Raw genomic sequence first — 57671 nt, forward strand, 5'->3', positions numbered from 1 at the left:
TCACGATACGACCGTTCGGGCCGGAACCGGTCACCTGGGCCAGATCGATCCCCTGCTGGGCCGCCAGACGGCGGGCCAGCGGGCTGGCGACCACCCGATCACCGGTGCTCGCCGGCGTGGCCGGTGTCGCGGGTGCGGTCGGTGCAGCAGCCGGTGCCTCGGCTTGCGGCTCGGGCGCTTCGGGCGCGGGAGCAGGGTCATCGCCTTTTGCGGCCGGTTCCGCACCGCCGGTGTCGAACCCGTCGAGGGCGGAATCATCCTCGCCCTCTTCCAGCAGGATTGCGATAGGTGTGTTGACGGCGACTTCTTCGGCACCTTCCGCGATCAGGATTTTTGCGAGGACGCCTTCATCGACCGCCTCGACTTCCATGGTCGCCTTGTCGGTCTCGATCTCGGCTATGACGTCGCCCGGCGCGACGGCATCCCCTTCGGCCTTGAGCCAGCGCGCAAGATTGCCTTCGGTCATGGTGGGCGACAAGGCGGGCATGAGAATGGAAATCGGCATCAGTGCTTCCCTCAGGTACAATCTGCAAAACGGTCCGCCGGGATCATATCCCCACCACCGTTTACGCGTGTTGCGACTTGAATGGTCGTTCGCGCCATCCGCGCAACGTTCTGCTTAAATCGCATTGACTTGCAACTATTCGTGCCAACGCATCGCTGTGATCCGTCACGCACCGCATCAGTCCTTGTAACAAACGCGCTTGGCCGCGGCCGCGATCTTCTCCGCCTGCGGCAACGCCAGTTTCTCGAGGTTGGCCGCATATGGCATCGGCACATCCTCGCCGGTGACCCGAACGACCGGCGCGTCGAGATAGTCGAACGCGTCTTCCATCATTCGCATGCCGATTTCCGCGCCAATGCCGGCAAAGGGCCAGCCCTCTTCCACCGAGACGATACGGTTCGTGCGTTTCACGGATTCGACGACGGTCTCGGTGTCGAGCGGCCGAATGGAACGCAGATCGATGACCTCCGCCTCGATGCCCTCCGCGGCCAGCATTTCGGCGGCCTCCAGGGCGCGACCGACCATCAGCGAAAACGCGGTGATAGTTACGTCTCCACCCGCGCGCACAATTTTCGCCTTGCCGATCGGCACGGTGTAGTCAGCGTCGTCCGGCACATCGAATGTGGTGCCGTAGAGCATTTCATTCTCGAGGATCAAAACCGGGTTCGGATCGCGAATCGCCGACTTGAGCAGTCCCTTCGCATCCGCCCCGGAATAGGGCGCGACAACCTTCAGGCCCGGAACATGGCCGTACCAGCTCGCATAGCATTGGGAATGCTGTGCTCCGACGCGTGAGGCCGCGCCGTTCGGACCGCGAAACACAATGGGCACATCCATCTGGCCGCCGGACATGTAGAGCGTCTTGGCCGCCGAGTTGATGATCTGGTCGATCGCCTGCATGGCGAAGTTGAAGGTCATGAACTCGACGATCGGACGGAGGCCGTGATAGGCCGCACCGACGCCGATGCCTGCAAAACCCTGCTCGGTAATGGGCGTGTCGATCACCCGGCGATCGCCGAACTCCTCAAGCAGGCCCTGGCTGACCTTGTAGGCGCCCTGATACTGCGCGACCTCCTCGCCCATCAGGAAGACCTTGTCGTCGCGGCGCATTTCTTCCGCCATACCGTCGCGAAGGGCCTCGCGCACCGTCACTTCGACGGTCGGGCCGTCATAGTCGGCCTCGGCGGCGGGTATCGCCGCAACCGGTGCGGACGGCGCTTCGTCCGCCGCCGCATCCGGAGCAGCCGCAGACTCTTCTGCCGGCGCACTCTCGGCAGCCGGTGCGGCATCACCGATATCCGCAGCGCTCTCGCCATCCTGCAGGATCACCGCGATCGGCGTGTTGACCGCGACTTCCTCGGTGCCCTCGGCAATCAGGATCTTGCCCAACGTGCCTTCGTCGACGGCCTCGACTTCCATTGTCGCCTTGTCGGTCTCGATTTCGGCGATCACGTCACCCGGTGCAATGCTGTCACCTTCGGATTTGAGCCAGCGCGCGAGGTTGCCCTCGGTCATGGTCGGCGAAAGCGCCGGCATTAGTACCTGGATCGGCATATCAATTTTCCTCCCTGTCCCGCGTCTGGGTCAGGCTTCAATCAGAATGTCGGTGTAAAGCTCGGACGGATCGGGCTCGGGGCTCTCCTGGGCAAAGTCCGCCGCCGCGTTGACCCGCTCGCGGACATCGCGGTCGATCGCCTTGAGCGCATCTTCGTCCGCCATTTTCTGCGCGATCAAGACGGCCTTGAGGGTCTCGATGGGATCCTTCTCGGTCCGCATCTTCTGGACTTCTTCCTTGGTCCGGTACTTGGCCGGATCGGACATCGAATGCCCGCGATAGCGGTAGGTCTGCATCTCCAGGATAAACGGTCCCTTGCCGGAGGAGCGGGTGTATTCGACGGCTTCCTGGCCGGCCTCAAATACTTTCACCACGTCCATCCCGTCGACCTGGGCACCCGGGATGCCGTATGCCGAACCGCGGTTGAACAGGTCCGGCTCGGCCGAGGCGCGGGCGACCGACGTGCCCATGGCGTAGCGGTTATTCTCGATGATGTAGATGATCGGCAGGTCCCAAAGGGCCGCCATATTGAAGGATTCGTACACCTGTCCCTGGTTCAGGGCACCATCGCCGAAATATGCCAGGCAGATGCCGTTATCACCCTGATACTTGTGCGAGAAGGCGATGCCGGTGCCGAGCGGCACGTTGGCACCGACAATGCCATGGCCGCCGTAGAAGTTCTTCTCCTTCGAGAACATGTGCATCGAGCCGCCCTTGCCGCGCGAATACCCGCCCTCGCGGCCGGTCAGCTCTGCCATCACGCCGTTCGGGTCCATGCCGCACGCAAGCATGTGGCCATGGTCGCGGTAGGTCGTGATGACCGAATCCTGTTCCTGAAGCGCGGCCTGCATGCCGACGACGACGGCTTCCTGACCGATATACAGATGGCAGAACCCGCCAATGAGGCCCATGCCGTACATCTGGCCGGCCTTCTCCTCGAATCGGCGGATGAGCAGCATCTCGCCATAGAGTTCAAGTAGTTTGTCGGCGCCGTATGATTTGTAATCCGGCTTGTCGGACTTGGCTCTTGCCGCAGCGGTTTTCTTGCGTGGGGTTGCCCCCTTGGACGCCGACCGTTTGCTTGTCCGTGACGATTTCGTGGCTGGCTTTCGCGCCATCACACTCTCCCCCTACAACAGTGATCGGCGTCTTTCGCCTCCCCGACAAGTAGGCGAAAAGGCAAATTTCGACAAGTGCGGATACGGCAAAAGACGTGTAAATTCAGGGAAAAGTGAGATATTTACTGATGTTCAGTTAATTAGCCCGATCCGGCGCGCAATATTTGAACCCAACGCAGCATTGTTGTTCGCGGATGTTGCGCGACGAATGTGGCCCGAATGCTACTCGAGGATGACGATCTCATTCGGGTGGGCGAAGTTCAGCATCACCCGGGCACGTTCTTCGAGCATATCGGGATCGAGGTTGTCGGGCCGGAGCAGCGCCACGCGGGCATCGAGCTTCATGCGCTCGGCCTGAAGAGTTGCATGCACCGTTTGCGCCTGGTCGACCTTCGCGCGGAGTTGCAACAACGAGAGCAACCCATGGTCGCCCTGGACCATGTGGTATGAGAAATAGGCGAGCAGCAGCGCCCCGATAATCGGCCACAAGGCGCTTCGGGCGCGCATTCGTATTTCGTCGAGCACTGCCATGCCGTCAACGAATCACAGGCCGAGTCATACCGTCAACACAGAATTGTTCATTGAATTCAATTCTTTGCCGACTTCGGGCTTAGTGTTGCAAAAGTGACTCAGAGTTCTCGTTTTGGACTCATTCAGACCGTCTGCGCAGAACAAACCCGATCTCCGCGCCGACCGGAATCCACGATCGGAGCGAGCGAGAATATGGAGCAGTCCGGCCCCTACCGCAGAATCGAACGTCCGGCATAGCTCGCGGCCGGGCCCAACGCCTCTTCAATCCGGATCAGCTGGTTATACTTGGCCAGCCTGTCCGAACGGCTCAGGGAACCCGTCTTGATCTGCCCGCAATTCGTGGCGACGGCAAGATCGGCGATGGTCGCGTCTTCCGTCTCGCCGGAGCGATGAGACATCACGGACGTATAGGACGCCTTGTGGGCGGTCTCGACCGCATCGAGGGTCTCGGAGAGTGTGCCAATCTGGTTGACCTTGATCAGAATTGAATTCGCGGCCCCCTTTGCAATCCCGTCGCGCAGGCGCACCGGGTTGGTGACGAAAAGATCATCCCCGACCAGCTGGACCCTGTCGCCGATGGCTGCCGTCAATGCGACCCAACCGTCCCAGTCGTCTTCCGCCATGCCGTCCTCGATGGACGTGATCGGATAGCGCGCGCACAGGTCGGCCAGATATTCGACCATGGCACCGGACTCGAGGACCTTATCTTCACCGGCCAGATCATACTTTCCGTCCGCATGGAATTCGGTCGAAGCCGAGTCCAGCGCCAGCACCACGTCGTCGCCTGGTTTGTAGCCGGCAACCTCGATAGATTTGCAAATAAACCCAAGGGCTTCATCCGCACTCTTCAGGTTCGGTGCGAATCCGCCCTCGTCGCCTACATTGGTACCGTGTCCTGCTTCTGAGAGTTGCTTCTTAAGTGTTTGAAATATCTCGGAACCAATCCGTATCGCATCGGCCATATTGTCGGCACCGACAGGCATGATCATGAATTCCTGAATATCGATCGGATTGTCGGCATGGGCCCCGCCATTGACGATGTTCATCATCGGCACCGGAAGGGTTCGGGCATGGCTGCCGCCGACATAACGAAAGAGCGGCAGTCCGGCGTCTTCGGCCGCCGCCTTGGCCACCGCCAGGGAAACGCCGAGGATCGCGTTGGCCCCGAGCCGCCCCTTGTTCTCCGTGCCGTCCAGATCACGCATCAGCTGATCGATATGTTCCTGCTCGTCGGCGTCGAGTCCCGACAGCGCCTCGAACAATTCCGTATTGACCGCCTCGACGGCTCCCAGAACACCCTTGCCGCCGTAGCGGGCCGGATCGCCGTCACGCCGCTCCACGGCCTCGTGGGCTCCCGTAGAGGCACCTGACGGTACGCCGGCGCGGCCGAAGGCCCCGCTCTCAAGCATGACATCCACCTCAACGGTGGGATTACCGCGGCTGTCGAGAATCTCGCGGCCGATAATATTGACGATGGCGCTCATCGTTATTTCCGTTTGCTTGCAGGTTGGGTCAGGTAATCGAAACCGGGTTCGCCTTGGCGATACGGTCGATGTCGAACAGCGTTTCAACAATCCCCGGAAGATCCTTCAAATGGATCATGTTCGGGCCGTCGCTGGGCGCGTTGTCGGGGTCCTCATGGGTCTCGAGGAACACCCCGGCGACACCGATGGCCACGGCCGCGCGCGCCAGCACCGGGGCGAATTCACGCTGGCCACCGCTGGAGGCGCCCTGCCCGCCCGGCTGCTGCACCGAATGGGTCGCGTCGAAAATCACCGGACAGCCGGTCTGGGCGGCCATGATCGGCAGCGAGCGCATGTCGGCCACCAGGGTGTTGTAGCCAAAGCTGGCGCCACGCTCGCAAACCAGAACATTCTCGTTGCCGGCCTCGAAGGCCTTTGTGACGACGTTTTTCATGTCCCAGGGAGCGAGAAACTGGCCTTTCTTGATGTGCAGCGCGCGACCGGTCTCGGCCGCCGCCACCACCAGGTCCGTCTGGCGGCACAGAAAGGCGGGGATTTGCAGCACATCCGCGACTTCCGCGACCTGCGCGCAATGCCCCGGGTCGTGCACATCGGTCAGGATCGGCAGGCCCGTCGTTTCGCGGATTTCGGCCATGATCGGCAGACTTTTGTCGATTCCGAGGCCGCGTGCTGTCTTGATCGACGTCCGGTTCGCCTTGTCGAAGCTGGTCTTGTAGATCAGGCCGATCCCGAGCTGGGCCGCCATTTCCTTGAGCGCGGCACTCATTTCCAGCCCGTGCGCGCGCGATTCCAGCTGGCAGGGACCGGCGATGAGGGTCAGGGGCAGATCACCGCCGAGGGTGAGATCACCGACCCGCACATGCCGCAAAACAGTCATCGCTCAAACCAGCCGGGACTGGTCGAGGGCCGCCGCCACGAAGGATTTGAACAGTGGATGCGGGTCGAACGGCTTGGATTTCAATTCCGGGTGAAACTGCACGCCGATGAACCAGGGGTGATCCACGAGTTCGATTGTCTCGGGCAACAGGCCGTCAGGCGACGTACCGGAAAAGATCATACCGGATTTCTCCAGTGCTGCCCGATAATTGATGTTGACCTCGTAGCGATGGCGATGGCGTTCCGCGATCTCGTTCAGGCCATAGATTTCCGCGATATGCGTGCGCTCGCCCAGGTTGGCCGGATAGGCGCCAAGCCGCATGGTGCCGCCCATATTGTCACCCGCGGCCCGTTGTTCGGTCTCGCCGCCACGTTGCCACTCGGTCATCAGGCCGACCACCGGATCGACGCAGGGTCCGAACTCGGTCGATCCGGCACCGGGAAGACCGGCCAGATTCCGCGCCGCCTCGATGACCGCCATCTGCATGCCGAAACAGATGCCGAAATACGGCACGTTGTGTTCGCGCGCGAATTGAACCGCCTGGATCTTGCCTTCCGCGCCGCGTTCGCCGAACCCGCCGGGAACCAGAATTCCGTGCACCCCGTTCAAATGCTCGACCGTGTCCTCGGTGTCGAACAGTTCCGAGGCGATCCAGTCGAGATTGACCCGCGCATGGTTTGCGATCCCGCCATGCACCAGAGCCTCCGAAAGCGACTTGTAGGCGTCGGGAAGATCCGTGTATTTGCCCACGACCGCGATGTTGACCTCGCCGTCGGGCACGCGAATGCGGCCGACGATCTCGCGCCAAGTATCCAGGTTCGGCTGCACACCGGCATCGATCCTGAAGTGGTTGAGGACCTGGATGTCGAAACCTTCGTCGTGATACTCGATCGGCACCTGATAGATCGTATCGATATCGAGTGCCGGCACGACGGCTTCCGGGCGAATGTTGCAGAACAGCGCGATCTTGTTGCGTTCACCATCCGGAATCGGGCGGTCACAACGGCACAGGAGCACATGCGGCCGGATACCGACGCGCTGCAGTTCCATCACCGAATGCTGGGTCGGCTTGGTCTTGAGTTCGCCCGACGCAGACAGATACGGCACCAGGGTCAGGTGCACGAACATCGCCCGCTCGGCGCCCAGTTCGTTGCCGAGCTGGCGGATGGCTTCGAGAAACGGCAGGCTTTCGATATCGCCGACCGTCCCGCCGATTTCACAGATCACGAAGTCCTCGCCATGCAGGTCGGCGGTGACGAATTTCTTGATCGCGTCGGTGACGTGGGGAATGACCTGCACCGTGCCGCCCAGATAGTCGCCACGTCGCTCCCGGCCGAGCACGTCGGAATAGATTCGCCCCGTCGTGACGTTGTCGGACTGGGTCGCCGCCACTCCCGTGAACCGTTCATAATGCCCGAGATCGAGATCGGTCTCGGCCCCGTCGTCGGTGACGTAGACCTCGCCGTGCTCGAAGGGGCTCATCGTACCCGGATCGACGTTCAGGTAAGGATCCAGTTTGCGCACACGCACGCTGTAACCGCGCGCCTGAAGGAGCGCACCCAGAGCCGCCGACGCAAGCCCCTTACCCAGAGAGGAAACGACACCACCCGTGATGAAAATGAACCGTGTCGCCATTGTTACCTTGTACTCAATTGATCGCGGCCCGCCAAAGGGGATTCATCCACAGTCGTCAAGCTGTTGAGATACCGGCATTTGGCAGAGAAAAAGGCGGCTTGAAAGCCGCCTTCGGAATTCGACTCGGGACGCCGCGCCATCTACTCGGACGTCGGAACCGATGGGGTTGTCGGCTCAGCCGGCGCCATCTCGTCACTATGTGCCGGCGGGGCTTCGTTGATGATCGAACCGGTGCTGCCGCTGTCGTTGGCGAGAATAGCCAGGCCGATGCTGGTGACCATGAAGGCCAGCGCCAACAGGCCGGTGGAGCGGGTCAGCAAATTGGCCGTCTGGCGATTGCCCAGCAAGCCGCCCATGCCGCCGCTGGCACCGCCGCCGCCGCCACCGCCGCCAAGGCCGCCCAGGCCGCCTTCGGACTTCTGCATCAGCACGACGCCGACCAGCGCCACGCCGATCAGCATGTGAATGACCAGTATGATGGTTTCCATAGTCTCGGCCGATTCTTGTATGCGCGGTGCCGACGGATCGCCGCACCGCAACTGCTTGGCGGGTATTTAGTCGGTTGTGCGCCGCAATTCCAGTCCCAATCCTGTCAAAAGACTACGCCGCGGCGGCGGCGGCGATCGTCAGGAAGCTTTCGGCGTTCAGACTGGCACCGCCGATCAGCCCGCCATCGACGTTTTCCACGGCGAGAAGCGTCGCGGCGTTCCCGGGTTTCATGGAGCCGCCATAGAGCAGGCGAATGGACGCCGCTTCGCCCTCCAGGGCCGCTTCCAGGGTCGCGCGGATGTGGTCATGTGCGGCTGCCACCTCTTCCAGGGTCGGCGTCCGGCCCGTCCCGATCGCCCACACAGGCTCGTATGCGACCACGGTGTTGGTGCCGGTCACGCCGGTGTCGGGCAGCGAGCCGGCCAGTTGTGCCGTCAATACTTCAAGCGTCTGCCCGGCATCCCGCTCCGCCTCGGTCTCGCCGATGCAAACAATGGCAATCAACCCCGCCCCATGCGCGGCAAGCGTCTTGGCGCGGACCCGGGCATCGCTCTCGTCCAGGCCATGCCGGCGTTCGGAATGACCGAGGATCACATGGCTCGCCCCCGCATCGGCGACCATCAAGGCTGATACATCGCCGGTGTAGGCGCCGTTTTCGGCCTCGTGACAATCTTGTCCGCCGGCCGCGACGGCGGTGTCGGCCAGGGCCGCCGCGACAGGTTGCAGGATCGTCGCGGGCGGGCATACCAGCAGATCGCAGGTGACGCCGCCCGCACCGGCGCTGATATCGCGCGCCAGCTGGACGCCGTCCGACGCCAGCATGTTCATTTTCCAGTTTCCGGCGATCAGTTTCTTCGGCGCGGCCATATCTTCACCAAAATGTTGCTTTTCATTGCGTTAGCAGGCCACTACATCGGCCAGATGCTGCTCTAGCATAGCCGTGAACGCGCCGCCAACCGGCCCCTTGCGAAAGGTCCCGCACGGCGCTTGAGACGGCGCATCGCGATCACTATCATGCGCCGCCCGCAGCCGGGCTGCGGTCCCGAACCAACTGGTGAAAACAAAATGCTCGAAGCTCTCAGACAAAGCTCAAAAAGCTGGGTGATGAAGGTCATCCTGGGGGCGCTCGCCCTGACATTCGTTCTGTTCTTCGGGACCGACTTCGGGGGCGGCGGCGGTCATGGCGGCGGGACATCCGGTGCCTCTTCGGTCGTCGAGGTCGGCGATACAAACTTCACGGTTCACGAAGTCGGCCGCGAGTTCAACGACCAGATCCAGCGGGCGTCCCAGTTCACCGGCCGTCAGCTCGACACCCAGACGGCCATTCAGGCCGGTCTCCTCGACCAGGCCATCGCCCAGCTCGTGACCCGGACCCTGTTCGACCAGGCCGCCCAGCAATTGGGGGTGACCACGTCCCTCGATGCCGCCGCGACGGCGATCCGCGCCCTGCCCCAGTTCCAGGGACAGAGCGGGCGCTTCGAACGTGCCCAGTTCGAACGCTACCTGCTGCACAACAACCAGACGGAGGCCGACTTCGTCAATCAGGTGCGCCTTGATCTCCTGCGCACCCAGTATATCGACACTATCCGGAATGCTGTCGCCGCGCCGGCACCGTTGACGGACGCGATCTTCAAGCGCCGCGGCGAACGGCGGGTCGCCGAACTCGTCATCGTGCCGCCGCGCGCGGACACGCAGGTCGGCGATCCGGACTCCGCCCAACTGCTCGGTTTCTACGAAGATAACAAGGCCGCGTTCGAGACCCCCGAATTCCGGGTCGCGGCGATCGCCAGCATGGACGCGGAAACTCTGGCGCGTGAAATCGTCATTCCTGAGGAAGACCTGCGCGAGGAATATGCGGTACGGGGCAACGAGTTCTTCCAGGCCGAAATCCGTGATGTCTCGCAGGCGACCTTCCTGTCGCGCGAGGATGCCCAGCGCGCCGCGACCCTGATCGAGGACGGCAAGACCTTCGAACAGGCCGCCGAAGAGGTCTCCGGCCTGCCACCGGTCGACCTGGGCAGCGTCAGCGCCACCGATGTGCCGGTCGCCGAACTGGCCGACGCCGCCTTCGGTCTGACAGCCAACGTGATCAGCGCCCCGGTCGAGAGCGATCTGGGCTGGCATCTCGTGCGTGTGCGCAACATCCGGCCGGGCCGCACAATTCCGTTCGAAGAGGTCCGCGAGGCACTGCGCAACGAACTCGCGCTGGACGAAGCCCGGGACGGCATTTTCGACGTCCTCAACGACGTCGAGGACGGGCTCGCCGGTGGCGCGTCTCTCGAGGAAGTCGCGCGCGACAGCAACCTGACCATGACCCGCATCGACGGCGTCGCGCGGACCGGCCAGCTGCGGACAGAGCAGGCCGATCCGGACGGCGCGGTATCCGCCGAACTGGTCCAGCGCCTGTTCGCCATCGAGGCCCCCGGCATCGCCGAGACGATCGAGGGCCGCGACGGCGGGTTTGCCGTCGTCCGCCTCGATGAGATCGTCGCCCCGCGCATTCCGTCCATCGATGAGGTTCGCGCCCAGGTGATCACGGCCTGGAAGGCCGATCGCATCGCCGCGCTCGCCGAGGAAACCGCCGAGAAGATTGCCGACCGGGCCCGCGGCGGCGAGAGCCTCGAGACCCTGGCCGGCGAATTCGACGCCCGGTTCGAGCGCACGCCCGCCTTCGACCGCACCGGCGATGGCTCGACGATCTCCACGGAACTGATCGCGTCGGTGTTCGAGGCCAACCGCGGCGACGTCGTCGCGCAAAGCCTGTCCAGCGGCGCGGCGGTGGCCAAGCTCATCGACATCGAGCCTGCCGACATGACCGACCCGGCGCGCGCGGAGATGTCCGCCGTGCTGACCGGACAAATTGCCAACGACCTGGTGACCCAGTTGTCGATCGCCCTGCAGGACGAGATCGGGGTCAACATCGACCGGAATGCGCTCGAAGACGCCTTCCAGCCGCAATGATCCCCCGGTAGCCGCGCCCGTGACCCTGCAAACCGCCACCGATAGCGAATCCTTCGCCGCGCGCTACGCCAACGGCGAGCCCCAGCTTGTCTGGACGGAACTGGTGGCGGATCTCGAGACTCCGGTCTCGGCGCTGCTCAAGCTCGCGGATGACGAGACGCATTCGATCCTGCTGGAGTCGGTCGAGGGCGGTGCGGTCCGCGGCCGCTACTCGATCCTGGCCTTCGCCCCGGACCTGATCTGGCGCTGCACCGGCGAGAATGCGGAGATCAACCGCAACGCCCGTACCGCACCCGACGCGTTCGAACCGATGGCGGGCCGCAGCCTGGACCTGCTCTCGGCACTGGTCGACGAATGCCGGATCGACCTGCCGCCGGAACTCCCGCCCATGGCGGCCGGCCTGTTCGGCTATTTTGCCTATGATGCGGTCCGCCTCATGGAGCGCCTGCCCGACGACAACCCGGATTCGATCGACATCCCGGATTCGGTATTCTTCCGGCCGACCATGATCGCCGTGTTCGACAATGTCGCGGACAAGGTCACCCTGGTCACGCCGGTCTGGCCCGACCCGGCGGTCGATTGCGACCGCGCCTATGCCGGCGCCTGCGCCCGGCTCGATGCGGCCGTCGAGGATTTCGACCGCGGCGTGCCCCGCATCGCCAGCGTACCCGAGGGCTCCGAGATCGAGATCACCCCTGTGTCGAACCGGACCCAGGGCGAGTATCACGCCATGGTCGAGGCGGCGAAAGAGTATGTCCGCGCCGGCGACATCTTCCAGGTCGTCCCGTCCCAGCGGTTCAGCTTCCCCTTCGATCTGCCGCCCACGGCGCTGTACCGCTCGCTGCGTAGGCTCAACCCCTCGCCGTTCCTGTTCGTGCTGAAAATCGGCGGCTTCTCCCTCGTCGGGTCGAGCCCGGAAATCCTCGTCCGCCTGCGCGACGACACGGTCACGGTCCGACCCATCGCCGGCACCCGGCCGCGCGGCGCCACGCCCGATGCCGATGCCGCGCTCGCCGAGGAACTGCTCGCCGACCCCAAGGAACAGGCCGAACATCTGATGTTGCTCGACCTCGGTCGCAACGATGTGGGTCGCGTGTCCGAGATCGGTACGGTGGAAGTCACGGAAGAATTCAAAATCGAGCGCTACAGCCATGTCATGCACATCGTCTCCAACGTGCAGGGCAAGGTGAAACCGGGCACCCGGGCGGTCGAGGCTCTGGCCGCGGGTTTCCCGGCCGGCACCGTGTCCGGCGCGCCGAAAATCCGGGCGATGGAGATCATCGACGAACTCGAAGACGAGCGCCGGAGTTTCTATGCGGGCGCGGTCGGCTATTTCGCGGCCGACGGCAGCATGGATACCTGCATCACCTTGCGCACCGCGCTGATCAAGGACGGCACAATGTATGTCCAGGCGGGCGGCGGCGTGGTGGCGGATTCGGACCCCGAAGCCGAGTATCAGGAAAGCCAGAACAAGGCCCGCGCGCTCATCCGCGCGGCCGAACAGGCCCACCGCTTCGTGAACTAGCATCCGGTGTCGGCGGCTAGTTGGCCGCCCGCTGCTTCCCCTTGGCCAGACGCAACGCGACCACGCTGACCGGCACCAGCGCGAAACCCCGCGCGCGGACATCCGGCAGCCATTCGGCCAGGGCGTCGATCGTCGCGTCCCGGGGATGGCCGATGGCGATGGCATGCCCCTGGCGGCGCGCGACCGCCTCGACCTGGTCCAGGGCGGCCCGCACCGCGATCGGCGACGGATCGTGGTCGAGGAATACGTCGCGTTGCAGCGCGGGTACCCCCTGCCGTTCGGCTTCCGCATAGGCCACGGTCGCGCCCGACGTGCGGCTGTCCAGAAACAGCAGTCCCCGGTCCCGGAGTTTCGTCATGACGGCGGTCATCGAGGGCCGGTGCGATGTGGCCTTGCTGCCCATATGATTGTTGATCCCGACGAACCGCGTGAACTGGGACAGGTTCCAGTCGACCCGGCGGTCGAACTCCGCCGGCGCGAGGCCGGTCAACAGCGCGTGGGGACCGGGATCCGCGCCGGGCCCGGGCTCCATCGGGACATGCACCAGCAATTCATGCCCGGCCCCGCGCGCCGCGTCCGTTTGCCTGTCGAGGTTATCCGCATAGGCCAGGTAGGCCAGGGTCAGCGGCGCGGGCAGAGCGATGGTCCGCTCGGAGCGCGCCCGGTCGAGCCCCATATCGTCGATCACGACCGCGATCATCGGCTGGCCCGGCGCGACCGATACGGATACGGCATGCTGCCGCCATGACTTTTCGGGCGCCGGTGCCGGAGGCGGCGCCTGTGAAGGGACTTCTGGCGGAACAGCGGCGATCTGCGGCGGCGGTTTTACGGCGGCCGGGGGCTGGGCCGGCACCTGCGTGGTTGCCACGCGCGACGGCGGGGTATCGCGCGCACCCGGCCCGAACATCAGGATCGCTGCCAGCGACAGGACCGCGACCGTCAGCGCACCCGCCGTCACCCACACCAGCCCCACGAGACGGGACTGGCCCGTCTTGGCCCGTCGTCGCGTCTTCTTTCCGGCCGTCTTGCGCGGCTTGGGTTTGGCGTTGCGGGCCCGTTTGGCCATGGCGTGGCGTCTCGTTTCCTCGTCGGCCCGCCAGAAGGACAGGCAATTGGGGCACGCTTATGACAGATTCGCGCGCGAACTCGATAATCGCGATCACCCGGGGCATCCACTCTGCTTTGCCGCCCCGGACAACGCTGTTATAAGTCTCCGCCCCGCGACAAGGCGCCAGCAACGTCGTCGGACCCAACGCAAGAACGCCGGACAACCCGTTGAGATGTTTCTGTTAATCGACAACTATGACAGCTTTACCTACAACCTCGTCCATTTCCTGGGCGAGCTGGGGGTAACTTGCGATGTCCGGCGCAACGACACCCTGACGCCCGACGAAGCCCTCGCGCTCGCGCCCGAGGCAATCGTGATTTCGCCGGGGCCGTCCGATCCCGACCATGCGGGCATCTGCCTCAAGCTGGTCGCGAAGGCGGCAGAAGCGCGTATGCCGGTGCTGGGCGTATGTCTGGGACATCAGACCATCGGTCAGGCCTTCGGTGGCAAGATCGTCCGCGCCCCCGAACCCATGCACGGGAAGGTCGATCGGGTGCGCCATGACGGCCAGAGCCTGTTCCGCGGCCTGCCGAACCCGGTCGAGGCGACCCGCTATCATTCGCTTTGCGTCGACCGCGCCTCCGTTCCGGATTGCTTCGAAATCACGGCCCACACCGGCGACGAGGTCATCATGGGCCTGAGCCACAAGGACTTGCCGATCCATGGCGTGCAATTCCACCCGGAGAGCATCGCGACCGAAGCCGGTCATGATCTGCTGGCCAATTTTGTTGAACTCGCGACCGGCCAGCCGGTGGAAGCCTATGGCGACGACACGCGCGCCGGAGAGATGATGGCGCTATGACCTCTGATATGGACGATCTGAAACCGCTTCTCGGCCGCGTCGCGGACGGCGGCACCCTGGGCGAGGACGAGGCCGAGATGGCCTTCGACATCATCATGTCCGGTAACGCCACCCCGGCCCAGATCGGTGCCTTCCTGATGGCGCTGCGCCTGCGTGGCGAGACCATCGGCGAGATCACCGGTGCCGCACGCACCATGCGGGCCAAGGCCCACATCATCGACGCGCCCGAAGGCGCGATGGACATCGTCGGGACCGGCGGCGACGGCACCGGCACCCTCAACATTTCCACCGCCTCCGCGATCGTCGTGGCCGGCTGCGGCGTGCCCGTCGCCAAGCACGGCAACCGGGCACTGAGTTCCAAGACCGGTGCGGCGGACGTGCTGACCGAGCTGGGCATAAACATCGATGCGGATTTCGAGCTGGTCCGGGAATCCATCTGGGAAAACAATCTCGGATTCCTGATGGCGCCGCGCCATCACAGCGCCATGCGCAACGTCGCCGGGCCGCGCGTCGAACTGGGCACCCGCACCATCTTCAACATCCTCGGGCCCCTGTCGAACCCGTCCCTGGTCAAACGCCAGATGACCGGCGTGTTCGCACCCCAGTGGACCGAACCCATGGCCCATGTGCTGGGCAATCTGGGCCTGGAACGCGCATGGGTGGTTCACGGTTCCGACGGCACGGACGAGTTGACCACCACGGGGCCCTCACGCGTATCCGAACTCAGGGACGGCAAGGTCACGACCTATGAGGTGAACCCGGAAGACGCCGATCTGCCCCGCGGCACCCTGGCAGACATCAAGGGGGGCGATGCCGCCTACAACGCCGCCGCCGTCCACGAGTTGCTCGACGGCAAGGCGAGCGCCTACCGCAACGCCGTCATCCTGACCGCCGCCGGCTCGCTGATGATCGCCGACAAAGCCGATGACCTGCTGGGTGGTGCGAAGATTGCCCGCGAGGCCATTGATTCCGGCGCGGCGCGTGATTGTCTTGCCCGCCTCGTCGAGATCACCAACCGGGGCGCGTGAGATGCCGGCTGATACAAGCGACGTCCTGACGAAGATCAACCATGACAAGCGCGAACATATCGCCGCCTGCAAGGCCAAAACGTCGCTGGCCACGCTGGAAGAACGCGCCCGCAACGCAGGCGAGACGCGCGGCTTCGCGCGCCGCCTCGCCGAGCGCGCCGCGGCCGGGCGCTTCGGCCTGATCGCAGAGATCAAGAAGGCCAGCCCGAGCAAGGGTCTGATCCGCGAAGACTTCGATCCGCCCGCGATCGCCCGGGCCTACGAGGCCGGCGGGGCGACCTGCATGTCGGTGCTGACCGACACGCCCTATTTCCAGGGACGCGACGAAGATCTGGTCGCCGCACGGGCCGCCGTCTCCCTGCCGGCCATCCGCAAGGATTTCATGCTCGACACCTATCAGGTGGTCGAGGCACGCGCGCTGGGCGCGGACTGCATCCTGCTGATCATGGCCGGACTGGAAGACATCCAGGCCGCCGAACTCGCCGCCGCCGCCCATGACTGGGGCATGGACGTGCTGGTCGAGGTGCACAATGCCGAGGAGCTCGACCGGGCGCTTGCAGTCGACGGCGATCTGATCGGCATCAACAACCGCAATCTCAAGACCCTCAAGGTAGACATCGCGACCACTGAAGAACTCGCCCCGCGGGTGCCGTCCGACCGGGTGCTGGTCTGCGAGAGCGGGCTGTTCACACCCGATGATCTGGTGCGTATGTCCCAAGTCGGCGCGCGGTGTTTTCTCATCGGAGAATCCCTGATGCGCCAGGACGACATTACCGGCGCGGTGCGCGGTCTGCTGGCGCCGGGCGAAACCCTGCAGGAAAGCGCCTGACATGGCTGATGAAGGCGACAAGCTCACCCACATAGATGCGGACGGGAACGCCCGCATGGTCGATGTCTCCGACAAGGACGTCACCCGCCGCACGGCGACCGCCGGTTGCCGGGTGATCATGCAGCCCGGGACCATCGCGCTGATCCGCGACGGCGCGGTCAAGAAGGGCGATGTGCTCTCCGTCGCGCGGCTGGCGGGCATCATGGGTGCGAAGAAGACCTCCGAGCTGATCCCGCTCTGCCACCCCCTGCTGATCAACAAGGCCGATGTGGAACTGTCCATCGACGACGGGGCCAACGCCGTGGTCATCGAGGCGACCGTGCGTGTCGACGGCAAGACCGGCGTCGAGATGGAGGCGCTGACGGCGGCAACCGTCGCCGCACTCACCGTCTACGATATGGTCAAGGCGGTCGACCGGGGCACCGAAATCACCGATGTCCGCCTGATCCACAAGGCCGGCGGCAAGTCGGGCACCTACGAGGCGAAATGAGCAAGACGCTCACCCTTGTCCTTCTGATCGTCGCCGCGTTCGCCGCGCCGGCGGTCGTGGTCGCGGTCGAATGGGCGCGTACCGTGATGGGATTCTTCAATCTCGCGCCGGGCACCCTCTACATGCCCAACGGGTTCCTGCAATTCTATCTGATCGTCGCCGGCACCATGCTGCTGATCGCCGTGCCGTCGTCCCTGAGCCTGCTGAAACTTGGTGAATTACGGGCCGCCCGCTACATCCGCAACGCGCTGATGATCCTGATCTTCTGGAAGATCATCGACGTCACCATGCTGTCGGGCGGCGTGCCCGACCTCGACGACTTGGCCTCCACCCTCGTGCTGTCCCTGGGCACGTTTCTATATGGCGTCATCGCCGGGTTGGTCTTCTGGCGCATCGCCATCCGGCCCCATCGCGGTTTTACGGCCATCACTATGGACGGGGTGTCGGACCAGTGACCCAGACCCTCATGCCCGTCGCCGAGGCGCGCCACCGAATCCTCGCAGATCTGCCGACCATGGCGTCCGAACAGGTCGCGCTGACCGAGGGTCACGGCCGGGTGCTGGCCGACGACTTGGCGGCACGCGTGACCCAGCCGCCATTGGCGGTCTCAGCGATGGACGGTTACGCCGTGCGCGCCGAAGACATCGCCGAAGTGCCGGTGGAACTCACCGTGGTCGGCGCGGTCCCGGCCGGCGGCCTCCATGACGGCACGGTCGGCAAGGGCCAAGCGGTCCGCATCTTCACCGGCGCCCCCGTCCCCGACGGGGCCGACGCCATCGTCATCCAGGAGGACACGGACCGAAATGGTGACAAAGTCACCGTGAAGGAAAGCGCCGCCGCCGGACGTTACGTGCGCAAGGCCGGACTCGACTTCGCGAAAGGCGACGTGCTGCTCAAGGCCGGGACGATCCTCACCGCCCGTGACATCGGACTGGCCGCCGCCATGAACCACCCCTGGCTGCAGGTCCGGCGCAGACCCCAGGTCGCGTTGCTGGCGACCGGGGATGAAATCTTCCTGCCCGGCGAGGAACGCGGTGCCACGGGCATCGTCAGTTCCAACACGTTCGCACTCGAAGGGCTCATCCGTGCCGCCGGCGGCGAGCCTGTCACCCTCGGCATCGCACCCGACGACCGGGCCGCGATCAGCGCACTGGCCGAGGGCGCGCGCGGCGCCGACATGCTGGTCACCACCGGCGGCGCGTCGGTCGGCGAGCATGATCTGGTGCAGGATGCCTTGCAGGATATCGGGCTGGAGCTGGATTTCTGGCAAATCGCCATGCGCCCGGGAAAACCATTGATGTTCGGCCGGCTGGGCGATGTGCCCATGCTCGGCTTCCCGGGCAACCCGGTCTCATCGACCGTCTGCGGTGTGCTGTTCCTGAAGCCCGCCCTGGCGAAGATGCTCGGCACGGATGAGACCGAACCGGTCTTCGAGACCGCCACACTGGGCGTCGATCTGGGCGAGAACGATCGGCGCGAGGACTATCTCCGCGCCACGCTGACCCGCGACGGCGACGCGCTGGTGGCCGCGCCCTTCCCCAGGCAGGACAGCTCCATGTTCTCACGCCTGGCCGCATCCGACTGCCTCATCGTCCGCCCGCCCCACGCCCCGGCGGCCAAGGCCGGCGCCAAGGTTGAATTTGTGCGGCTGGGGGACGGGAACGCCCGGATTTAGTCCCCGCATACCCCAAAGGGACAAGCGCGGTTGACGAGTCAAAAGAACATCACTAGAACATGCGTCGATGTTTGCGGTTTGTTCCGTATATTGTGGTACTGCCGCACTTTAGGAAATGTCCGAGACCGGACCGGCTTACTGGGGGCCCTGACAATATGTTGACGCGCAAGCAGCACCAGCTTCTCACCTTCATTAACGAACGGCTCAACGCGACCGGCGTTGCACCCTCCTTCGACGAGATGAAGGACGCCCTCGGGCTCAAGTCCAAATCGGGCATTCACCGGCTGATCACCGGGCTGGAGGAACGCGGCTTCATCCGCCGCCTCGCCCACCGCGCCCGCGCACTCGAAGTGCTGCGCCTGCCCGACGAGACGGGTGTCGGTGCCACGGACGGTCAGCAGGCAGCGGCCTTCTCACCCCAGGTCATCGAGGGCGGCCGGGATAGCGAGACATCTCCCGCCATCGCCCCCTCGGAGATGACCGGCCCGGTATCGTCGGGTGACAGCTCCGGCGCGGCGGAGATCGAATTGCCGTTCCTGGGCAAGATCGCTGCGGGCACGCCCATCGAGGCCCTGCGCGACCCGACGCGCCATATCAGCGTGCCCCCGTCCATGCTCGGGCGCGGCAACCATTACTGTCTCGAGGTCGAAGGCGATTCGATGATCGATGCCGGTATTCTCGATGGCGACACGGTCCTCATCCGGCGCACCGACACCGCCGACAACGGCTCCATCGTGGTGGCGCTGGTCGACGGCCAGGAAGTCACCCTGAAACGCCTGCGCCGACGCAACAATTCGGTGGCACTCGAAGCCGCCAACCCGGCCTACGAGACGCGTATCTTCGGCCCGGACCAGGTCGCAGTGCAGGGCGAACTCGTCGGGCTCCTCCGCCAGTACTAATCTTTCACAATCGGGTTCGGTAACTGGGTCGGACGCATCCAGGGCCGGCCCGGGTTCCGTTCGCGTGCCCGCCAGACCGTGACCGGTCGATTGGCCTCGGACAACCAAATGGCGTGAGCGCCGGACCGCCAGACATCGAAGCGCCCGATGGTCACCGCAGGCCCCTTCGGCCCCCGGCAACTCCGCGGAATCGGCTCACTCGAAATCAGGATATCGGCCCGGCGGCATTCCTCCTCGAATCCGCGCGCATCTTCGACGACCGCCAACGCATACCCACCCATGTCGCCGGTGCAACCCACGTCGTCGCACGTCAGGCCGCCTGCCCTGAACGGCGTAAACCGCGCGACACCCAGGCGTCGCTGCCAGATATCCCGCACGAACGGCGACGCCTGGGGGTTCGAAATATGCGCGTCGCCGGTGGCGGTCCGGACCGCGATAAGGTTCGCATTCGCGGACACCAGAATATCCGGTCGTTCGTCACCACCCGCGGTCGCCAGGCCGGCGACGATCAGGGGAATGCCCGCATACCGCCACCCGCGGCGCCATAAACACAGCCATAAGCCACCAAACGCCGCGAGGATCATCCCGGCGATGGTCGGTTCGGCCACGGTCACCGCCGCACCGGGCCAGGACGCGACCGTGCGCGCAATCCAGAGCACGATTTCCACGCCCCAGCCGAGCGCCGGGAGGATGACCCCTTCGAGGCCCAGCGGCATGAGCAGCAACGCCAGCACTTCCAGCGGCATGACCCATAACGCGGTGATCGGCACCGCCAGCAGGTTTGCGGCCAGCCCCATCGGGGCGAAACGGTTGAAGTGGAACACCGCGAAGGGCGCGGTCGCGAGGCTGGCGATCAGCGAACTGAACGCGATGGCCAGGAAATACATGAATATGCGCCGCGTCCACGGGCTCGCGGCCGCCGCGCTCCGGAAACGTCCGGCGAAGCCCTCATACGCCGCCACAAGGGCGATGACGGCGGCGAACGACATCTGGAAGCTGACGCTCAGCAAGGCCTCCGGGCGCAGCAGCAGGATTATCAAGGCGGCCCAGGCCACCAGGCGCAGGGAGATGCCCGTGCGATTGACCAGGATCGCCACGAGGACGATGGCCGTCATCACGAAGGCGCGCTGGGTCGGGATCGTCGCCCCGGCGAGCATCAGATACACCCCCGCGGCAGCCAGCGCGGTCACGGCGGCGATCTTCTTGAGGGGCCAGCCCAGTGCCGCGCGGGACCACAGCGCAAATCCGCCGCGCACCAACGCGAACACGAAGCCGGCCACCAGGCCGAGGTGCAGGCCGGAGATCGCCAGCAGATGCGCGAGCCCGGAATCGCGCATGTCGTCGCGCACATTCTCGGGGATTTCCCCGCGCTGGCCGGTCGCGAGTGCGGCCGCCACCCCGCCGGCGGGCCCGCCGATGCCGCCGGAGATCCGCGTCGCGATTCCCACGCGCGCGCGCTCGATCAACGACCTGAACCGCCCGACGACGCCGTCATCGTGCACTGCGGGCGCGATGTCCGCCGGGCCAAGCGCAAACCCGACCGCGCCGATGCCGCGAAACCAGGCTACCCGGGAGAAGTCATAGCCGCCGGGGTAAGAGGCGTCGGGCGGCGGCGACAGCCTTGCGCGCACACGCAGTCGATCGCCCGGCCGAACGGCCCCGTCCGTTGCCCGGAGGCGCAGGCGCAAACGCTCGGGCGCGATTGTCTCAACGCCTGCGAAGCTTACCTGGTCCAGCACCACGCGCGGTCCGCGGGTCGCCGGCTCCACGTTCACCACGCGGCCCGCAACAATGGCGTTGATCTGCGCTTCCGCGAGCACCGGCGCCGCCACGCTTGCGGTACGCCACTGTGCCGCCGAGAAACCGACGGCGGCAAACAGCACCGCGACCAGCACGATCCGCGTGGATGTCACGCGACTGAACACAATCAAACCCGCAAGCGTCGCCGCCGAGAGCGCCGGCCCGAGGAACCAGGCCGGTTCGCGCGGGAGCGCGAAATAGACCGCAATCCCGATCCCGAGCGCGACCGGCAGCCACAATACCCAGCGCTCCCGCTCGGCGAGAAAGGCCACCATGAGGCCATCACGCAGGACGGACGACGAGCGCAGGAGCGCGGCGGATGTCATGGTGTGCGGCATGGTTTCAGCCCCCAGCGTCCCCCTGCCGGCGGCCTCCCGTCAAGCGGGGTTCGCTGTCCACGCGCGATCCCCATCTTGACGCGCGGGCCCCGCACAGCCATACGAACGCCAGTCCTCCCCGCCCCCGACTGAGCCGACCGCATGTCCGTTGTCACCCGCTTCGCCCCCTCGCCCACCGGATTTCTGCACATCGGCGGCGCGCGCACGGCCCTGTTCAACTATCTCTACGCCAAACATCACGGGGGCCGGTTCCTGCTGCGGGTCGAGGATACGGACCGCAAGCGCTCCACGGACGAGGCCATTCAGGCAATCCTGCATGGGCTGAGCTGGCTGGACCTCAAATGGGACGAGGAGACATATCAGTCCGAGAATGCGGACCGCCACCGCGAAGTCGCCAACCAGCTGGTCGCCGACGGCAAGGCCTACAAATGCTTCTGCACACCCGAAGAACTCGCGCAAATGCGGGAAAATGCCAAGAGTTCAGGGGGCGGCACGCGAATTTATGACGGCCGTTGGCGCGACCGCGACCCCGCCGAGGCGCCCGAGGGCATCGCGCCCGTTATCCGCATCAAGATGCCGCTTGAAGGCGAGACCACCATCGCCGACCTGGTGCAGGGGGACGTGACCCAGGCCAACGGCAATCTGGATGATCTCATCATCTTGCGCTCGGACGGCACACCCACCTATATGCTCGCCGTCGTCGTCGACGATCATGATATGGGTGTGACCCACGCCATCCGTGGCGATGACCATCTGAATAACGCGTTTCGCCAGCTCCAGATATTCAAGGCCTGCGGCTGGGATGTGCCGGAATTCGCCCACATCCCGCTAATTCACGGCGCCGACGGGGCAAAACTCTCCAAACGCCACGGGGCGCTGGGGGTCGAGGCCTATGAGGAAATGGGCATTCTGCCCGAGGCCATGTGCAACTACCTGCTGCGCCTCGGCTGGTCCCATGGCGATGAGGAGACAATTTCCCGCGCGCAGGCCGTCGAGTGGTTCAACCTGGAAAGCGTCGGGCGCTCGCCCGCGCGCTTAGACATGGACAAGCTGCTCAACCTGAACGCCCAGTACATGAAATCCGCCGATCCCGCGCGGCTGGCGGGCGGCGTGCTGGCGGATGCCGCCGCCGCTGGAATAACTGTTTCCCCCGACGCCGAGAAACGGCTTGTCGCAGGCATGCCGGGACTCGCGTCACGCGCCAAGAATACCCTCGAACTATTTGAATTATCAAAACTTTATCTGACCGATGCGCCGATCGAAATGAACGAGAAGGCACGCGACAGCCTCAAAGACGATGACGCCCGCAAAACCCTCGCCGAACTTGCGGAACTGCTCAAAAAGGCTACATCCTGGGGTGAAGACGAACTCGACGGGATCGCGCGGGCATATGCGGAATCCCGGGAACTGAAGCTCGGCAAGGTGGCGCAGCCTCTGCGCGCCGCGTTAACCGGGACCAACGTCTCGCCGAGTATCTTCGAGGTTATGGCGGTGCTCGGCCGGGAGGAGACCCTGGCGAGGCTCGAAATCGCCGCAAATTAGGCCTCAAGGCGTGAACCGGTACGTTCTGCAATATTGCCGAACGGGCCTCTGCCGACTAGAGTGCGGCGCAACATAAGTCTGGATCGCCGGATATGCCGAATGGCGTGCCGCGTGCGAAATTTTGGTGGAGAGTTATATGAGTGACGCGAAAGTCGTGGATACCGCGACCCTGACCATCGGCGACAAAACTGTCGAACTGCCAATCCTAGAGGGCACGGAAGGCCCGCGCGTCATCGATGTCCGCAAGCTTTACGCCGAAACGGACATGTTCACCTATGACCCATCCTATACCTCGACGGCGAGCTGCGATTCCGAACTGACATATATCGATGGCGAGGAAGGCATCCTGCGTCACGGCGGCTACTCGATCGAGGCGCTGACCGAGAACAGTTCCTTCCTCGAACTCTGCTATCTCTTGTTGCACAAGGAACTGCCGAACAAGGCCGAGATGACCGAGTTCGAGACGACCATCACCAACCACACGATGATTCACGAGCAGCTGCGCAACCTGTACAGCGGTTTCCGGCGCGACGCCCATCCGATGGCCGTGCTGATCGGCGTCGTCGGTGCCATGTCGGCCTTCTATCACGACTCCACGGACATCAATGACCCCCAGCAGCGGCTGATCGCGTCGCATCGGCTGATCGCGAAGATGCCGACGATCGCCGCATGGGCCTACAAATACACGGTCGGCCAGCCCTTCGTTTATCCCAACAACGAAATGAGCTACGCCGAGAACTTCCTGCACATGACGTTTTCGGTGCCGGCGGAGGAATACAATCCGAGCCCGGCCATCGTGAACGCCATGGACAAGATTTTCATCCTCCATGCCGACCACGAGCAGAACGCTTCGACCTCGACGGTCCGCCTCGCCGGCTCGTCGGGCGCCAACCCCTTTGCCTGCATCGCCTCGGGAATCGCGACCCTCTGGGGACCGGCCCATGGCGGCGCCAACCAGGCCGTGCTGGAGATGCTTGCGCAGATCGGCGACAAGAAAAACATCCCCGAATTCCTCGAGCGGGCGAAAAACCCCGACGATCCGTTCCGCCTGATGGGCTTCGGGCATCGGGTCTACAAGAATTACGACCCGCGCGCGGGTGTCCTCAAGGCATCGGCCGATGAAGTTCTGGCAGAAGTGGGCGTTGAGAACGACCCGCTGCTCGAACTCGCGATGGAACTCGAACGGATTGCGCTGGAGGACGATTATTTCGCCGAACGCAAGCTGTTCCCCAATGTCGATTTCTATTCGGGCACCATCTTCAAGGCGATCGGCTTCCCCACCAGCATGTTCACCGTGCTGTTCGCCCTGGCGCGCACCGTCGGCTGGATCGCCCAGTGGAAGGAAATGATCGAGGACCCGGCCCAGCGCATTGGCCGACCGCGTCAGCTCTTTACCGGCCCCACCGAGCGCGAATACGTCCCGATCGACAAGCGCTAGTCACGGAAATTTCGAAACATGCGGCGGCCCTCCCTTCGGAGGGCCGTTTGCGTTTGTGCCCTAATCGTCGAAGGACGAACCGTCCTTATGCAAAAAGTTCGGCTTGCCGTCGCGCACGGCATTCGCCATGTCGATGTCGGGATAAGTTACGTCCTCGTCGCGCGGCCGGTTACCGACTTCCAGCGCCAGCACGTCGCTATCCGAACGGTTGGCCAGGGTGTGCCCGTTGGGGTTACCGGCGGGAAATCCGGCGGCCATGCCCGGCGAAAGCGTGGTCTCCCCCTCATCGGTGATCAGCGTCACCTCACCCTCGAGGATGTAGACGAACTCATCCTGTTCGGAATGCCAGTGCCGCGCCGACGACTGGGCACCCGGTTCGATGCGTACGATGTTCACGCCGAACGCAGACAGGCCGAGCGCGGCGGACAACCGCGAACGGTGTCGGCCCACAACCAGCTGGTCATGGGGTGACGGATACGGCGAGCCCGATTCCTCGGTCAGAGTCTTCGGGTCGACGATCAATTCGGGCATCGTGCGCTTGGCGTCGCTCATGGGTCTATCCTTGCTCGATCAGTTCGATCTTGTAGCCGTCGGGGTCCTCGATGAAGGCAATCACCGTGGTGCCATGCTTCATCGGACCCGGCTTGCGCGGGACACTCACGCCCTCGGCCTCCAGCGCCGCACAGGTCCCATAGATATCGGGCACCCCGATCGCGAGATGGCCGAAGCCCGAGCCGTGGGAATAGGGCTCGTCCTGATCCCAGTTATAGGTCAGCTCGATCACCGCCTCGCTGCTCTCGTCGCCATAGCCGATGAAGGTGTTGGTGAAGCGACCACCCTCGAAATCCTTCTGCCTGATCACCTTCATCCCGAGATGGCGGGTATAGAAGTCAATCGATTTATCCTGGTCCTTCACCCGGATCATCGTGTGAAGAAGTCGATACGCGTCGGTTCCGGCCATGGTGGCATCCCCCAATTTTCATGAACTCTGCTGTCGTCCGGTTTTACCGGTTGTGACCTGCCGCGACAATGTCGAGCACCGCTTGGGCCGCGCGTGCACTTGGCAGCTCGCCGCCCGGCTCCATGTCCCGGGAAATCTTCCGGGCCTCCGCACCAATCTCTGTGCGGCGTTGCGGGTCCGAAAGCAGATCGCCCAGGGTGCCGGCAATCAGTTCCGGCCGGCAACGAGGCTGCAGGAACTCCGGCAGCACCTCCCGGTCGGCCACGATATTGACGATCGAGGCGAACCGGACCCGGATCATCCGGCGTGCGATCTCGCCCGTCAGCCACGGCACACGGTACATCACGACAGTTGGGACCGCCGCCCAAGACAGCTCGAGGGTCACCGTACCTGACGTCGCCAGCGCCAGATCGCTCGCCGCAAAGGCGTCGTAGCGTTCTCGGGCACCATCGACCACCATGACAGGCCATGGCCATGCCGCAACACGCGCTTCGATCAATGCGCGAACGTTCTCCGCCGCCGGAATCACCAGGGTCAAATTCGGATGGTCCGGCATCACCCGGAAAAGCGTTTCGCGCGCGATCGGCAACAGGCGCGACACCTCGCCCGCGCGGCTTCCCGGCAGCACGCACAGCATCGTCGCGTCCGCCGGAATACCGTGACGTGCGCGAAACGCCGGGCCGTCCCCGGAATCGACATCACCTTCCGCGACGGGATGGCCAACGAATGTGCTCGCCATCCCGGCCGCATCGAACAACGGCGGCTCGAACGGAAATAGCGTCAGCAGATGATCGAAATGCTTGCGGAACTTCCGCACCCGGCCTGCCCGCCAGGCCCAGATTGTCGGCGCCACGTAATGCACCCGCGGGCATGCGCGCGTTCGCAGGCGGCGGATCACACCGAAGACGAAACCCGGAGAATCAATCGTCACGATGACATCCGGTTTCAGCCGTTCGATGTCCTGCGCCACCTGTCGCATGCGGCGCAGCAGCCGGGGCACACTCGGCAGCACCTCGAAGAGCCCCATGATCGCCAGTTCACCATACCCAAACAGGCTCTGGAGCCCGGCGGCCTCCATCTCGGGACCGCCAATGCCCGACACCTTGAAACCGGGACCGGCGCCCGCACCCAACGCCTCGATCAGGCGGGCACCGATGACGTCGCCGGACGGTTCCCCGGCAATAACATAGACATGCAAGCCGCCTGCCCGCGCAACGTTGGAGCCTGGAGCGGTCATCCGCCCGCCGCGTCGCCATCGAGGTAATCACCCGGCCGCACCCCGACGATGAACAGGCCCGCGGCATCCGCGGCGACAATCAACCCGGCCTCGTCGAGCACGAGCGTGTTCCCCGCACCGACAGCGATACCCGCCAATCCGGCCGCGACAGCATCGGCCACGGTGTCCGGTCCGATTGTGGGCATATCGGCGCGAATCTCCTGCCCCGGCTTCGGTAATTTCACCAGCACGCCGCCACGGCCCTCGCGACGTAACCCTGCGCACCGTGCCAGCAGCCCATGGGTGCCTTCCGCCGCCTCGAGCCCGAGAACAATGCCCTGCTGCACCACGACTGCCTGGCCGATATCGAGATGACCCGTCGCGTCGAGAACGCGAACGCCGTGGGCGATGTCCGACAGGTTGTCAGGATCGGGCATGATCGTCCCGAATGCCCCCTCGGCCGCCCGCATTTCCTGCAGGACGCTGTCGGCACCGACGACCCGGAAACCCTCGTCTTCCTCGAGGGTGCGCACGATCGCCCCGAGCAGGCCGTTATCGCCCTTGTTCAGCAGCCCGCGCGCCAGAAAGCGCGCCGCGCGGCGATCCGGGCGCAGTTCCTTGAGCGAGGGCCGGTGCACCGGCCCCGCCATGACGATCTCTTCAACATCTTCCGCCCGCAGCCGGCCCAGTGCATCATCCGCCGCCCCGAGACGCACCCAGGCATGCGGCGCATCGCCGATCACCGCCGGGTCGGCCTGGCCTTCGAAGGCGATAACGAAGACGGGCCTGCCCGTCGCCCGGCAGGCCTCGATCAAAAGCCCCGGCAAGGGACCGCCCCCGGCGAGAATGCCGAGCTTAGGCGCCATTCGTGGATTTGGGCTGGAGGACCGCGCGCGAGGATTGTTCGCGCACAAAGTCGACGATCTCCATCACCCCCTCATTCTCGGCATAGAGCTCGACGACGTCGTCGACGCGCTCCTGCATCGTGCCTTCCTGCGCAAACAGGAGGCGATAGGCGGTACGCAGATGGTGAATATCGTCACGCGAGAAGTCGCGGCGCTGCAGGCCGACAAGGTTCAGCCCGCGCAGGCGTGCGCGTTCGCCCATGGCCGAACCATATGGGATCAGGTCATGCTCGACACCCGACATGCCGCCGACCATGGCATGCGCACCGATGCGCACGAACTGGTGGATCGCCGCCAGCCCGCCGATAATCGCAAAATCACCGACATGAACATGACCCGCCAGCGTCGCGTTGTTGGCCAGGATGACATTATTGCCGACAACGCAGTCATGGGCGACATGTGCGCCCACCATGAACAGGCAATCGTCACCGACACTCGTGATCAGCCCGCCACCGGATGTCCCCGGGTTCATGGTGACATGCTCCCGGATACGGGCCCGAGCGCCGATCCGGAGCGCGGAATCCTCGCCGGAGAATTTCAGATCCTGCGGCGGGAGGCCGATCGACGCGAAAGGATAGATCTCGGATTCCGGTCCGACATCCGTCCGGCCGCCGACGACGACATGACTGTGAAGTTTCACGCCGTCCCCGAGCGCGACCTCGCCGCCGACGACGCAGTAAGGCCCGATCTGTATATCGGCGCCGAGCTTTGCCCCGTCCTCGATCACCGCCGTGGGGTGAATATCGCTCATCTAGGAATCCATGATCATCGCGGAATAGGTCGCCTGCGCGACAACAGTGTCACCGACTTTTCCCTCGCCGGTGAACTTCCATACATTGCCGCGGTTGCGTTGCACCGTGACGAACAGTTTCAGCTGATCGCCGGGCACCACGGGTTTGCGGAACCGCGCACTATCGATGGTCATGAAATAGACGAGCTTGCCGAGCGCATCCTCGCCCAGGGTTTCGACCACCAGCACCGCGGCGGTTTGTGCCATTGCCTCGATGATCAGAACTCCCGGCATCACCGGACGGGTCGGGAAATGCCCGAGAAAAAACTGTTCGTTGATCGTCACATTCTTGATGCCCGTCGCGCTCTCGCGAATGACGATATCTTCCACCCGATCCAGCATGAGGAAAGGCTGGCGATGAGGAATCATCTCCATTACCTCGAGGATATCGACGGCCTCGCGGGCATTTTTGTTCATTTGGGAGTGATCGAGTTTCGTGTCCATATCCGCCTACCGGCCAAGTTTGTTCAAAGTTTAGCGTCCACGGTCCTTTGTGACCTTGGCGAGAACGGCCATCTGGCGGAAATATTCCTTGGCCGGGATCGCGGGGTTGCCCGCCAGTTTTGCCCCGGGTTCGGAGTCCCGCATCATACCGCTGCGCGCCGCAAGCTGCGTTCCCGGCGCCACTGTCAAATGCCCGGCGACCCCCGATTGCGCCGCGAGAATGACGAAGTCCTGAAGCGTCGTGCTGCCCGCAACACCGGCCTGTGCGATGACAACACAGCCCTTGCCCATGCGGACGTTGTGCCCGATCTGCACCAGATTATCAATCTTGCAACCGTCACCGATGACCGTGTCCGGACCGGCGCCCCGGTCGATTGTCGAGTTCGCACCGATCTCGACATCGTCGCCGATAATGACGCGGCCGAGCTGGGGCACATTCAGGTGCCCCTCGGCCGACATATCGAACCCGAATCCACGGGTCCCGATTCGGACACCGGGATGCAATTCGCATGACGCGCCGATGTCACAATGGGAAACGCTGGCGCCAACGCCGATCATGGTTCCGGCGCCCACCGTGACACCACTGCCCACGACCGCACCCGCTCCGATCACCACACCGGCGCCGAGGCGCACACCCGCCTCGACAACCGCATTGGCGCCGACGCAGACGGCGTTGTCCAGCACGGCGGTCGCATCGACGAAGGCAGCAGGATGAATGCCCGATTGAGTGGACGCTCCCGGGTAGAACGCATGCGCAATGCGCGCATATCCGCGATAGGGCGTCTCACTCAACAGCAACGTCATACCCGATGGCGCCCGGTCCGCGAACCCGGGCGACACAATGCAGGCGGCGGCCTTCGAGGCCTCGAAGGCCGACACATACTTCCGGTTGTCCAGGAAACTGATCTGCCCGGGCCCCGCAACATCGAGCGCCGCCACATCATCGATCATAAGGCCGGGATCTGCACCCTCGGACAGCGTGGCACCCGCAATTCCGGCGAGGTCCGCAATCGAAATGGGGCCCTTATTCTCGAAAAAGCGCGAGTCAGCCATCAGTCGCGATCAGTTGCCCGCCGGCTTTTCCGGGTCCTTGCGATCGAGCGACATCTCAATCTCGGAGAGTCGGCCGTTCAGGCGCGCGAGCGCCTGCTCGCTGATATCGAACGAATCGAAGGCGACCACGATCTGGGAGCGGGGCAGCACCAGATTGACGCCGATCTCTTCCGACAGCTTTCCGACTTCCTCGAACAGCACGAGTTGAATGCGTTGCATCGTCTGCGCCATGCCGCGGTCCAAAGTCTGGCGCAACGAACGGGCGCGCTGCTGCAACTCGGCCGCGCGTTCCTGCAGGCTCTGGCGACGGTCCGTATAGACTTCAGGCGTCAGAATTGCGCGCTGCTGCTGAAGCTGCTGCTCCTCGGAACGCAGTTTTTCTTCTTCCGTCGCAATCTGCTGCTGCAAGTTACCTGCAATCTCGTCGATCTGGGAGCGCGCGGACTGCACGGCGAGTGATTCCCGCATAACCTTGTCCACGTCGATGATTGCAATCGACGGCGCCGGCGGCTTCGCGACGTCCTGCGCCAGCGACGGGCCTGTCAGACCCGCGGCAGCAACAAACAAGATGGCGGCGGCGAGCCGTGGCATCCGCATGATTTTCTCTCCGTTAGAACCGGGTTCCGAAGCTGAAGCTGAAGAACTCCGTCTTGTCGTAGTCTTCCTTGAGCCACGCGCGGGACAGATTAACGCGTACCGGCCCGACAGGCGATCCCCAGCCGACGCCGATGCCGACCGAACTCCGCAAACTGGCATCGTCCGCAATGTCCGGGAACGGATCGTCATTCCCCCAAACACTGCCCACATCACTGAACACCGCGCCCTGGATGTCGAACTCTTCCGGCAGCCCCAGCGGGAAGCCCAGTTCCGCCGAACCGCGATAATACTGCGTGCCGCCCAACGCATCGTCGGTGCGCAGATCGCGCGGTCCGATGCCGCCGACCTTGAAACCACGCAACCGGGCTCCACCGAGGAAGAAGCGTTCGGAGACCCGAATTTCATCGTCCTGTAACGATGCGATATGACCGGTCTCACCCTTTACGCTTCCGATTAAGGAAGTCCCGAACAGTGGCTTAAAGAAGTTACCGCCAACCTCGTTGCGGATGAATTTTTCCGAACCGCCAAATCCGGCCAGATCAACACCGTATGACAATGAATAACCGTCGGTCGGTTCGAACTTGCTGTCGAGGGCGTCGTAGAAGAAATCATTCTCGATCGACGACGTGGTGAAGGTGCCTTCCTGCGACTTCACAACCTCGGAGGCATCGGCCTCGATGTCGTCAATGCTGTCGCGCGTGAACCGGTAACGCGCGGTATGGCGGAGATGTTCCGTCATCTGGTAGCCGGCGCGCAGCCCGAACCCGGCCTCGCTCTGCTCGAATGAACTCCGGTCGCTGAAATCCGTCGTCCGAATGAACACATCAAAGCCTGCGGCGACATCACGATCGAGGAAATACGGCTCGGTAAAGCTCAAATCGATTTGCTGCTGTTTCGTCGCCAGGGTCGTGCTCACGCGAAGATCCTGACCGCGGCCGAGCAGATTACGTTCGCGCAGCGCGATGTCGGTCAACAAGCCCGCGGTGGACGAGAAGCCGGCACCGACCGAAAGCTCACCCGTCGACTGTTCCTCGACATTCACACTGACGATGGTGCGGTCGTTCGCACTGCCCGGCGTGTTGTTGATATCGACGCGGGCGAAGAAGCCGAGATCCTGCAGTCGCTGGCGCGTTCGGCGCAGTTTGGCCGTGTTGAACGCGTCGCCCTCGACAATTGTGAACTCGCGCCGGATCACCTCATCCAGAGTACGGACGTTGCCGGCAATGTCGATCCGCTCGACAAACACGCGCGGGCCTTCGCGAATTTCATAGGTGACGTCGATGGTCAGGGCATCACGATCCCGATTCACCCGGGGGCGCACATCAACAAACGCAAACCCTCGCTCACCGAGCGATTCCGTGATCGATTGAACCGTATCCTCGACCTCGTTGGCGTCATATGTATCGCCGGCGTCCGCCGCAATCAGCCCGCTCAGCTCCGTCCCCTCGACACCGCGAAGTTCACTCGCGACATCCAGCGTTCCGAAGTTGTACTGCGGTCCTTCATCGAGCGTAAATGTGACGATGAAATCATCACGGTCGTCGGTCAGCTCCGCGATCGCCGAGACGACCCGAAAATCCGCGTAGCCTTCCGAAAGGTAGAAACGGCGCAGCAACTCGCGATCGAATGACAATCGGTCAGGGTCGTAGGTGTCATTGCTCGAAAGGAAATTATAGAAGGCCGATTCGGTCGTCTGCACGACCTCGCGCAATCTGCCATCGGAGAACTCGCTGTTCCCGATGAAGTTGATCGCACGAATGCCGGTCTTGCCGCCCTCTTCGATCTCGAACACGAGATCGACGCGGTTTTCAGGCAGCTGGATTACCTTGGGGTCGACCGTCGCGGCGAACCGGCCCGAGCGCCGATAGATATCGAGCAGCCGCTGAACATCGCCCTGCACCTTCGTGCGTGTGTAGACCACGCGCGGCCGCAACGACACCTCACTCAGGAGCGCGTCGTTTTCGAGCTTGCTATTTCCCTCGAACGCGATCCGGTTGATGATTGGGTTCTCCACCACCTGGACAACAATCGCATCGCCCTCGCGGCGCAAGGTCACGTCGGCGAACAGTCCGGTGTTGAAGAGATTCTTCAGGGAGTCATCGACCTTGGCCGGATCGTAGGTGTCGCCCGGCTTGATCTGCATGTAGGCGTTGACGGTCGAGGGGTCGATACGCTGGGTGCCGACAACACGAATTTCCTCAACCACGGTGCCCGAGCGGGTCTGCGCGTTCAGAGGTTGCGTCAGTGCCATCAGGGCGAAAACACTGCCCATCAGCACGACCGCTAAAACATTCTTACAAGTGCGAAAATACACGCGCTCGTCCCTGTTCATTCGGCCGCCCGTTTCTGCTTTTCGGTCAGACCCTTAGGGTCAGGTGAACAGCGCGACGATCCGCTGCACGACCGGGAGACGGGCAATATCATTGAATGTGGCGAATAGCATGAGCCCGAGGACGAAAACCAGCCCGATTTTCAGTCCAAGCTCTTGCGCCCAACGTCCCGGTGCCCGGCGGAACATCGCTTCATAAGCATAGAACAGCAGATGTCCGCCATCCAGCAGCGGAATAGGGAGCAGATTTATCAACCCGAGATTAATCGACAAGAACGCCGCGAAGATCACCAGAGTGGCAATTCCGGCGTCTGCCGCGCTGCCCGACATCTGCGCGATTCGCACCGGGCCACCCAATTCTTGTGCGCTGCGTTCACCGCCGAACATCTGCCCGATCGCGGTCACCGTAACCGAGACCAGTCGGACCGTCTCACGAACGCCCTGCCACGCGGCGATCGGTACGCTGTGACGTTCGAAGGCCCGTTCCAGCCCGCGAACTCCCAGAACACCGATGCGGGCCTCATCGCCCAGGCCGTCGGGAATGACGTTCACGCTGGGCGTCGCGACCAGATCGAGACGGCTGCCGCCGCGATCCACAACGATATCGACGGGAATTCCCGGGTGCAGGCGGATCAGCTGCTGCACTTCCTCGAAACGCGCAATCGAGCGGCCGGCGACCTCGAGAAACTCATCGCCGGTCTGCAGTCCCGCCACTTCCGCCGCGGACCCCGGAACGACCTCCGATACCTGGGCCGGGGTGAAGGGTTGTCCGGTGGTGGCGAACAGAATCGTAAAGATGCCGATCGCAAACAGGATATTCGCAAGCGGGCCCGCAGCGACGATCGCCGTCTTCTGGGACAATTTCTTGTGATGAAATGCGACCGCGCGCTCATCCGCGGTCAGGGCATCGCCGTCATCGTCGGGGCCGAGGTCGCTCTGGCCGAACATTTTGACGTAACCGCCGAACGGAATGAGGCTGAACTTCCAGCGCGTACCCGCCTTGTCCGTATAGCCGAACAGCTCACGGCCGAAACCGACGGAGAATATTTCCACCCGCACGCCCGCACGCCGCGCGAACCAGTAGTGGCCAAACTCGTGCACAAACACGAGCGGCGTCAGAACAACCAGGAACCAGAAAATTGTGACGACGATACCGCCCATGCGGATTCAATCCCTATTCACAAACCCGACCGAAAGCATGGCAGGGAATGCTTGAAGTGGCGTTAAGAAGCGGATTTTACAAGCTTTTCTGCGACATGTCGGCTTTCACCGTCCAGCGACCTGAAATCCTCCAGCGAGGCGATTGCGTGGCCATCGACCGTTTCGAGCACCCGCGCCACCGTTTCGGCGATTTCCAGGAACCCGAGCCGGCCCTGAAGGAAACTTTCCACCGCGACCTCGTTCGCCGCATTCAGGATCACGGTCGCGCCCCGGCCCGCCGACAACGCGTCCCGGGCGAGCGCAATCGAGGGAAAGCGCACATCATCGGGCTGTTCGAATTCAAGCGAACCGATCGCCGCAAGGTCCAGGCGCGCCGCGGGACTCTCCATTCGCGCCGGCCAGGCCAGCGCATGGGCGATCGGTACCCGCATGTCCGGCGTGCCCATCTGGGCCAGGACCGAACCGTCCACATAGGCGACCATCGAGTGGACAACCGATTGCGGATGCACCAGCACGTCGATATCCGCCGCGTCGACCGGAAACAGATAGGCCGCCTCGATCAATTCGAGGCCCTTGTTCATCATCGTCGCGGAATCCACGGAAATTTTCCGGCCCATGTCCCAGTTGGGATGCGCGATCGCCTCGGCGGGGGTGGCCGTCGCCATGCGGTCACGCGACCATGACCGGAATGGCCCGCCGGACGCGGTAAGGATTAGCTTCTCCACATCGCCGGCGTTCTCGGCCTCGAACACCTGGAAGATCGCATTATGCTCGGAATCGAGCGGTAGCAGACGGGTGCCGAAACGTGCCGTTGCGGCCAGCACAAGGTCGCCGGCACAGACAAGGCTCTCCTTGTTGGCCAGCGCCACGAGCGTGCCCTGCCCGACCGCAGAGAGGGTGGAATCCAGCCCCGCCGCCCCCACGATCCCGGCAACGATGAGATCGGCAGGAACGCCACCGGCGGCAACCAACGCCTCTGGCCCGGCCGCCGCCTCGATCCCGCTTCCGGCGAGGGATTCTCGCAAAGCCGCATATGCCGACGGATCGGCGACCACGGCGAGTTCCGCGCCGAACTCCCGCGCCAGTGCCGCCAGTTCAATGGCGTTCGTGTTGGCGGTCAGCGCCACGATTTCGAAACGGTCCCGGTTGCGCCGGATGAGGTCCGCGGTACTGTTGCCGATCGAACCCGTGGCGCCGAGGATCGAGATACGGCGCGCCGCGTGGCTCGACGGGGTCTCGATTTCGCTCAACGCCATAGGATGAAATCCGTTCCGAACAGCAAGGCCAGCAAGGCCAGGGCGGGTGCGGCGAAGAGTACGCCGTCGACCCGGTCGAGTACACCGCCATGCCCGGGTATGAGCGTGCCGGAATCCTTCACATCGAAGCGACGCTTGATCCAGGATTCGAACAGGTCGCCGCTTTGGGTTGCCAGCGACAGGATAAACGCGATGCCGAGTGCGGGTTCCGACGGCACCCCCGCGAGCCGGGCCAGCAGGGCCGCCGTCGCCAGCGCAAACAACACGGCACCCGCCGCGCCCGCCCATGTCTTGTTGGGGCTGATGCGCGGGGCCAAACGAGGTCCGCCGATAATGCGCCCGGCGACGTATCCACCGATATCCGACATCCAGACCATCGCGAACAGGAACAGGACGAGGTCAAGCCCGGTCTCGGGTTGCAGGCGCAGGAACAACAAGGCCACGGCGGCCAGGCCGAGATGAACATGCGCGACCAGGGCCCAGACCCGTTCGTTCCAGGGTGCCGAAAACGTCCCGAGGGTCAGCACCAGACCGACGACGAGCACGAGCAGACCTGCAGAAGGTCCCGCCACCTCGCCCGCGACCAGCACAAACAGCGGCACCATGATCGACTGCATGCGCAATCCGGTGCGTTCGATGACCGCGATCGCCCGCCATTCGGCGCCCGCTGCCAGCACCACGACGGCGAGCATCGCGGCGAACCAGGGCGCGCCCAGCCACACGCACGTCAACGCCACCGGCACGAGCACCAGTGCCGAGATCACCCGCAGCAACAGATTGCTGGGAGCCCGTGTCGGCGCGGCGGGCGGATGGTCCGGGCTTTTGCTCAAGGGCGCTAGCCGGCCACGGCGCCGAAGCGGCGTTCGCGCCGGTTGTATTCTTCGATGCATTGTTCCAGATGGGGGCGGCCGAATTCGGGCCACAGCGCATCGACGAAGACCAGCTCGGTATAGGCGCACTGCCAGAGCAGAAAATTGCTGATCCGCTGCTCGTTGGACGTCCGGATAAGCAGATCGGGATCCGGCAGGTCCCGGGTCCATAAATGTTTCGCCACCGCTTCTTCATCGATCGTTGCGGGGTCGAGGTTTCCATCGGCGGCCTGCTGCGCCAGCGCGCGGGTCGCCGCCGCGATATCCTGGCGCCCACCATAACTGAGTGCCGCCGTGAGGTTGAGGCCGGTATTTCCCGCGGTCAGCACCTCCGCGCTTTCGATCAGCGAAACAATCTCGTCGGAAAACCGTGCGCGGTCGCCGATCACGCGAATGCGCATGTCCCTGGCGTGCAGGTCGGCGGTCTCGCTTTCGAGATAGCGGCGCAGCAACCCCATAAGGTCACCGACTTCATCGCTCGGGCGATTCCAGTTCTCGGAACTGAAGCCGAACAGGGTGAGATACTTCACGCCGAGCGCCTCGGCCGCATCGAGTGTGCGTTTGACCGCCTCCGCGCCCTTTGCATGCCCCGCGGTGCGCGGCAGGCCACGCGCGCGCGCCCATCGGCCGTTGCCGTCCATGATCACCGCGATATGCGCTGGTACCCGGCCCTGTTCGTCTCCGGCGTCGGCCATCGGATCAGACCTGCATGATCTCCTGCTCTTTTGTTTCGAGCAGCGAGTCGATGTTGGAGATATGGCCGTCGGTCATCTGCTGGATGTCATCGCCCCGCGCACGGTGCTCATCCTGGGAGATGTCGCCATCCTTCTCCAGTCTCTTGAGCGAATCCATGCCGTCACGGCGAACATTGCGCACCGCGATACGCGCCTGTTCGGCATATTTCGCGGCGACCTTCGCCATTTCCTCGCGCCGTTCCTCGCTCAATTCGGGAATTGGCACCCGGATCATATTGCCCTCGGTCTGCGGGTTCAGGCCCAGCCCGGAATCCATGATCGCCTTTTCCACGGCCTTGATGTTGCCGTTGTCCCAGACCTGGACGCTCAGCATCCGCGGTTCGGGGACACTGACGGAGGCCAGCTGGTTCATGGGCATGATGGCCCCGTAGGCGTCCACGTCGACATTCTCCAGCAGAGACGTCGAAGCACGGCCCGTTCGCAGACCGCCGAATTCACGCTTCAGGGCCTCCAGCGCGCCGTCCATGCGGCGCTTGAGATCATTTTCATCTGCCGACACTTATTTCTCTCCCCTGACAATCGTGAAACGGCCCTCGCCATCGAGCACACGTTTCACTTCTCCGGCATTCTGGATCGAAAACACCAGAATCGGAATGTTGTTCTCGCGACACAGCGTGATCGCCGCCGCATCCATGACCTTGAGATCACGCTGGAGCACATCGAAATGGGACAGGCTGTCGAAGCGTTCCGCGCTCGGGTCTTTTTCCGGATCGGCGGCATAGACCCCGTCCACCTTGGTGCCCTTGAGCAGGCAGTCACAATCCATTTCCGATGCACGCAGCGCCGCCGCCGTATCGGTCGTGAAATAGGGATTGCCCGTGCCCGCCGCGAAGATCACCACCCGACCCTTCTCCATATGCCGGACGGCACGGCGGCGAATATACGGTTCGCACACGGTCGACATCGGGATCGCCGACAGGACGCGGTTCGGCACGTCGAGGTCTTCGAGGGCGCTCTGCAGCGCCAGGGCGTTCATGACCGTCGCCAGCATGCCCATATAGTCGGCGCTGGCGCGCTCCATACCCTGGGCGGCTACGGATACGCCGCGGAAGATGTTGCCGCCGCCCACGACAAGACAGAGCTCGGTTCCGGATTTCTGGACTTCCGCGATATCGCTCGCGATGCGCGCCACCATCTTGGGGTCGAGACCGAACTCGCCATCCCCCATCAGGACTTCGCCCGAAACCTTCAGGAGAACGCGCTTGAACTCAGCTTTGCCTGCCATCGGACTACCGTTCCGTTCGGCCGGTTCGCGAACTAATTGGCGAGCTTCGCCACTTCGTCGGCGAAATCGTCTTCCCGGCGTTCAATACCCTCGCCCAACGTGAAACGGACAAACCCGGCCAGTGCGACCGGCGCGCCGATCTCATTCGCCGCCGCCTCGATGACCTTCGAAACCTTGGTTTCGCCGTCGATCACGAATGTCTGCTCGTTGAGCACGACTTCTTCGTAGAACTTGCGCAGGCGCCCTTCCACCATTTTCTCGACGATCTCTTCCGGCTTGCCCGAAGCGCGCGCCTGTTCGGCGAGCACCTCGCGCTCGCGATCGAGCGCGCTGGCATCGACGGACGCAATATCGAGAAATTGCGGCTGTGCGGCGGCCACATGCATGGCGAGCTGACGGCCCAGCTCATCGAGCTTTGATGCGTCACCGGTGGATTCGAGCGCCACGAGGACGCCGATCTTGCCGAGCCCCGGTGCCACCTGATTATGGACATAGCCCGACACCACGCCGGAACCGACCGAAAGGCTGGTTGCGCGGCGGAAACCGATATTCTCGCCGATCGTGCCGACCAGTTCGACGACCGTCTCCTCGACCGACGCGCCGCCGTCGACAGCCGCCGCCTTTAGCGCCGCCTCGTCATCGCCGTGAACCATCGCCAGCGCGGTGACCTTGGTGACGAAGCCCTGGAAGATTTCGTTGCGGGCAACGAAGTCGGTCTCGGAGTTCACCTCGACCAGCGCGCCCGTCGTGCCGTCGACCGCCATACCGACCAGGCCTTCCGCAGCGGCCCGGCCCGCCTTTTTCTCGGCAGCCGAGAGACCCTTTTTGCGCAACCAGTCGATCGCGGCCTCAAGATCGCCGTCGTTCTCGGTCAATGCAGTTTTACAATCCATCATGCCCGCGCCGGACTTCTCGCGCAGTTCCTTGACGGCAGCAGCCGTGATCTCAGCCATGCTGACTCTCCACTCGAATAAAACGTTTTAACTGGTTAATTCTACGACCTTAATGACCCTATGATGCGGGCTCCGCCGGGGCTTCAGCAGCCGCGGTTTCGGCGGCAGGCGCTGCGGGAGCAGGCGCTTCGGCAGCAGGTGTTTCGGGAGCCGCTGCCGCGGCAACAACCGCTTCGGCAACCGTAGCCTCGACCGGCGGTGCCGCAGCTTCGCCGATATCGATCCCGGCGGCCGCCATGTCCTGTTGCAGGCCGTCGATCACCGCACCGGTGAACAGGTCGCAATAGAGCTGGATGGCGCGCATCGCATCGTCATTGCCCGGAATAGGCATGTCGATGTCGGCCGGATCGGAGTTGGTGTCGCAGACGCCGACCACCGGAATACCAAGCTTCTTGGCCTCCTTGATCGCGAGCTCTTCCTTGTTCGTGTCGATGACGACCACGAGGTCCGGGCGACCGCCCATTTCCTTGATGCCGCCGAGCGCCATCTCCAGCTTGTCCCGCTTGCGCGTCAGCTGCAGGGTTTCCTTCTTGGTCAGCCCCAGGGCCGATTCACCGGAAAGCTGCTCTTCCAGCTCACGAAGCGTCTTGATCGACTGGGAAATCGTCGTCCAGTTGGTGAGCATGCCGCCCAGCCAACGCTGGTTGACGTAATACTGGCCGCATTTGCGGGCCGATTCCGCGACGATGTCGCTGGCCGCGCGTTTGGTGCCCACGAACAGCACCCGACCGCCCTCGGACGCAACGCTGCGCGCCGCGTTCAGTGCGGCATAGAGCATCGGCACCGTCTGCTGCAGATCGAGAATGTGGATTCCGTTACGGACGCCGAAAATGAACGGCTCCATCTTCGGATTCCAGCGTCGGGTATTGTGGCCAAAGTGAACGCCAGCTTCCAGCAGCTGGCGCATCGTGAATGTAGGGACCGCCATGGTCTCTCTCCTTTACCGGTTGTGCCTCCGCAGACTGCCGCCCCGAGGGGCACCGGATCGACGAGCGGGGATGTCTGTCCGCCTGCCGCAGGTCTGCGTGTGGAATATGTCCCGCACATGCGAGATCGCGGGGGTGATACCCCCATGGCCGCCCGATGACAAGGCCTTATTGATCCAAGCGGCCTGTAATACGCTCTAGGTCTTCTTGTATTCTATTTCCAAGGCGATCAGCGGATCGTCGCCGACCACGGTCACGTTGTGCTCGAAGCCGTCGCCGACCTCGTAGAACGTCGCCGCGCCCTTCTTGGACGCCATCGATGACGGCGCGTCGCCACCACCGCGTTCGATGCGCACCTCGCTGTCACCGAAATGATAGCCGACATAGTCGAGGTCATGGCTGTGCCAGCCCGAGCTCTGGCCTTTTTCGATATGGTGAAAGGTGATCCGGGTCGTGTCGTTGTCGATCAGGACCTCATAATGTCCCTGCTTGTCCGCCGGTATCTCCGCGCGAGTCTTTTCTTCAAGCTTTTCAGACATGTACGCCTCCCGAAGCCTAGTATTTGTACTCGATCTCCAGCACCCGAATATCGACATCGCCCGCATTCATGGCGTTGTGTTCAATCGGCGCCTTGATCATCACGGCCTTGCCGGGAACATAATCGACATCGCGCTCGCTGCCGTCCGCCATATCCATGTGCAAACGCCCTTCGGATTGCTGGATCGTCAGATAATCGAATTCATGGCGATGCCAGCCGGTTTGTTGCCCGGGCTTGATATGCCATTGGGTGACGCGGGTTTTCTCGTCGTCGACCAGTATCTCGAAATGTCCGACCTCGCGATCGGCGGCCTCGCTGGCGGTCTTTTCCATCAGTTTCGTAGACATGATTCTATCTCCCGCGTTGTACCCACAAACCTACATTTGAAGACCGGGGCACGTAAAGCGCGGTGCCGTTCGGAATATCTAGATTTCCTGCACGTCCACGACGCCGGGAATGGCGCGCATCGCCCGGTTCAGTTCAGGCGTACACAGATAGCCGCCGTCGAGACGGACAATGACGTCCTGCTCACCATCGGGAATGACCAGCCGTATCCGGCCATTGCCGCGCTTGCCCTCGTCCGGGCGCGCCTCCCGGTCGATCAGGGTTTTGAGGGAGCCGATCGGCGCCATCCCGTCGAGCCATATCTTGATCGCGACCGGCGCATTCGCCGCGGCCGCGTCGAGTTCCCGCACGCTCTGGCCTGTCAGGCGCAGCTGGCCTTCCTCGAACCTGGCCGCCGTCTGCACCAGCACCGGCTTGCCACTTTCCAGCACCTCTCGCGACGCGGCCAGAACCTCCGAAAACATGGTGACTTCGATCGTGCCGGCGGCATCTGAAAGCGTCACAAACGCGTAGCGGCTGCCGCGCTGGGACGTGCGCTGCTGAACCGCGATCACCGAACCGGCCAGCACCACATTGGCCGCACCGCCCTGCCGCTCGACGGTCTGCTCCAGCTCCGCGCTGCCGACCACACCAAGCCGGTCCAGCAGGGTTCCATAGTCGTCCAGGGGATGGGCGGACATGTAGAACCCGACCGCATACATCTCACGCTGCAGCCGGTCCGCTTGCGGCCAGTCCCCGCGGTCCGCCGGCTGGGGCGCGGGCAACCCGCCGTCTTCGCCGACATCGCCCAACAGGCTGAACTGACCGCTTTCGCGCTCACGCTGGATGGCCTGCGCATGCCCCAGGATCTGGTCGATCGCGTCGAACGTCCGGGCGCGATTGCCGTCCAGACTGTCGAAGGCGCCGGCCTGGACCAGCTGCTCGAGCTGGCGACGGTTCATGACATGGGCATCGAGCCGGCTTACCACCTCATAGGGGCTGTCGAAGGAGCCGTTGGAGTCGCGTTCGCGAACAAGATCGCGCATCGCGCCCTGCCCGACCCCCTTGATCGCCGACAGCGCATAGTGAATCCCGCCGATTGCGGGCACGTCCGCATCATCGGACGCCGCTTTCGACGCCTCTTCCGATGACGGGGCGTCGGCGTTGATACGCGCGACGGTGAACTCAACGCCGGACCGATTCACGTCCGGCGGCAGCAGATCAATGCGCTGCCTGGCCAGTTCCTGCTTGTAGATCGCCAGCTTGTCCGTATTCCCCATATCCAGGGTCATGGACGCGGCGAAGAATTCGACGGGGTAATTGGCCTTCAGATAGGCCGTCTGATAGGCGATCAGGGCGTAGGCGGCCGCGTGGGCCTTGTTGAAACCGTAGCCGGCGAACTTGGCGATGGTCTCGAAGATGCGGGTGGACGTGGCCTCGTCGACCCCGCGCTCCTTCGCACCGGCGACGAATGTCTCCTGCTGGGCATCCATCTCCGACTGGATTTTCTTGCCCATGGCCCGACGCAACAGATCCGCGCCGCCCAGCGTGTAGCCCGCCAGTTCCTGGGCCATCTGCATCACCTGCTCCTGGTAAATCGGGATGCCGTAGGTCTCTTTCAGACAGCTCTCCAGATCGTCGTGCAGGTAATCGACGGCCTCCCTTTCATGCTTTCGCGCAATATAGCTCGGGATATTGTCCATCGGCCCGGGCCGATAGAGTGCGACGACGGCGATGATGTCCTCGAAACGGTCCGGAACCAGCTTGCGCAGCACGTCGCGAACCCCGGAGGATTCACACTGGAACACGCCCGTCGTGTCGCCGCGCGCCAGCATGTCGAAAGTCCGCGTATCGTCCAGCGGCAAGGTCTCGAGATCAATCCCCACGTCCCGGTCGGCCAACAACTCCACGGCCTTCTGCAGCACGTCGAGGGTCTTCAGCCCCAGGAAATCAAACTTCACCAGCCCCGCCGCCTCGACATACTTCATGCTGAACTGGGTCGATAGCGTCGCGGCGCGCGGGTCACGGAACAGCGGGATGATGTCCGACAATGGCCGGTCACCAATCACGACGCCGGCGGCGTGGGTCGAGGAGTTCCGGTACAGACCCTCGAGCTTGAGCGCGAGGTCGAGCAGATGCGCCACCGCCTCATCCTCGTCGCGCAGCGCCTGTAGCGCGTCTTCGCTGTCAATGGCTTCCTGCAGCGTCATCGGGTTGGCCGGATTATTCGGCACCATCTTGGCAATCCGGTCCACCTGCCCGTAGGGCATCTCCAGGACCCGGCCCACATCGCGCACCACCGCGCGCGCCTGCAGCTTGCCGAAGGTGATGATCTGGGCGACCCGGTCATGACCGAATTTCTGTTGCACGTAGTGAATGACCTCGTCGCGCCGTTCCTGGCAGAAATCGATATCGAAGTCGGGCATCGACACGCGTTCGGGATTCAAAAAGCGCTCGAAAAACAGGCCGAAACGCAGCGGGTCAAGGTCCGTGATCGTCAGCGCCCAGGCCACCGCAGACCCGGCACCCGAACCACGGCCCGGTCCGACCGCCACACCGTTCGCCTTGGACCATTTGATGAAGTCGGAAACGATCAGGAAGTAGCCCGGATATCCCATGTTAACAATGGTTTCGAGCTCGAACTTCAATCGTTCTCTATAGGGTGTCGCGGCGGCCTCACGGGCGGCAGCATCCATATCGTCGGTGTACACATGGGCGGCCAGCCGCGCCTCGAGCCCGGCTTCAGCCTCCGTGCGCAGCTCCTGTTCTTCCGTGCGGCCACCTTCGGTCGGATAGGGCGGCAGCATCGGCGCCGTTTCCGTCGGCATGAACGCGCAACGGCGCGCCACCACAAGTGTGTTTTCGATGGCTTCCGGCAAATCGGCGAAAAGCGCCCGCATTTCGGCGGCGGACTTGAACCGGTGCTCGGGCGTGACACGCCGGCGCTCCGACTGGGACACGTAGGCGCTCTGGGAGATGCACAACAGGGCATCATGGGCCTCATACATGCCCTCATCCGCGAAGAAGGCCTCATTTGTCGCAAGCAGCGGGATATCATGGGCATAGGCCAGATCGATGAAGGCAGGCTCCAGCCGGTCTTCGATCGCAAGCCCATGGCGCTGCACTTCCATGTACAAACGGCCCGGGAACAGCCCCTTCAGTCGTTCCAGGACGGCTGTCGCGGCATCCATCTGGCCTTCGGCGATCAGCCGCCCGACCGGGCCGGCAACGCCGCCCGTGAGTGCAATCAGCCCGCCGGTCGAATCTTCGATCTCGTCCAGGGTGATAACCGGGTTCCGGTCGTCTGCCATCTCCACATAGGACCGGCTGACAATGTGCAGCAGATTGCCGTAACCCGCCTCGGACTGGGCCAGAAGCACGATCTGATCATCCGCCGGGGGTCGCGCACCACCGCGAAAGCCATTGCGGGATTCGTCCGATTCCGGCGCGAGTGCGAACTGACAACCAACGATCGGCTGAATGCCGGCCTTTGCCGCGGCCATCGAGAACTCCAGCGCCCCGAAAAGATTCCCCGTATCGGTGATGGCCACCGCCGGCATCTGCCGCTCACGGCACAGCTCGACGAGTTGCGGAATGCGCAGCGCACCCTCGGCCAGCGAATAGGCGGAATGAACGCGCAGATGGACAAAATCGGCATGTGTCATGATCCCGCGACACTAGCCCGATTCGAGGCGTCCACGACCCCTCCAATCACGTGCAATCCGGGGACAACTCAGGCCGGCTCGACCCGCCCGTCACGCAGGCGCAGCGTACGGTCCATTTTGGCGGCCAGGTCCAGGTTATGGGTCGCTATCAGGGCCGCGAGCCGGGCACCCCGGACCAGCTTGAGCATCTGATCGAACACACCGCCCGCGGTCTCGGGATCGAGGTTGCCGGTCGGTTCGTCTGCCAGCAGGATTGCCGGGGCATTTGCCACGCTGCGGGCGATCGCGATCCGCTGCTGCTCGCCGCCACTAAGCTGTCCCGGCCGATGGGATGCCCGGTCTGTAAGCCCCATCATTTCCAGCAGCTCATTGGCGCGCGCGCGCGCCTCGGCGCGGCTGGTGCCCGCGATCATCTGCGGCAGCATGATGTTTTCCTGGGCCGAGAATTCCGGCAACAGATGATGGAATTGATAGACAAACCCCAGCGTGCCGCGGCGCAGCCGGGTCCGATCAGCCTCCGGCAACCCCGAACATGCCTCTTCACCGATAATCACGTCGCCGGTGTCGGGCCGCTCGAGCAGGCCCGCGATGTGCAACAACGTGGACTTTCCCGCGCCCGAAGGGCCGACAAGGGCCACGATCTCGCCGGGCACCAACGACATCCGGACATCGCGCAGGACCTCGATTTCCCGCCCGCCCTGATGGAAGGTGCGGCCGACACCACGTATTTCCAGCGCCGAATCACTCATTGCGCAGCGCCTCCACCGGATCGAGCCGCGAGGCGCGCCAACTGGGGTACAACGTCGCCAGGACCGACAGTCCCAGCGCCATGGAGATGACCATCACCACCTCACCGGGATCGACCTCGGCGGGAAGCTGGCTCAGGAAATAGATTTCTGCGGCGAACAGTTCCGTTCCGGTGAGCGATTCAAGCCAACGCCGGATCACCTCGATATTCTCGGAGAAGACCAGCCCCAGGATCGCGCCGGAGACCGTACCGACCACGCCGATGCTGGTACCGACGATGAAAAACACCCGCATCACCATGCCGCGCGACGCCCCCACGGTGCGCAGGATGGCGATCGCCGAACCCTTGTCCTTCACCAGCATGATAAGGCTGGAGATGATGTTGAACGCCGCCACCAGGATGATCAGCGTCAGGATCAGGAACATGACGTTGCGTTCGACCTGCAAGGCATTGAAAAAGCTGCTGTTTGCCTGTTGCCAGTCGAACAGCCGATGGTTCGGGCCTGCGACCGCGGCGATGGCCAGACGCTGTCTTTGGAACGCGTCGGGGTCCTCGACGAAGACTTCGAGCTGATTGACCGTATCGCCGAGCCGGAAATACTGCTGCGCGGCGGCGAGCGGCATGAATATGAAGCTGCTGTCGAACTCGAACATGCCCACTTCGAAGGTCGCGGCCACCCGATAGGCCTGCATGCGCGGGACGGTCCCGAAGGCTGTTACCGTGCCGCGCGGAGAGACCAGCGTGACCTTGTCGCCGACCCGCACCCCCAATGTGCGCGCCAACCGAGAACCCAGCACGACGGAATCACTGCCGGCGAACTGGCTGAGCGACCCCGTTCGGATGTTTCCAGCGATAGACGGCCGTGCCGCCAGCGCTTCCGGTGTCAGACCACGCACCAGCGCGCCCGACGCCCGGCCGCCATTCGTTGCCAGAATCTGGCCCTCGACCAGCGGCGTGACCGAGAGCACCCCGTCGACCATCCGCACCCGTTCGGCGAGCGGGCCGTAGTCGGACAGCGGCCCGGTCGTGCTGACGACCGCGATATGCCCGTTGAGGCCAAGGATCCGGTCGAGAAGTTCACCGCGAAAACCGTTCATCACCGACAGCACGATGATCAGGGTGGCGACGCCAAGCGCGATGCCCATCAGCGAAAACCCGGCGATGACGGAGATGAATCCCTCGGCACGGCGGGCCCGCATATAGCGCAGGGCAATCATCCATTCGACGGGAGAAAACATCGTGATTCCAACCTGTTGGGAGCGACAGCGCGACACGAGTACAAAGAGCGAATTTGATGTCCGATTGTGGCCACCCTATGACGCCGCGCGCGCGGCGATCCAGCCGCCGAGTTCGTCGATCGCGATCTCGGATTTCTCCCCGCCTGCACGCCGCTTGACCTCGATCTTGCCGTCCTTGATGCCACGCGGTCCGACCGTGAGCTGCCAGGGCACGCCCACCAGGTCCATATCGGCAAACTTTCCGCCGGCCCGTTCGTCGCGGTCGTCGTAGAGCGCCTCAACACCGGCCGCGCCGAGTTCGGCGTAAATCCGCTCGCACGTCGCATCGCAATCCGTGTCGCCGACCTTGAGATTGATCAGCCCCACTTTCCAGGGTGCGACGGCTTCCGGCCAGATGATGCCGTTATCGTCATGGGATGCTTCGATGATCGCGCCGACAAGCCGTGACACGCCGATACCGTAGCTGCCCATTTCGAGCGTTATCCTCTGACCGTCGGTACCCTGAACAACGGCGCCGAGGGGCTCCGAATATTTGGTGCCGAAATAGAAGATGTGCCCGACCTCGATCCCGCGCGCGGTGACGAGTTGATCATCGGCGACGTCGCATTTGTCGGCATCATGCATCTCGTCCGTCGCCGCATAATGCGCCGTCCACTTGTCCACCTGCGGCTGCAAATCGGAATCGTAGTCCAGATCGTCGCCCGGCGTGTCCAGTTCCAGCAGCGCCTTGTCGCAGAACACCGCGCTTTCGCCGGTTTCCGCCAGAACAATGAACTCATGGCTCAGATCGCCGCCGATCGGGCCCGTATCGGCCGCCATCGGCACCGCCTTGAGGCCCATGCGCGCATAGGTGCGCAGGTAGGCGAGGAACATCTTGTTGTAGGAATGGACCGCGGCCTCCTTGTCGAGATCGAAGGAGTAATTGTCCTTCATCAGGAATTCGCGGCCACGCATCACACCGAAGCGCGGGCGCACCTCGTCGCGGAACTTCCACTGGATGTTGTAGAGATTCTTCGGCAGATCGCGGTAACTCGTGATCTCGTTCGCCACGATATCCGTAATCACCTCTTCCGCGGTCGGTCCGTACAGCAGCTCACGGTCATGACGGTCCGTGATCCGCAGCATCTCCTTGCCGTAATCCTCATACCGGCCCGACCCGCGCCACAACTCGGCCGACTGGATGGTCGGCATCAGGACCTCCTGGGCCCCCGCACGGTCCTGCTCTTCGCGCACGATCTGGGCGATCTTCTGCAACACCCGCAGACCCATCGGCAGCCATGTGTATATGCCGGCGGCGGACTGGCGCACCATCCCCGCGCGCAGCATCAACCGATGCGAGACGATCTGCGCCTCGGCGGGGGTTTCCTTCAGGGTCGGCAAAAACAAACGGGTACGCCGCATTCACGTTCTCCAACAAGGACTTGCTGCCGGCAGGGGCCAGCGCGCGGGAGAGTATGAAAAACCGCGCCCGCCTGTCCATGTTCATTCGTCTGATTCGCCGCCCTCAACAAGCACCCATGCGTCCACCGTGCCTTCACGCCCACGCAGGCTGAGCCCGTCATGGGGCGATATGCCGGCCCGCAACGCGGCGAGATCATCCGGATTGCTGTCCTGAACGGCCGCCATCAGCGCGTCACTGACGATCAACCTGCAGCCCACGGTTCGGGTGCTTTCCTCCAGGCGCGAGGCCACATTCACGGTGTCGCCGACAACGGCGAATTCAAGCCGGCGCTCGCTGCCGACATCCCCCATGACGATCGGTCCGAAATGCGCCCCGACGGAAAGCCGTACAGCCGGAAATCCCGCCGCCGCGCGCCGGGTGTTCCACGCGTCCACCGCCGCCAGCATTGCGCGCGCGCAACGCAATGTGTTGGCCCCGTCTTGCGGGCTTGTACGTGGCGTACCGAACGTCGCCATCACCCCGTCGCCGAGAAACTTGTCCAGGGTGCCGCCATGTTCGAAGACCGTGCGTTCCATGCGGTGATGAAAGGCCCGCAACATCTCGATCAGTTCCTCCGGCGTGACCATCTCGGCCAGCCGGCTGAACCCGACGAGATCGGCAAACAGAACGCCGACCTCCTGCGACTGCACGGTCTCCAGCGCGCCGTCATAGCCGGCCAGCTCATCGACGATATTTGGCGGGAAGTATCGCGCCAGGTTCGAGCGCTCCCGCGCCGCCATCACCTGCCGCCGGATCAGGCGCCGGTTGCGGGCCACCGCGGTCGCCAGTACCGACGTCGCCAGGATCATGACCAGTATTTCGGTGGTGCGCACATCCAGAGAGACGAAGTACGGATCGAGGAAGCGATCCAGCCGGAGTTGCGGGGTCTCGAAAGACGGGATCGCAAAAATGGTCTCGGGAAAGCTGGCGATCCAGAAGATTCCACCGACCCAGGCGATGGCGCAGGCGAGACCCGCGAACAGCATCGCCCGCGCGGAATAACTCCCGAGCAGGAACAACGAGATCAGAAGATAGTAATAATTGAAACTGCCGAAGCGGAACGCCGCCTGCGGGGGCCACAAACCGGCATCCGGCAGGATCGGGTTCGGCGTCAGCAGCGCGAAGGTGATGATCACCACATCGAACAGGAAAAACCCGAAAGCGTGGGCGTCACCGCGAAACCCCCTTCGCGACAGCATATAGTGCGCGTATCCGCTGACGGCGAACAAGGCGATGACCGGGATATAGAACCACCCGCCATCGCCAAGCAGTACGAGCAGCCATACGGATATTGCCAGGCTGGCGATCCCGCGCAGATGGGCGGCAAGCTTGAGACCCTCCCGTTCCTGTGCCTGGAAGGCCGCGCCGAGGCGCGCGTCGAGACGCGCGTCAAGCTGCGCCGTCGCTTCAGGGTCGAGGTCGAAACTCGGATCAGTCATCACGCCACTCCGGGTTCATACGCCCGGGGGTTTACGACATGCCTGAGGGGAAGGAAACAGGCCGACGCCGGTCGGCTAGTTGGCGGTGCCGGTCCGCTGACACCGCTGGGCCAGCTCTTGCTGGGCATGACCGCCGATCGGCTGTCCATTGAAGCTCACGCGGCCGTCCCGGGTGATCTGGACCTCGCCCACTGTCGGGCGCGCCAAAAACGGCGTGTCGATCCCAAGTTCCGTCGCCAGATCGATGGTCACCGGGATCGAAATCACGTCCGGGACGCGAATTTGCGGCTGGGCGTTCAAATCCGCGGGCGCGACGGCGTTGCCGTTGACGTCGACCCCGGGCCGGTAATTGACATCGGCCGCCGCCACATGGGTGACCAGCCGGCTGCAGTCGGATTCGGTGATCCGGACCGTCGTCTGGGCCTGAACAGGCCCGGAAAAGGCGGAAAACAAGGCTAAACCCATGACTATCGGCATATTTCGCATGGTGCACATGTAGCGAACCACAGTTAATAAACCGGTAACAAGCGGGCGTGGAATCGGGCTAACGTTTTTCCAGCAAGAGGGGAATCGCCAGATTTTGGGTTCGGCCGTGCACAGATTTTGTGCACTTTCCGCTCTCGCGTGGATGTTCATGGGGAACCACGGGAGACTATTGAAATGTTCGAAAACCTATTCAAGCTGTCGGAGCACGGAACGACAGTCCGCATCGAGGTGATGGCGGGCCTGACGACGTTCCTGACGATGGCCTACATCATCATCGTCAACCCGGACATCATGTCCGCGGCGGGCATGGACAAGGGCGCGCTGTTCGTCGCCACTTGCGTCGCGGCAGCCGTCGGCTGTCTCATCATGGGTCTGTGGGCCAATTACCCGATCGCGCTGGCGCCGGGCCTCGGCCTCAACGCCTTCTTCGCCTTCGGTGTTGTCGGCGGCATGGGCGTGCCGTGGCAGACAGCGCTCGGCGTGATCTTCCTGTCCGGCGTGTTCTTCCTGATCATCACGATCCTGCCGATCAGGGCCGCGATCATCAACTCGATCCCAAAATCGCTGAAAATGTCGATCTCGGCGGGCATTGGCCTGTTCATCGGTGTTATCGCGATGGAAATTTCGGGCATCACGGTCGATCATCCGGTCACGCTCGTCACCCTGGGCGAGGTCGCATCGCCGCAGGTGATCCTTGTCGCCATCGGGTTCATTGGCATCATCGTCCTGGACCGGCTCGCGGTTCCGGGGGCCATCGTGCTCGGGATTATCGGGACGACCATCCTGGCCCATATCTTCGGCCTGGGCGGTGGCACGTCGATGGACTTCTCCATCCCGTCGCTCGCACCGACCTTCCTGCAGCTGGATATCGCCGGCGCTTTCCAGGTCAGCATGATCTCGGTGATCATTGCCTTCCTGTTCGTCGACATGTTCGACACGGCGGGAACGTTGATTGGCGTGTCACATCGCGCGGGTTTGCTCGATGAGGACGGAAAGCTTCCCCGCATGGGCAAAGCCCTGTCCGCCGACAGTATCGCCACCATCACCGGCTCGCTGGTCGGCAGTTCGACCGTGACCTCGTATATCGAGAGCGCGTCGGGTGTTCGTGAAGGCGGACGGACAGGTCTGACCGCGGTTACGGTCGGTGTCCTGTTCATCCTGGCGCTGCTTCTGGCCCCGATCATCGGCCTGGTGCCGCGCTTCGCGACGGCCCCCGCACTGCTCTTCGTGGCCGTGCTGATGGTTCGTGGCCTGACGGAGATCGATTGGGAAGACGTCACGGAATATGCCCCGGCAGTACTCGCCGCGGTGGTGATGCCCTTCACCTTCTCGATTGCCCACGGCATCGCGTTCGGCTTCATCGTCTATGCGGCCGGCAAGATCCTGACGGGCCGGGTGAGCGAAGCCAGCCCGATTCTCTACATCATGGCTGTGCTGTTCGTGCTGCTCTATGGATTTGGTCTTATCGGCTGACACCAGTTAAAATCGTCACGAAGCGGGCCGGGATTTTCCCGGCCCGTTTTTGTTAGTGTCATGTTATGCGTCATCCCGCATCCAGGCTGGCGACGCCTTCTCGATCCGGGAAAAAATCGGGCAAGAATCGCGGTGCGCGCCGGGCAGATACCCCGTGCTCATCAGGAACTCGCCCGTGATCTCGCCGCCGGTGAACTTGAAGGTCCGCTTGAACAGTTTCACCCACGCGTCCCTGGTCAGCGGATGATGGGCCGCCAGCCAGCCGGCGAACCCGCCATGGCTCTCGCGCATGGCCAGAATGCATTGCGCATTGTGGATCGCGGCATCGACCTTCAGGCGATTTCGGATGATGGCGGCGTCGGCCAAAAGCCGCGCGCGGTCCTTCGCGCCATAATTGGCGACCGTCTCGACATCGAACCCGTCGAACGCCGCGACAAAGCCATCGCGTTTCCGCAAGATCGTCAGCCAGCTCAGCCCGGCCTGATTGATCTCCAGAATCAGGCGCTCGAACAGGGCGGATTCATCGTCCGTGGGAAACCCGTATTCGGTATCATGATAGGGTCCGTGCCATTCGTGACCCGGCGCGATATCGCAGTATCCTGACACGTCAAACTTCCCTTCCCGTTTCGCCCTTCACTTTTCGTCCTTCACTTTTCGCCCGACAGAGAGAATACCGATTTCCACGCCACCGCAACCTGAAGCGCAACCTGAAGTGCAACCTGTTGTGCAGCCGGGCCTCGCGGGCATCTTCTGGGCCTTCCTGGTGCTCGGCGCGACGGCGTTTGGCGGCCCCGTTGCCCATTTCGGCTATTTCCGGACCGAGTTCGTCGACCGCCGCCGCTGGATCGACGAACGGGGCTTCGCCGACCTGGTCTCGCTCTGCCAGTTCCTGCCCGGCCCCGCATCGAGCCAGACCGGCATCGCCATCGGCATGATCCAGCGCGGCTGGTTGGGCGGCATCGCGGCATGGCTGGGTTTCACCACGCCCGCCGCGATCATCATGATCGGCCTGGGATTCGGCCTGTCCTTCGCCGAAACCGCCGCGGGCCAGGGCATCGTGCATGGGCTCAAGCTCGCCGCGGTGGCCGTGGTCGCCAACGCGCTATGGGGCATGGCCAAAAACGCATGCGGTGACGCCGTTCGCGCCAGCTTCGCGGCGATCGCCTGCGTGATCATCCTGTTTGCCGGTGCCGCCTGGTTCCAGCTCCTCGTGATCGCGGCGGCGGCCATCGCCGGCAGCCTGATCCTGCGCGACGCCCCGCTGGATACGTCCGGCGCGACACCCGCCTCGGGCAACCGGGCGATTGGCCTGCTGATGCTGGCCGTCTTCCTGCTGCTTCTGCTCGGGCTGCCGGTGCTGGCCGAGACGGTGACATCGGGCAATCTCGATGCGTTCTCCGGCTTCTACCGGGTCGGGGCGCTGGTGTTCGGCGGCGGGCATGTGGTGCTGCCGCTGCTCGAGGCCGAGGTCGTGCCCACGGGCTGGACCTCCACGGACGCGTTCCTGGCGGGCTATGGCGCGGCCCAGGCGATTCCCGGGCCGATGTTCGCGCTGACAGGATATCTCGGCAATGTCATCGATCCGGGGAACGGCTATCTCGGCGGCTGGACCGGCGGGGCGCTGGCGATCGTGGCCGTGTTCCTGCCGTCATTCCTGCTGCTGGGCGCGACCCTGCCCTATTGGGATGCGCTGCGCTCGCGCGCGCGCGTCAGATCCGCGCTCAGCGGCGTGAATGCCGCCGTGGTCGGGCTTCTGCTCGCCGTGCTGTTCACGCCGGTCTGGACGTCGAGTGTGCGGGATTCATCGGATTTCGCCACCGTGGTCGTCGCTATTGTGCTGCTCGCCATCTGGCGGTTGCCGCCGTGGCTGGTGGTGATGTTGGCGGCGGTGGCGGGTTTCTTCGGGGTCTAGAGCGCTTAGCGGTCGGCGAGCTCGATGTATTCGAGGAGACCGGAATGGGCGTAGTCTACTCGCGTGAAGGAAGTTTTCGGTTCGCTCATTCAGCCGCCTCGTTTACGTCCGCCCCCAACTCGGCGGCAACGCCGCGGAATTCCTCTAGCGCTGCCTCCAGATTGTCGATGATCTCGACGGCGATCACGTCGGGCGGCGGAAGGTCATCCGTGTTTTCGATGCTGTCATCGCGCAGCCAGAAGATATCGAGGTTCAGCTTGTCGCGTGCGACGAGCTCGTCGTAGGTGAACTTCCGGAACCGCTCGCTCTCCTCGCGCTTCTGGCGTTCACCGGGCCTGTAACATGTGACGAACTGGTCGAGATGCACCCGCTGCAGCGGGTTGGCTTTCAGGGTGAAGTGCTGGTTCGTCCGGAAATCATAGAACCAGACTTCCTTCGTCCACGGCGTGTCGCTGGCGGGCTTCTTGTCGAAGAACAGTACGTTCGCCTTGACCCCCTGTTTGTAGAAGATCCCGGTCGGCAGGCGCAGCACGGTGTGCAGGTCGAACTGGTCGAGTAGCCGGCGACGGATACGCTCACCTGTACCACCCTCGAACAGCACGTTGTCGGGCAACACGACAGCGGCGGTACCCGGCACGTCGAGGATCGTCATGATGTGCTGAAGGAAATTCAGCTGCTTGTTCGAGGTGGAGACGCGGAAGTCCGTCCGCTCATAGGTCTCGCTCTCACGATGGACCCCGCCATCGTCGCCGATATAGGTGACGCTCGACCTCTTCCCGAAGGGCGGGTTGGCTAACACCATGCCGAAGCGCGCCCCCGGATCGCCTGCTAGAGCGTCGCCATGCACGATCGGGCATTCCGCGTCGCCCACGCCGTGCAGGTAGAGGTTCATGGCACAAAGGGATACGACGCTCTCGACGATCTCCGAACCCGAGATCATGTCGGTCTGGAGCTTGCGCAGCAATGCGCGGTCCTGCGTCTGGTTCTTCATGTGTTCGAACGCCGACAACAGGAAACCGCCCGTCCCGCAGGCAGGGTCATGCACGGTCGTCGTCGGTGTTGGTTGCATCACCTCGACGATCGCGTCGATCAGCGGGCGCGGAGTGAAGTACTGGCCCGCGCCGCTCTTGGTTTCTTCGGCGTTGCGCTGAAGCAGACCCTCGTAGATCGCGCCCTTCACGTCGATCTTGAGGCCGAGCCACGTTTCTTCGTCGATCATCGCGACGAGGCGGCTCAGTTTCGCGGGATCCTGGATCTTGTTCTGGGCCTTGCGAAAGATGGTGCCGATCATCCCGGTCGATCGTCCGAGATTCTCCAGCGCATGCCGGTACTGGAGCTCGAGCTCGTCGCCACGCTTGTCGCGCAACTGTGCCCATTTCCATTCATCGGGAATCGACGAGCCCTCGCCCAGCAGGTGCTCGCGCTCGTCGTCCATCTTCAGGAACAGCAGGTAGGTAATCTGCTCAAGGTAGTCGCCATACGCAATGCCCTCGTCTCGAAGGACATGCGCGTAGTTCCAGACCTTCGAGACGAGAGAGCTGTGATCGTTCATCCAAGCTCCTCCTCTATGTCGTCAGGCAGGCCACCCAATCGCCACATTGAGCCAAGTTTTTCCAAGAGCATTTTCTGACGCGCCGCGAGCACCTGCGGCTTCCAAGATGCCATGCTCAGAACTTGGCTGGTGATCGCGAATGGGCTGGTTCCTTTGCGGGTGAAATACTCGGTCTTCTTCCGATCGAATTCGAAGTTTTGGGCCTGAGAATTTTTGGCACTCGAAAGCAACGCGAGGTTTGCGATTCGGTGAGTCCATTCAGACCTCTCATTTTCGTCCGGAAACCAGTTTAACCACTCACTCGGCTCTTCCGGATTTTGTGGCAGCACATGCTCGACCGTGATGATTCGATGATCATACGTCGCAGATCCGTCAGATACCTCTTCATCCAAACGAAGGAGTACCGGCAAACGAATGCGTTTGATGTCGTAGATCGGCCCGTTCAATTGATGGAAAACATCGTCCCTTTCGTTTTTAGTCATTTGTAAGGGTGAGTCTTCCACGTTCAGGTCTTCAACTTTCTCGATGCTCGCAATCAGTAGACTGTAGCGTGCGATACGCTCGTTGATGTTAGCTCGCGTAATAAACAGGGCATAAGCCAAACGATCGAGGTCCTTCAAAAACCACGATATCGATTCTGGGTCCTGTTTATGACGCGCCATAAACAGTATTGCCGGTGCTTCCCAGTCCGAATTATCGAGCATCGACAGATGCCGCAGCGCACGATTTATGCCTTCGGCATGCGATGCGCTTGCAAAGTCCTGGTTTACAACCGCGAGATAGGCGTCCGCGAGTGGTTGAAGCGTCTCGTCGACGAATTGAACTGGGTTTTCGGCTGGCTTTATATGCCTCTTGAACTCTGCTTCGAGCGTCTCGGCCATCTTCGCTTTGCGGAAAATCATCCTGATGTGGCCGAACAGGTCGCGAAACGCATCGCGCCCGAGCGCGTCTTCGAGGTCTTCCCAAATGTCAGTGTAGCGTTCTCTTTGATCTTCCGGCATGGCGCCGATCACATCGGCCTTCAGGATATCCGTCGGTGACAGATCGAGTCCGCGGTCGTTCATCACCGAGAATACTCGGTAAGCCGATTGCGCGTCCGATGCTTCGACGATAACGAGAAAGCATCGGCGGATCATGAACGTCATGACGTGCATGCGCTGATCTTCTGGCAGTTCGGTGATGCGTCGCTTTAAGTACTGCGCATTCTCGACAATCCGTGTGCGCGCATCTGAACCCTCGGCATCCGCTTCGTCCAATTGCTGCGTGGCATTCGGTTCCTGAATCGTTCGCTTGAAGAAGTCCGCCTCTCGCTCACGGAGCCTCAGGCGGTACAGGTCGGTCGTACCTGCAAATGGATCCCCTTGTTCGCACAGGTAGGAATGCGCGCGGTCTTTCGGCTTTCCGTCAAGGAGATCACGAAAAACGGCAAGCATGATCGTTAATGTTGTGAGTCTTTGCTGGCCATCGACGACATCAGCCTGTGGCTCTTCAGGGTCCTTGATGAGGACGATGCTGCCCAAAAAGTAAGGAGAGCGTTCGCCCGGATCCTCCTCACCTGCGGCAACGAGTAGGTCGTCAAGGAGTTCGCCAACTTCCTCAGTCGTCCATGCATAAGGGCGCTGGTACGGCGGAATCGAAAATCGGTACTTATCGCAAAAAACGTCGAGTAGCGATTTCTCAGACGCCTTGATTGTGTCGCGAGCCATTATTCCTCCAAATTTTTCTGGCTAAGAAGCCACCGTGTATTTTATTTTCTGTTCTGAAATACTTTTGAGCAGCGCGCTCGCCGGTTCGTCGTTAGGGTCTTGAGGAACAAGGTTTCCAGAGAATGCGGCCTGCAATACCGATTGCCGAAGCCGATCCGAGTACCTCGAGCTCTCGACCAGTTGCTTCTCAAGTACATCGAGCTCACTCAGAAGCGCGTCGACACGCAGAATAATCTCCTGCTGCTCAGCCATCGGGGGCAATGGAACCGGTGTTTGCTTGAGTTGATCGAAGCTCAAATGCGGCCGACCTGCCCCGTATATGTGGCGGGCGTATTGGCGTTGGCCTCCCTCGGAAGCGACGAAATAAGTCTCGAGAAACCGTGCCAAGGCGGGCTCGACCGGACGCAACAGAGCCACGCTTTGGCAGACGTAGTGCTCTTCGACTTCGTCGACCACACGACAGACATCCCCAGTGTTTGCCCCAACAATCGTCACAAGAATGTCGTCAATCTTTATTTCTGTGCGTGACCTCTCCGGATCGTCCAAAGGGGGATCGACTAATTGACGGAACGACATGTCGAACCGACCCGGTCGGACATTCTGCGCCATCACAAAAACGCCTGTTCCGCGATCGTAGTAAGGTTTCCATGCACGAGATCCACTCGTGATGTGGCGCATCACACTCTCGGTGCTCGCCACGGCCCACGTCGCTGGAATCATAAGCGGCAAAGTTAGATCCGCCGCTACCGGCTCTTTGTACTTCTCCTTCCACTTGTCGTTCTTGGGCTCCTTGCCCTTGGCCTTCATCTTCTCGAGTTCGGCGGCTTCCCATGCCGCGCGGCGTGCCTCGAGGATACGTGCGAGGAGTTCCTCGCCGCTCTCGCCCTCGTCGCCGTTCGCCTCGCGCCAGTCGCGGGTGAGTTCGCCCGTCACTGCCGCCTTCAACACCGACTGTCGGTATCGCTTCACGAGGGTCTGAACGCGTTTGAGGTTTTCCTCGCCCTTCTCTATCTGGCTGAACAGTTCGTCTAGACGATCCGCAAATCTTGATTGTTCGGCTACGGGTGGCAGGTAGGCCGG

General features: G+C 63.1%; 53 protein-coding genes (2 of these 53 running past the window's edge). 13 read left to right on the plus strand and 40 right to left on the minus strand.

Annotated features, from left to right (window positions below):
* The 9 genes from ABJ363_16975 to tpiA all read right to left on the minus strand — a co-directional run.
* On the minus strand, window positions 1-505 hold the beginning of the coding sequence (locus ABJ363_16975) for a pyruvate dehydrogenase complex dihydrolipoamide acetyltransferase (protein MEP4380682.1). The gene continues 773 nt to the left of window position 1, outside the view; the window shows 505 of its 1278 coding nt (coding positions 1-505); its start codon is at window positions 503-505; its stop codon lies off the left edge, out of view.
* 177 nt (window positions 506-682) lie between these two features.
* A complete protein-coding gene (locus ABJ363_16980; protein ID MEP4380683.1) occupies window positions 683-2059 on the minus strand; it encodes a pyruvate dehydrogenase complex E1 component subunit beta in 1377 nt (458 codons plus the stop codon).
* Window positions 2060-2089: 30 nt separating this feature from the next.
* Window positions 2090-3178, minus strand: a complete 1089-nt coding sequence (pdhA, locus tag ABJ363_16985; protein ID MEP4380684.1) for a pyruvate dehydrogenase (acetyl-transferring) E1 component subunit alpha — start codon at window positions 3176-3178, stop codon at window positions 2090-2092.
* Between the two features lie 222 nt (window positions 3179-3400).
* Window positions 3401-3685, minus strand: coding sequence for a septum formation initiator family protein (locus ABJ363_16990; protein ID MEP4380685.1), 285 nt, complete (start codon window positions 3683-3685; stop codon window positions 3401-3403).
* Window positions 3686-3918: 233 nt separating this feature from the next.
* On the minus strand, window positions 3919-5193 hold the full coding sequence (eno, locus tag ABJ363_16995; GenBank protein MEP4380686.1) for a phosphopyruvate hydratase: 1275 nt from the start codon (window positions 5191-5193) through the stop codon (window positions 3919-3921).
* Between the two features lie 28 nt (window positions 5194-5221).
* Entirely contained in the window at window positions 5222-6070 is an 849-nt protein-coding gene (kdsA, locus tag ABJ363_17000; GenBank protein MEP4380687.1) for a 3-deoxy-8-phosphooctulonate synthase, read from the minus strand.
* Window positions 6071-6073: 3 nt separating this feature from the next.
* Entirely contained in the window at window positions 6074-7705 is a 1632-nt protein-coding gene (locus ABJ363_17005) for a CTP synthase (GenBank protein MEP4380688.1), read from the minus strand.
* Window positions 7706-7845: 140 nt separating this feature from the next.
* Entirely contained in the window at window positions 7846-8193 is a 348-nt protein-coding gene (gene secG, locus ABJ363_17010) for a preprotein translocase subunit SecG (protein MEP4380689.1), read from the minus strand.
* Between the two features lie 112 nt (window positions 8194-8305).
* Window positions 8306-9061 (minus strand): triose-phosphate isomerase, encoded by a 756-nt coding sequence (gene tpiA, locus ABJ363_17015; protein MEP4380690.1) that lies wholly within the window; start codon window positions 9059-9061, stop codon window positions 8306-8308.
* 198 nt (window positions 9062-9259) lie between these two features.
* On the opposite strand from tpiA, the gene ABJ363_17020 reads away from it, so the two are divergent.
* Both ABJ363_17020 and trpE read left to right on the plus strand, forming a co-directional pair.
* Window positions 9260-11155 carry a SurA N-terminal domain-containing protein gene (locus ABJ363_17020; GenBank protein ID MEP4380691.1) on the plus strand — a complete coding sequence of 632 codons (1896 nt, stop codon included), beginning with the start codon at window positions 9260-9262 and terminating at the stop codon, window positions 11153-11155.
* A gap of 25 nt (window positions 11156-11180) precedes the next feature.
* Window positions 11181-12680 carry an anthranilate synthase component I gene (gene trpE / locus ABJ363_17025; GenBank protein ID MEP4380692.1) on the plus strand — a complete coding sequence of 500 codons (1500 nt, stop codon included), beginning with the start codon at window positions 11181-11183 and terminating at the stop codon, window positions 12678-12680.
* A gap of 16 nt (window positions 12681-12696) precedes the next feature.
* Here trpE and ABJ363_17030 read toward each other — a convergent pair whose 3' ends face one another.
* Window positions 12697-13746 (minus strand): divergent polysaccharide deacetylase family protein, encoded by a 1050-nt coding sequence (locus tag ABJ363_17030; GenBank protein MEP4380693.1) that lies wholly within the window; start codon window positions 13744-13746, stop codon window positions 12697-12699.
* A gap of 214 nt (window positions 13747-13960) precedes the next feature.
* On the opposite strand from ABJ363_17030, the gene ABJ363_17035 reads away from it, so the two are divergent.
* The 7 genes from ABJ363_17035 (at window position 13961) to lexA (ending at window position 19511) form a co-directional block, all read left to right on the plus strand.
* Window positions 13961-14590 carry an aminodeoxychorismate/anthranilate synthase component II gene (locus ABJ363_17035; GenBank protein ID MEP4380694.1) on the plus strand — a complete coding sequence of 210 codons (630 nt, stop codon included), beginning with the start codon at window positions 13961-13963 and terminating at the stop codon, window positions 14588-14590.
* Entirely contained in the window at window positions 14587-15618 is a 1032-nt protein-coding gene (gene trpD / locus ABJ363_17040) for an anthranilate phosphoribosyltransferase (protein ID MEP4380695.1), read from the plus strand. The genes ABJ363_17035 and trpD overlap by 4 nt, the downstream gene beginning before the upstream one ends.
* Before the next feature lies 1 nt (window position 15619).
* Window positions 15620-16447, plus strand: coding sequence for an indole-3-glycerol phosphate synthase TrpC (trpC, locus tag ABJ363_17045; GenBank protein MEP4380696.1), 828 nt, complete (start codon window positions 15620-15622; stop codon window positions 16445-16447).
* A 1-nt stretch (window position 16448) separates the two neighbouring features.
* Complete coding sequence (gene moaC / locus ABJ363_17050) at window positions 16449-16937, plus strand: cyclic pyranopterin monophosphate synthase MoaC (protein MEP4380697.1); 489 nt, start codon at window positions 16449-16451, stop codon at window positions 16935-16937.
* Window positions 16934-17392, plus strand: a complete 459-nt coding sequence (locus tag ABJ363_17055; GenBank protein ID MEP4380698.1) for a hypothetical protein — start codon at window positions 16934-16936, stop codon at window positions 17390-17392. The genes moaC and ABJ363_17055 overlap by 4 nt, the downstream gene beginning before the upstream one ends.
* An 11-nt stretch (window positions 17393-17403) precedes the next feature.
* On the plus strand, window positions 17404-18612 hold the full coding sequence (glp, locus tag ABJ363_17060; GenBank protein MEP4380699.1) for a gephyrin-like molybdotransferase Glp: 1209 nt from the start codon (window positions 17404-17406) through the stop codon (window positions 18610-18612).
* A gap of 155 nt (window positions 18613-18767) precedes the next feature.
* Window positions 18768-19511 (plus strand): transcriptional repressor LexA, encoded by a 744-nt coding sequence (gene lexA / locus ABJ363_17065; GenBank protein MEP4380700.1) that lies wholly within the window; start codon window positions 18768-18770, stop codon window positions 19509-19511.
* Here lexA and ABJ363_17070 read toward each other — a convergent pair.
* Window positions 19508-21649: a ComEC/Rec2 family competence protein gene (locus tag ABJ363_17070; GenBank protein ID MEP4380701.1), complete on the minus strand. Its 2142-nt coding sequence runs from the start codon at window positions 21647-21649 to the stop codon at window positions 19508-19510. The two genes, lexA and ABJ363_17070, sit on opposite strands and share 4 nt — an antisense overlap.
* A 141-nt stretch (window positions 21650-21790) precedes the next feature.
* On the opposite strand from ABJ363_17070, the gene gltX reads away from it, so the two are divergent.
* Both gltX and ABJ363_17080 read left to right on the plus strand, forming a co-directional pair.
* Window positions 21791-23191: a glutamate--tRNA ligase gene (gene gltX, locus ABJ363_17075; protein ID MEP4380702.1), complete on the plus strand. Its 1401-nt coding sequence runs from the start codon at window positions 21791-21793 to the stop codon at window positions 23189-23191.
* A 136-nt stretch (window positions 23192-23327) separates the two neighbouring features.
* On the plus strand, window positions 23328-24629 hold the full coding sequence (locus tag ABJ363_17080) for a citrate synthase (protein MEP4380703.1): 1302 nt from the start codon (window positions 23328-23330) through the stop codon (window positions 24627-24629).
* Between the two features lie 60 nt (window positions 24630-24689).
* Here the strand turns inward: ABJ363_17080 and ABJ363_17085 are convergent, their stop codons facing one another.
* From ABJ363_17085 to ABJ363_17205, 25 genes are all read right to left on the minus strand, one after another.
* Complete coding sequence (locus ABJ363_17085) at window positions 24690-25181, minus strand: cupin domain-containing protein (GenBank protein MEP4380704.1); 492 nt, start codon at window positions 25179-25181, stop codon at window positions 24690-24692.
* A gap of 4 nt (window positions 25182-25185) precedes the next feature.
* The gene (gene gloA / locus ABJ363_17090) at window positions 25186-25590 is read right to left on the minus strand and encodes a lactoylglutathione lyase (GenBank protein ID MEP4380705.1); all 405 of its coding nucleotides are present in this window, start codon (window positions 25588-25590) and stop codon (window positions 25186-25188) included.
* 43 nt (window positions 25591-25633) lie between these two features.
* Window positions 25634-26827, minus strand: coding sequence for a lipid-A-disaccharide synthase (gene lpxB / locus ABJ363_17095; GenBank protein ID MEP4380706.1), 1194 nt, complete (start codon window positions 26825-26827; stop codon window positions 25634-25636).
* On the minus strand, window positions 26824-27672 hold the full coding sequence (gene lpxI / locus ABJ363_17100) for a UDP-2,3-diacylglucosamine diphosphatase LpxI (protein ID MEP4380707.1): 849 nt from the start codon (window positions 27670-27672) through the stop codon (window positions 26824-26826). The genes lpxB and lpxI overlap by 4 nt, the downstream gene beginning before the upstream one ends.
* Entirely contained in the window at window positions 27662-28462 is an 801-nt protein-coding gene (gene lpxA / locus ABJ363_17105) for an acyl-ACP--UDP-N-acetylglucosamine O-acyltransferase (protein MEP4380708.1), read from the minus strand. The genes lpxI and lpxA overlap by 11 nt, the downstream gene beginning before the upstream one ends.
* A complete protein-coding gene (gene fabZ / locus ABJ363_17110; protein MEP4380709.1) occupies window positions 28463-28918 on the minus strand; it encodes a 3-hydroxyacyl-ACP dehydratase FabZ in 456 nt (151 codons plus the stop codon).
* A gap of 57 nt (window positions 28919-28975) precedes the next feature.
* On the minus strand, window positions 28976-29998 hold the full coding sequence (gene lpxD / locus ABJ363_17115) for a UDP-3-O-(3-hydroxymyristoyl)glucosamine N-acyltransferase (GenBank protein MEP4380710.1): 1023 nt from the start codon (window positions 29996-29998) through the stop codon (window positions 28976-28978).
* Between the two features lie 9 nt (window positions 29999-30007).
* Window positions 30008-30595 (minus strand): OmpH family outer membrane protein, encoded by a 588-nt coding sequence (locus ABJ363_17120; GenBank protein ID MEP4380711.1) that lies wholly within the window; start codon window positions 30593-30595, stop codon window positions 30008-30010.
* Between the two features lie 13 nt (window positions 30596-30608).
* The gene (bamA, locus tag ABJ363_17125; GenBank protein MEP4380712.1) at window positions 30609-32927 is read right to left on the minus strand and encodes an outer membrane protein assembly factor BamA; all 2319 of its coding nucleotides are present in this window, start codon (window positions 32925-32927) and stop codon (window positions 30609-30611) included.
* Window positions 32928-32966: 39 nt separating this feature from the next.
* The gene (gene rseP, locus ABJ363_17130; GenBank protein MEP4380713.1) at window positions 32967-34085 is read right to left on the minus strand and encodes an RIP metalloprotease RseP; all 1119 of its coding nucleotides are present in this window, start codon (window positions 34083-34085) and stop codon (window positions 32967-32969) included.
* 62 nt (window positions 34086-34147) lie between these two features.
* Complete coding sequence (gene dxr, locus ABJ363_17135) at window positions 34148-35341, minus strand: 1-deoxy-D-xylulose-5-phosphate reductoisomerase (GenBank protein ID MEP4380714.1); 1194 nt, start codon at window positions 35339-35341, stop codon at window positions 34148-34150.
* On the minus strand, window positions 35332-36171 hold the full coding sequence (locus ABJ363_17140; protein MEP4380715.1) for a phosphatidate cytidylyltransferase: 840 nt from the start codon (window positions 36169-36171) through the stop codon (window positions 35332-35334). The genes dxr and ABJ363_17140 overlap by 10 nt, the downstream gene beginning before the upstream one ends.
* Window positions 36172-36176: 5 nt before the next feature.
* Window positions 36177-36905, minus strand: coding sequence for an isoprenyl transferase (locus ABJ363_17145; GenBank protein ID MEP4380716.1), 729 nt, complete (start codon window positions 36903-36905; stop codon window positions 36177-36179).
* A gap of 4 nt (window positions 36906-36909) precedes the next feature.
* The gene (gene frr, locus ABJ363_17150) at window positions 36910-37431 is read right to left on the minus strand and encodes a ribosome recycling factor (protein ID MEP4380717.1); all 522 of its coding nucleotides are present in this window, start codon (window positions 37429-37431) and stop codon (window positions 36910-36912) included.
* A gap of 33 nt (window positions 37432-37464) precedes the next feature.
* A complete protein-coding gene (pyrH, locus tag ABJ363_17155) occupies window positions 37465-38190 on the minus strand; it encodes a UMP kinase (protein MEP4380718.1) in 726 nt (241 codons plus the stop codon).
* Between the two features lie 32 nt (window positions 38191-38222).
* Window positions 38223-39143 (minus strand): translation elongation factor Ts, encoded by a 921-nt coding sequence (gene tsf, locus ABJ363_17160; protein MEP4380719.1) that lies wholly within the window; start codon window positions 39141-39143, stop codon window positions 38223-38225.
* A gap of 58 nt (window positions 39144-39201) precedes the next feature.
* Entirely contained in the window at window positions 39202-40071 is an 870-nt protein-coding gene (gene rpsB / locus ABJ363_17165; protein MEP4380720.1) for a 30S ribosomal protein S2, read from the minus strand.
* 195 nt (window positions 40072-40266) lie between these two features.
* A complete protein-coding gene (locus ABJ363_17170) occupies window positions 40267-40608 on the minus strand; it encodes a cupin (GenBank protein ID MEP4380721.1) in 342 nt (113 codons plus the stop codon).
* Window positions 40609-40624: 16 nt separating this feature from the next.
* On the minus strand, window positions 40625-40954 hold the full coding sequence (locus ABJ363_17175; protein MEP4380722.1) for a cupin domain-containing protein: 330 nt from the start codon (window positions 40952-40954) through the stop codon (window positions 40625-40627).
* A 78-nt stretch (window positions 40955-41032) separates the two neighbouring features.
* Window positions 41033-44596 carry a DNA polymerase III subunit alpha gene (gene dnaE, locus ABJ363_17180; GenBank protein MEP4380723.1) on the minus strand — a complete coding sequence of 1188 codons (3564 nt, stop codon included), beginning with the start codon at window positions 44594-44596 and terminating at the stop codon, window positions 41033-41035.
* A gap of 68 nt (window positions 44597-44664) precedes the next feature.
* On the minus strand, window positions 44665-45345 hold the full coding sequence (locus tag ABJ363_17185; protein ID MEP4380724.1) for an ABC transporter ATP-binding protein: 681 nt from the start codon (window positions 45343-45345) through the stop codon (window positions 44665-44667).
* Window positions 45338-46582, minus strand: a complete 1245-nt coding sequence (locus tag ABJ363_17190) for a lipoprotein-releasing ABC transporter permease subunit (protein MEP4380725.1) — start codon at window positions 46580-46582, stop codon at window positions 45338-45340. Before ABJ363_17190 ends, ABJ363_17185 begins: the two co-directional genes overlap by 8 nt.
* 75 nt (window positions 46583-46657) lie before the next feature.
* Complete coding sequence (proS, locus tag ABJ363_17195; protein MEP4380726.1) at window positions 46658-47983, minus strand: proline--tRNA ligase; 1326 nt, start codon at window positions 47981-47983, stop codon at window positions 46658-46660.
* 81 nt (window positions 47984-48064) lie between these two features.
* A complete protein-coding gene (locus ABJ363_17200; GenBank protein ID MEP4380727.1) occupies window positions 48065-49462 on the minus strand; it encodes an adenylate/guanylate cyclase domain-containing protein in 1398 nt (465 codons plus the stop codon).
* A gap of 75 nt (window positions 49463-49537) precedes the next feature.
* Window positions 49538-49927, minus strand: coding sequence for a hypothetical protein (locus ABJ363_17205; protein MEP4380728.1), 390 nt, complete (start codon window positions 49925-49927; stop codon window positions 49538-49540).
* 195 nt (window positions 49928-50122) lie between these two features.
* On the opposite strand from ABJ363_17205, the gene ABJ363_17210 reads away from it, so the two are divergent.
* Entirely contained in the window at window positions 50123-51421 is a 1299-nt protein-coding gene (locus ABJ363_17210) for an NCS2 family permease (protein MEP4380729.1), read from the plus strand.
* 63 nt (window positions 51422-51484) lie between these two features.
* Here ABJ363_17210 and ABJ363_17215 read toward each other — a convergent pair whose 3' ends face one another.
* Entirely contained in the window at window positions 51485-52027 is a 543-nt protein-coding gene (locus ABJ363_17215) for a DNA-3-methyladenine glycosylase I (protein MEP4380730.1), read from the minus strand.
* Between the two features lie 106 nt (window positions 52028-52133).
* Here ABJ363_17215 and chrA point away from each other — a divergent pair, with 106 nt between their 5' ends.
* Window positions 52134-53333, plus strand: a complete 1200-nt coding sequence (gene chrA / locus ABJ363_17220) for a chromate efflux transporter (GenBank protein ID MEP4380731.1) — start codon at window positions 52134-52136, stop codon at window positions 53331-53333.
* An 85-nt stretch (window positions 53334-53418) separates the two neighbouring features.
* On the opposite strand, the gene ABJ363_17225 is transcribed toward chrA, so the two are convergent.
* The 3 genes in view from ABJ363_17225 to ABJ363_17235 are tightly spaced (at most 21 nt apart) and all read right to left on the minus strand, a layout consistent with a single transcriptional unit that may run on beyond the window.
* Entirely contained in the window at window positions 53419-54885 is a 1467-nt protein-coding gene (locus ABJ363_17225; protein MEP4380732.1) for a class I SAM-dependent DNA methyltransferase, read from the minus strand.
* Window positions 54882-56591 carry a DUF262 domain-containing HNH endonuclease family protein gene (locus ABJ363_17230; GenBank protein ID MEP4380733.1) on the minus strand — a complete coding sequence of 570 codons (1710 nt, stop codon included), beginning with the start codon at window positions 56589-56591 and terminating at the stop codon, window positions 54882-54884. The genes ABJ363_17225 and ABJ363_17230 overlap by 4 nt, the downstream gene beginning before the upstream one ends.
* Before the next feature lie 21 nt (window positions 56592-56612).
* Window positions 56613-57671: the 3' portion of a restriction endonuclease subunit S gene (locus ABJ363_17235; protein MEP4380734.1), read on the minus strand. It continues 447 nt past the right edge of the window; only the last 1059 of its 1506 coding nucleotides appear in the window; its start codon lies off the right edge, out of view — the gene reads right to left on this strand; the stop codon is at window positions 56613-56615.

Source organism: Alphaproteobacteria bacterium (assembly GCA_039980135.1).
GTDB lineage: Bacteria > Pseudomonadota > Alphaproteobacteria > UBA6615 > UBA6615 > UBA8079.

Excerpts from the sequence above, each read along its gene's own strand:
- ABJ363_16980 (MEP4380683.1), bottom strand. The coding sequence starts at position 2,059 with ATGCCGATCCAGGTACTAATGCCGGCGCTTTCGCCGACCATGACCGAG.
- pdhA (MEP4380684.1), bottom strand. The coding sequence starts at position 3,178 with ATGGCGCGAAAGCCAGCCACGAAATCGTCACGGACAAGCAAACGGTCG.
- ABJ363_16990 (MEP4380685.1), bottom strand. The coding sequence starts at position 3,685 with ATGCGCGCCCGAAGCGCCTTGTGGCCGATTATCGGGGCGCTGCTGCTC.
- eno (MEP4380686.1), bottom strand. The coding sequence starts at position 5,193 with ATGAGCGCCATCGTCAATATTATCGGCCGCGAGATTCTCGACAGCCGC.
- kdsA (MEP4380687.1), bottom strand. The coding sequence starts at position 6,070 with ATGACTGTTTTGCGGCATGTGCGGGTCGGTGATCTCACCCTCGGCGGT.
- ABJ363_17005 (MEP4380688.1), bottom strand. The coding sequence starts at position 7,705 with ATGGCGACACGGTTCATTTTCATCACGGGTGGTGTCGTTTCCTCTCTG.
- secG (MEP4380689.1), bottom strand. The coding sequence starts at position 8,193 with ATGGAAACCATCATACTGGTCATTCACATGCTGATCGGCGTGGCGCTG.
- tpiA (MEP4380690.1), bottom strand. The coding sequence starts at position 9,061 with ATGGCCGCGCCGAAGAAACTGATCGCCGGAAACTGGAAAATGAACATG.
- ABJ363_17020 (MEP4380691.1), top strand. The coding sequence starts at position 9,260 with ATGCTCGAAGCTCTCAGACAAAGCTCAAAAAGCTGGGTGATGAAGGTC.
- ABJ363_17030 (MEP4380693.1), bottom strand. The coding sequence starts at position 13,746 with ATGGCCAAACGGGCCCGCAACGCCAAACCCAAGCCGCGCAAGACGGCC.
- ABJ363_17035 (MEP4380694.1), top strand. The coding sequence starts at position 13,961 with ATGTTTCTGTTAATCGACAACTATGACAGCTTTACCTACAACCTCGTC.
- trpD (MEP4380695.1), top strand. The coding sequence starts at position 14,587 with ATGACCTCTGATATGGACGATCTGAAACCGCTTCTCGGCCGCGTCGCG.
- trpC (MEP4380696.1), top strand. The coding sequence starts at position 15,620 with ATGCCGGCTGATACAAGCGACGTCCTGACGAAGATCAACCATGACAAG.
- moaC (MEP4380697.1), top strand. The coding sequence starts at position 16,449 with ATGGCTGATGAAGGCGACAAGCTCACCCACATAGATGCGGACGGGAAC.
- ABJ363_17055 (MEP4380698.1), top strand. The coding sequence starts at position 16,934 with ATGAGCAAGACGCTCACCCTTGTCCTTCTGATCGTCGCCGCGTTCGCC.
- glp (MEP4380699.1), top strand. The coding sequence starts at position 17,404 with ATGCCCGTCGCCGAGGCGCGCCACCGAATCCTCGCAGATCTGCCGACC.
- lexA (MEP4380700.1), top strand. The coding sequence starts at position 18,768 with ATGTTGACGCGCAAGCAGCACCAGCTTCTCACCTTCATTAACGAACGG.
- ABJ363_17070 (MEP4380701.1), bottom strand. The coding sequence starts at position 21,649 with ATGCCGCACACCATGACATCCGCCGCGCTCCTGCGCTCGTCGTCCGTC.
- gltX (MEP4380702.1), top strand. The coding sequence starts at position 21,791 with ATGTCCGTTGTCACCCGCTTCGCCCCCTCGCCCACCGGATTTCTGCAC.
- ABJ363_17080 (MEP4380703.1), top strand. The coding sequence starts at position 23,328 with ATGAGTGACGCGAAAGTCGTGGATACCGCGACCCTGACCATCGGCGAC.
- ABJ363_17085 (MEP4380704.1), bottom strand. The coding sequence starts at position 25,181 with ATGAGCGACGCCAAGCGCACGATGCCCGAATTGATCGTCGACCCGAAG.
- gloA (MEP4380705.1), bottom strand. The coding sequence starts at position 25,590 with ATGGCCGGAACCGACGCGTATCGACTTCTTCACACGATGATCCGGGTG.
- lpxB (MEP4380706.1), bottom strand. The coding sequence starts at position 26,827 with ATGACCGCTCCAGGCTCCAACGTTGCGCGGGCAGGCGGCTTGCATGTC.
- lpxI (MEP4380707.1), bottom strand. The coding sequence starts at position 27,672 with ATGGCGCCTAAGCTCGGCATTCTCGCCGGGGGCGGTCCCTTGCCGGGG.
- lpxA (MEP4380708.1), bottom strand. The coding sequence starts at position 28,462 with ATGAGCGATATTCACCCCACGGCGGTGATCGAGGACGGGGCAAAGCTC.
- fabZ (MEP4380709.1), bottom strand. The coding sequence starts at position 28,918 with ATGAACAAAAATGCCCGCGAGGCCGTCGATATCCTCGAGGTAATGGAG.
- lpxD (MEP4380710.1), bottom strand. The coding sequence starts at position 29,998 with ATGGCTGACTCGCGCTTTTTCGAGAATAAGGGCCCCATTTCGATTGCG.
- ABJ363_17120 (MEP4380711.1), bottom strand. The coding sequence starts at position 30,595 with ATGCGGATGCCACGGCTCGCCGCCGCCATCTTGTTTGTTGCTGCCGCG.
- bamA (MEP4380712.1), bottom strand. The coding sequence starts at position 32,927 with ATGAACAGGGACGAGCGCGTGTATTTTCGCACTTGTAAGAATGTTTTA.
- rseP (MEP4380713.1), bottom strand. The coding sequence starts at position 34,085 with ATGGGCGGTATCGTCGTCACAATTTTCTGGTTCCTGGTTGTTCTGACG.
- dxr (MEP4380714.1), bottom strand. The coding sequence starts at position 35,341 with ATGGCGTTGAGCGAAATCGAGACCCCGTCGAGCCACGCGGCGCGCCGT.
- ABJ363_17145 (MEP4380716.1), bottom strand. The coding sequence starts at position 36,905 with ATGGCCGACGCCGGAGACGAACAGGGCCGGGTACCAGCGCATATCGCG.
- frr (MEP4380717.1), bottom strand. The coding sequence starts at position 37,431 with ATGGACGGCGCGCTGGAGGCCCTGAAGCGTGAATTCGGCGGTCTGCGA.
- pyrH (MEP4380718.1), bottom strand. The coding sequence starts at position 38,190 with ATGGCAGGCAAAGCTGAGTTCAAGCGCGTTCTCCTGAAGGTTTCGGGC.
- tsf (MEP4380719.1), bottom strand. The coding sequence starts at position 39,143 with ATGGCTGAGATCACGGCTGCTGCCGTCAAGGAACTGCGCGAGAAGTCC.
- rpsB (MEP4380720.1), bottom strand. The coding sequence starts at position 40,071 with ATGGCGGTCCCTACATTCACGATGCGCCAGCTGCTGGAAGCTGGCGTT.
- ABJ363_17170 (MEP4380721.1), bottom strand. The coding sequence starts at position 40,608 with ATGTCTGAAAAGCTTGAAGAAAAGACTCGCGCGGAGATACCGGCGGAC.
- ABJ363_17175 (MEP4380722.1), bottom strand. The coding sequence starts at position 40,954 with ATGTCTACGAAACTGATGGAAAAGACCGCCAGCGAGGCCGCCGATCGC.
- dnaE (MEP4380723.1), bottom strand. The coding sequence starts at position 44,596 with ATGACACATGCCGATTTTGTCCATCTGCGCGTTCATTCCGCCTATTCG.
- ABJ363_17185 (MEP4380724.1), bottom strand. The coding sequence starts at position 45,345 with ATGAGTGATTCGGCGCTGGAAATACGTGGTGTCGGCCGCACCTTCCAT.
- ABJ363_17190 (MEP4380725.1), bottom strand. The coding sequence starts at position 46,582 with ATGTTTTCTCCCGTCGAATGGATGATTGCCCTGCGCTATATGCGGGCC.
- proS (MEP4380726.1), bottom strand. The coding sequence starts at position 47,983 with ATGCGGCGTACCCGTTTGTTTTTGCCGACCCTGAAGGAAACCCCCGCC.
- ABJ363_17200 (MEP4380727.1), bottom strand. The coding sequence starts at position 49,462 with ATGACTGATCCGAGTTTCGACCTCGACCCTGAAGCGACGGCGCAGCTT.
- ABJ363_17205 (MEP4380728.1), bottom strand. The coding sequence starts at position 49,927 with ATGGGTTTAGCCTTGTTTTCCGCCTTTTCCGGGCCTGTTCAGGCCCAG.
- ABJ363_17210 (MEP4380729.1), top strand. The coding sequence starts at position 50,123 with ATGTTCGAAAACCTATTCAAGCTGTCGGAGCACGGAACGACAGTCCGC.
- ABJ363_17225 (MEP4380732.1), bottom strand. The coding sequence starts at position 54,885 with ATGAACGATCACAGCTCTCTCGTCTCGAAGGTCTGGAACTACGCGCAT.
- ABJ363_17230 (MEP4380733.1), bottom strand. The coding sequence starts at position 56,591 with ATGGCTCGCGACACAATCAAGGCGTCTGAGAAATCGCTACTCGACGTT.